The following is a 54,701-nucleotide window of genomic DNA, read 5'->3' on the forward strand; positions in this document are numbered from 1 at the left end:
CGGGTGGTCCATGCCGCCGTAGACGATGTAGCGGCCCGAGGCCGTGCGCTTCATGGCGTGCGGGATCTTGAGCTGGTGCGGCGCGACCTGCTCGGCCTTGGTGAGCCGGTTGACGTCGAACCTCCACAGGTGCTCGCCGATCGAGGTGACGAACTGGGTGTCGTCGAGCCAGACGAGGTGGGTGCTGCCCTTGATCGTCGTGTCCGGCACCTCGAACCGCAGGGTCGAGACGCGGTCGGCCTCCTCCAGCGTGGCGAGGTCGTAGAAGAGCAGGTGCTGGCCGGTGTTGCCGAGGAAGCCGATGCGCCGGCTCGGGTCGACGTTCGGGGCGTGGCCGCCGGAGGCGCCGTCGAAGTAGGTGACCTTGTACGCGTGGTCGCCGGTCTCCGGGTCGTAGTGGAACAGGCACACGCCGGCCCTGCCCTCGAGCCCGTTGAGCCCGTTGCCGTCGAGGGCGACGTGGAACGCGTATGGGTAGGTGCGCATGTGCCCCCGGCCCGCTTGCCCCGGTCGTGCGGTCGGCGGCCCGGCGGACCACCGCACCTCACGGTACCCGCGCCCGAACCGGCGTGACAGGGGTCAACGGGGACCGAGCGGGAGTGACAGGGACCCAGCGGGGGCGCTTTGTCCCCTATCGACCCACCTGCCCGGATCCCTTGCGGCTCAGCGGAAGACCTCGGGGAACTGGTCGTCGCGGAACTCCTCCGACAGCGACGTCGCGCCGTCGAAGGCCTGCTGCTCCCGGTCGCGCAGCTCGACCCGGCGGATCTTGCCCGAGATGGTCTTGGGCAGCTCGTGGAACTCGATGCGGCGCACCCGCAGGTAGGGCGCGAGGTTGGCGCGGGCGTGCGCGAGGATCGACCTGGCCGTCTCGGCATCCGGGGCGTACCCGGGAGCGAGGGCGATGTAGGCCTTGGGCACGGCCAGGCGCGTGGGGTGCGGCGCGGGGACGACGGCGGCCTCGGCCACGGCCGGGTGCTCGATGAGGACCGACTCGAGCTCGAACGGCGACACCTTGTAGTCGCTGGCCTTGAAGACGTCGTCGGTCCGCCCGATGTAGGTGATGTAGCCGTCCGCGTCCCGCTGGGCGACGTCGCCGGTGTGGTAGAAACCGCCGGCCATCGCCTCGGCCTGCCGCTCCTCGTCGCCGAGGTAGCCGGTCATGAGGTTGACGGGATGCTGCGAGAGGTCGAGCACGATCTCGCCCTCGTCCGCCCGCTCCCCGGTCAGCGGGTCCACGAGCTCCACCGGGACACCGGGCATGGGACGGCCCATCGACCCGGGCTTGACCCGGTCGCCGGCGATGTTGCCGACCTGCAGCGTGGTCTCGGTCTGGCCGTAGCCGTCGCGGACGGTGACTCCCCAGGCCCGCTCGACCTGGGTGATGACCTCAGGGTTGAGCGGCTCGCCGGCGGCCAGCAGCTCGCGCAGCGCCCCCTTGCCCTCGAGGCCACCGAGGTCGGCCTGGATGAGCATCCGCCACACCGTCGGCGGCGCGCAGAACGTGCTCACCCCGGCCCGGCGGATCTGCCCGAGCAGGGCGGCCGCGTCGAACCGGCCGTAGTTGAAGACGAAGATCGTGGCCTCGGCGATCCACGGGGCGAAGAAGCACGACCAGGCGTGCTTGGCCCAGCCGGGCGAGCTGATCGCCAGGTGCACGTCGCCCGGCCGGACGCCGATCCAGTACATCGTCGACAGGTGCCCCACGGGGTAGGACACCTGGGTGTGCTCGACCAGCTTGGGCTTGCTGGTCGTCCCGGACGTGAAGTAGAGCAGCAGCGGGTCCGACGGGGCGGTGGTCGTCTCGAACGGATGGCCCTGCACGGCATACGCCTCGGCGTGGGAGTGCCACCCCGGCGCCTCGCCGACGACGACGCGCAGGTAGTCGCCGGGCACCTCCTCGAATTTCGACGCGTCGGAGGCGTTGGCGACGACGACCTTCGCCCCGCCCCGGCCGACCCGGTCGCGCAGGTCCTGGGGGCCGAGCGCGGAGGTGGTCGGCATGACGACGGCACCGAGCTTGAAGACGGCGAGCATGGTCTCCCACAGCTCGACCTGGTTGCCCAGCATGAGCAGCACCCGGTCGCCCTGGGCCACCCCGAGGTCGGAGAGCCACACGGCCACCTGGTCCGAGCGGGTCGCCATCTGGTCGAAGGTCAGCCGCTGCTCGCTGCCGTCCTCCTCGACGATCCACAGCGCCGTCGCGTCGTTGCCGCGGGCGACGGCGTCGAACCAGTCGACCGCCCAGTTGAACCGCTCCCCGACGTCCGGCCAGCGGAACTCGCGCATCGCGTCGTCGTGCCGACCGGAGAGCGAGAGGAGCTGGTCACGTGCAGCGCGGTACGCCGTGGTGGGGGTACTGGGTGCCATGGACCGACCCTGCTACGCCGGTGCGGCCTCCGCAAGGGTGTCCGACGCCGACGCGATCGCGGACCGGCGACGACTGGGAGTCAGCCATGCGGGCGAGCACCGACAGGGCGACCTCGCCCAGGTCACCCTCGACACGCTCGGAGTGGCGTGCAGACGGAGGACCACCTGGGGCCAGGCAGGGGTTCGGCGCCACCGGTACCGAGCCGAGCAGTACCTGCGCGAGCGCGGCCTCGCCAGGTCGTGCTGACCGGGATCTCCGCCAGCGTCGTCACCGACGCGATGGGCGGGCGCGCCAACGGCCCAGGTCAGCGCATCGACACGACGGCGATTGGCACCGGACCCAGGACCTTGGCGGACCGTCAGCGCAAGCGCTGCACCGACGATCGAACGGAGGTCGGGCGGGAAACCGAAGGCCTAGTCACGTGCGAGGTGGCACCGGACGCCGCTGCTGGCCCCACCGGGACGTCCCCGAGCCGAGTCCAGGTGCCGCAGCGCTGCGAGCCGAACATCGCGTCCGTGGACAACACGTCAACGACGGGGGAGGTGACCGCGTAATCGTTCGCCTCGATCGCGCTGAGCTCACCACTGAAGTCGCTGTCGCGCTCCCAATAGCACTCGGAGCCGCCCAGGGCTTGGTAGCGACCGGGCGCCATGTCGTACCCGACGCGGTACTGGCCGTCTGCCACGGGCACCAGGTGGACGGGATCAGTCGCCCGGGCTTCCACCCAGGTGCCGCAGCCGTCGGTCGCGAAGCCCGCGTCGCTGGCCGCTACGTGCACGTAGAGAGGCGCCATGCTGGAGCCCAGAAAGTTCGCGATGATGGCGCTCGTGCTGCCGCTGAAGTCGCTGTCCCGTTCCCAGTAGCAGCCGGACGCGGGCGCCGACCCCTTGTACAGCAGCGGCGGGGCCTGCGTGGGCACGACGTAGGCGCCGCTGCCCGCGAGCGTCTTTCGCGGTCCCTCCGAGCGGCGCACCGACAGGGTGTCGACCTTGTCCCCGTTCCAGTCGCCAACGTAGACCGAGTCCGAAGCGCTGCCGTAGCCCTCGACGACATCAGTCGCGCCACCACCCACACGATTCGTCAGGTAGTACGTCGAGCCACGACGCACACCAAGGGTGTCCTTGCGGTCGCCGTTCCAGTCCCCGTCGATGACGACATCGGTTGCGCTCCCGAACCGGCCCACAACCTGGGCCATGCCGCCCTGCGTGTTCGTGAAGTAGTACGTGTTGCCTCGACGCACTGCGAGCGTGTCCTTGCCATCGCCGTTCCAGTCGCCCACGAACGTGACGTCCGCGCCGGAACCGTACATGAAGACACGGTTGGCGTACCCGCCTCGCGGGTTGTCCGTCAGGTAGTACATGTTGCCGCGACGCACGCCCAGGGTGTCCTTGCCGTCGCCGTTCCAGTCGCCAACCAGAACGGCGTCACTTGCTGCACCGAAGACGAAGGAGTAGGACGCAGCTCCGCCGGTGGGCGAGTTGGTCACGTAGTAGGTGTTCCCCCGCCGAACCGCCAGGGTGTCCTTGCCGTCACCGTCCCAGTCACCGACCAGGACTTGGTCCGTCGCAGATCCGAACTGGGCGTAGTAGCCAACACCGCCACCCGTCCGGCTCTGCTCGTAATACCAGTTGCCGCTCGACGCCCAGGCGCTGCCCGCCGTCGCAACAGTGCACATGGACACGACTAAGGCGCCAAGAGTCCGAAAGCCCCCGCGAGTCAGGTGCATGTCTCCCCCAATGTCCTGGCCGTACCGTTGCTGGCCCGCGCCGAGCGCCACGATAGCCGTCTTGCGACCGTGAGTGAGACGGTTTCAGGACCGGACTTTACTGACGACGTGTCGGAGCACCCCGGGGCGCTGTATCTCAGCCGCGGCGCTGTGGGACCACTGGCTCGCAGCGAGCACGGGCACGGGCCGCTACGCCTGGCCGATGTCCCGCAGGAGACCGGCGAACCAGTCGACCGAGGGGTCGAAGGCCTTGCCGCCGCGGATCCGCTCGAACTCGATGGCGCGCAGCTCGTCGCCACGTTCCTCGTCCTGCCCCACGACACCGGCCCGGCCGCGCAGGGCGGCGTCCACGGCATACGTCGTGCACTGCCGGATGAGGTCGAGGTCGGCGCGGTTGGGCGCGGCGGAGCGGGCGAAGTAGCCGCTCTTCTGGACCAGCACCTTGTCGGCGCCGAGCTGCTCGGCGAACTGCTTGGCGAACCACGCACCAGGGTTGATCTTGTCGAGCTGCACGTGGCCGAACGGGTCCCGCGGCACGGCCTCCCCCGCCTGCTCCATCGACGCGACGATCTCGGAGACGCCGGCCCCCTCGGAGAGGAAGAGGTTCACCCCGTCCGACTCGTCCATGACCGCGCGCAGCCGGGCCGCCTCCTCGGCGATGTCGAACGGCCGCTCGGGGACGTAGACCCCGTGGACGTCCCACCGCTCGGGCGAGTTCTCCAGCCAGTTCGCGAACTCCGCACCCCGGACCCAGCGGTGGTGCTCCAGTGCGGTCGCTGCGGTGAGCCAGCCACAGTTGCGCCCCATCACCTCGTGGACGACGAGCATCCGGGGGTTGGAGGAGTGCTCCGCGACGATGTTCCGCGCGTAGATCGCGCCCTGCTCGGCCGCGGTCCAGGCCCCGAGCGACTGGCGGATCGGGACGACGTCGTTGTCGATCGTCTTCGGCAGGCCGACGACCGTGAGGGTGTGGCCGTGCTCTCGCAGGTAGGCCGCCAGGTCGGCGGCGGTGCCGTTCGTGTCGTCCCCGCCGATGGTGTGCAGCACGTCGACGCCGTCGGCGGTGAGCTGCTCGGCCGCGACCTGGAGCGGGTCCTGGCCCTCCTTGACCAGGCCGCGCCGGACGCAGTCCTCGACGTTGGTCAGCTTGACCCGGCTGTTGCCGATCGGGCTGCCCCCGAACGCGTGCAGCCGGTGCGCAGCCTTGCGGACGTCGTCGGTGACCTCGACCGAGTCGCCGGTCAGCAGGCCGGCATACCCGTTGCGGTAGGCCAGGATCCGCACGTCCGGCGCCACCTCGGTGTAGCGCTCGATGAGGCCGCCCACGGCGGAGGACAGGCAGGGAGCGAGGCCACCCGCGGTCAGCATGGCGACAGTGCGCACGTCGGTCATGCCCTCACTCTGCCAACTCGCCACCCGGACGACCAGACCGGGTCCCAGCGGCCGGGGAGCCTCAGCCGATGGAGATCACGGCGCCCGGACGCTCCCAGCGGAACACCGCCAGCAGCGCGGACGTCGGCAGCGAGATGCAGCCGGCCGTGCCCCGGCCCTTGTCGACGTGGAGGAAGATCGCCGACCCGCGTCCGGGTGTGCGCACCTCGTTGTAGCCGACGACCTGGGCGTAGTTGTAGGCCGGGGTCTGGAGCAGCGGCTCGGCCGAGGACCACCGGCCGTCCGCCGGCGTGCGCTGGTGGGTGTTGTAGAGGCTGGAGGCGGGGTCGTCGACCCAGACGTCGTGGGCGTCGACCCGGAACCAGCCCTGGGCCAGGCCCGGGTTGCCGTATGCCCCGAAGCCGCCACGCAGGGGGAAGGTGCCGGCGGGCGTCCTGAGGTCGCCCTCCCGCTTGGACCAGGAGACGCCGTTCAGCCCGACGTGGCCGTAGTACGGCCCGAGCTCCAGCCGGTACGCGCCCGAGACCCGGCGGCAGGCCCGGACGGTGGCGCTCGAGCCGGAGCCCTTGACGAGGACGACCTGGGTCGCCGTGAGGCCCGAGGGGACGGCGCAGCGCGGGCGCGACGGCGAGCCGGTCGAGGTGGCCGGGCGCCGGGTGCTCGACGACGGCCGCGGGGTGGGTGTGGCCCTCGGTGGCGGGGCGGTGGTGCGGGTCCGTGTCGTGGTGGGCGACCCAGTGGTGGTGGACGGAGTCGCCGTGGTCGTGGTGGAGGCGGCCGGGGCTGTGGTGGTGGCCGCCGTCGTCGAGGGTGTCGTCGCCGACGAGGCGGCCGGCTCACCGCCGCCGCAGCCGGCGAGCGCGACGAGCGCCGCCGCGAGGGCGACGGGGAACGCAGCCGAGGCGGGGCGGCTCATCGGTCGAAGTGCTGGTAGTCGGGCTGGGACCACAGGCCGCCCCAGCGCAGGCCCTGGCCGGTGAACGCGCGGACGGCCGCGCTGCCGCTGGAGGAGAACACGCCCGGCGCGGGACCCCGGCGGTGCAGCCAGTACGCGCCGGGGTAGACGGTGCCGCCGCTGTCGACGTAGGGGTTCTCGAAGTCGTTGACGTCGATCGCCGTGCCGTAGGCGTGCTTGCTGTACACCTTCGAGGCCTCCTCGCCGCCGACGTAGCGGCAGTTGAAGGCGGAGGTGTTGTCGGCCCGCATGGCGGCGTAGTCGTCGGCGCCCGGCCCCTTGGGGTTCCGGCCCCAGCTCGAGTCCATCGGCCGCATCTGGCGGATCCGGAAGCGCAGGTCGTAGAGCCGGGTGAAGGCGGCCGCAGCCGCGTCCGCGATGCTCGCGTTGACCACGACCGCACCCCGGGACCGCTTGCCGTCGAAGCCCCAGAAGTTCACCCGGACGTACCGCAGCTGCGAGCGCCCCACCGGGCAGCCCTGGGTCCAGGAGTAGCCCACCATGCGCGCCCACACGGAGTCCGGCACCGGCCCGACCGTCGCGTTCGCGCCGGCGCCGACGGCCGGTTCGTTGCGCGGGAAGCGGACGGCCGGCTCGGCACCGGCCCTGGGCACGGGCGGCAGCGCCCCCGGGGCGGCAGCCGGTGCCCGGCTGCTCGTGGACGGCCGTGGCGGCGGCGTCGTCCGCGTCGTCGTGGTCGCCGCCGTGGTGGTGGACGTCGTCGGCGGCCTGGTGGTGGAGGTGCCCGGCGCCGGCGAGGACGGGGAGGCCGCCGAAGGCGTCGTCCCCGCGGCGGCGGAGCGGTCGGGGGAACCGCCGCACCCGGCCACGAGGGCCACGGCGAGGCAGACGGGGGCTACGGCATACCGGCGTCGGAAGGGCATCGGGACACCACTGTGCCCCGCCCACCCGGGCCCGGCCAAGCCGGAGGGCGGGGCCCGGCCAAGCCGGAGGGCGGGGTCCGGCCAGGCCGGAGAGTGGGGTCCGGCCTCAGCCGTCGCCGCAGGGGCGGGCCACGGTCGGGGTCACCGGCTTGGGCCGCGGGGGCAGCGGCGGCACGTCCGCGAGCGGGACGAGCGCGGTGTACTTGTTGCCGATCACGAGGTCGACGGAGGCGTCCGTGCGGGCGTCCTTCACCAGCTCCGCGCCGGGCACGTGCTCCTTGAGCAGGGCGGCGTTGAGGTCACCGAGCTCGCCGTAGCGGATGATCGCGGTGCCGAGCTGCAGGGTGCGCAGGGGGTCGTTGGAGACGTCCTTGACCTTGAAGCCGCGGCCCCTGAGCTCGGTGGCGACGACCTTGGCCAGGCCCGTCTTGTACGTCGTGTTGTAGACGTTGACCGGCACCTCGGAGGGGATGGGCTTGAGCCGCGGCGGCAGCGGGACCATGCCCTTGAAGCCCAGCCCGACGACGACGTCGACCGACGTGCCGGGCCGGACGTCCTCGAACAGCTTGGCCCCCGGGACCTGCTGGGCGGCCAGCAGGGCCTGGTCCAGCCCCGCGGGCCCGTAGTGCACGACGGCCGGCTGGGTGACGTACCAGGAGTCGGGGGCGTTGCTGATCCCGCCGACGCGGAACTGCCGCTTGTCGTACCCGGCGGCCACCTCGGCGGCGACGCCGGTGCGGCCGGTGGCGTTGAGGACGTTCACGGTGAACGAGCCGCGCGCCGGCGCGGGCACGACCTGGGGGGTGCACGCCGGCTTCGGCTTGGGGGGCGACATCAGGCCGGCGGAGTATGCCGCGGTGATGCTCGCGGTGCCGAGCAGGACGCCGGGCACGGTGACGAAGAGCAGGATCTGGCGCAGCCGGTGCTTGCGCCACACGTCGGTCGGCGTGCGGTCCTCGTCCGGTGCCAGGCCGTCCCCGTCCGGTACCAGACCGTCCCCGTCGGAGCTGGTGCGGTCCCCGTCCGTCATGTCTCCCCCTGGCTCCCCGGCCGCGCCCTGTGGCCGCCCGCGTCCCTGTGTCGAGTCACAATCGTCACACCTGTCACATGAGTACCGTGTCAAGCGACACGCTACGTCGAGATTTCGTCATCGACCCGTGACGAAGGGCCCGGGTCCCACTCACCGGGCAAACGCCCGGCCTGCCATGCTGTCGGCCCATGCCTGCCCGTCGCCGACCCAGCACCGCGCTCGCCCGCACCGGCCTCGTGGCATTGCTGGCCGGGGCGGTCGCCGCAGCCGTCACCGGCTGTGGCGGCCCCGACGGTCTCCAGGGCCAGGTCGTGGCGGTCGAGAAGGGCCGCACGGGAGCGCCCGTCCCCGGCGGCTGGGTGGCGGTGCTCACCGACGACCAGCTGCGCGGCTACCTGTCCCGCTCGGGCATCGACACGCCGCCGGACGACCAGCTCGCCTTCGTCTCGGGTCGCGTCCTGCACGAGGCCGTGGCGCAGTCCGGAGGGACGCTGGTCGCGGTCGACGACCAGGGCAGGTTCCCCCTGCGCGCCACGGGGCGGCGGGCGCTGTGCCTGCTCGTCTCCGCCGGCCAGGTGGACGTCCTGCGTGGGTGCGCGCTCGCGGACCTGCCGGCCGAGGGCACGCTCAGCGTGGGCGACGGCGACGCCGGGGTCACGGCCTCGGTGCGCCGGTGAGGCTCAGGCCAGGACCGCGAGCTCCTCGGCGACCAGCTCGGCGACCTGCACCATGTTCAGGGCCGCCCCCTTGCGCAGGTTGTCCCCGCAGATGAAGAAGTCCAGGGTGTTCGGGAAGTCCAGGGCCTGACGCAGGCGGCCGGCGAAGCGCGGGTCCGAGCCCACGGTGTCCGACGGCGTCGGGAACTCCAGTGCCTCCGGGTCGTCGAGGACCACGACCGCGGGCGCCTCCACCAGGGCCTGGCGGGCCCGGTCGGCGTCGACCGGCTTGGCGAACGTCGCGTGGACGGCGACCGAGTGCGTCGTGATGACCGGCACGCGCACGCACGTGGCCGAGACCCGCAGCTCGGGCAGCCCGAGGACCTTGCGCGTCTCGCCCCGGATCTTCAGCTCCTCGGTGGTCCAGCCGCCGTCGGCCGGGCGGCCGATCCAGGGCACGACGTTGAGGGCCAGCGGCGCCGGGAAGGGCGAGTCGGTGCCGAGCTCGTGCTCGATGAGCCGGCGGACGTCACCGGGCTGGTGGCCGAGCTCGCGGTGACCGGCGACGACCTCGAGCTCGTCGTAGAGCCGGGCCATGCCGACCCGCCCGGCCCCGGAGGCGGCCTGGTAGGACGCCACGACGAGCTCGGTGAGCTCCCACTCGGCGTGCAGGGCGCTCAGCGCGCCGACCATGGTGAGGGTGGTGGCGCCGGGGTTGGCGATGATGCCCCGGGGTCGCTGGCGGATCTGCGCCGGGTTCACCTCGGGGACCACGAGCGGGATGTCGGGCTCGGCGCGCAGGGCCGAGCTGTTGTCGATGACGACCGCCCCCCGGGCGGCGGCGACCGGGGCCCACTGCGCGGCGACGGGCGCCGGCAGGTCGACGAGGGCGATGTCGACGTCGTCGAAGAACTCCGGCGACAGCTGCTGCACCACGACGTCCCGGCCGATGACGTCGATCACGGCCCCCGCGTCCTCGGGCGCGGCCGCAGCGCGGATCTCACCCCAGATGTCGGCCCGCATCGCGAGCACCTGCCGGGTCACCTGCCCGACTGCACCCGTGGCGCCGACGAGGGCCAGCGTCGGCCGGGTGGACCGGGAGGCGAGGGAGGTCACCGGCCGGTGCCTCCGTAGACCACTGCCTCTCCCTCGGCGGAGTCGAGCCCGAACGCGGTGTGCACGGCGCGCACGGCGTCGTCGAGGACCTCGGCGCGGGTGACGACCGAGATGCGGATCTCGGAGGTGGAGATCATCTCGATGTTGACGCCGGTGTCCGCGAGCGCCTTGAAGAACGTCGCCGAGACGCCGGGGTGGGAGCGCATGCCCGCACCGACCAGCGACAGCTTGCCGATCTGGTCGTCGTACTGGATCGAGGCGAAGCCCACCGACTCCTGGACGCGCTTGAGGGCCTCGACGCCGGTGCGGCCGTCGGTCTTGGGACAGGTGAACGAGATGTCGGTGAGGCCGGTCTCGGTCGCGGAGACGTTCTGCACGATCATGTCGATGTTCATCTGGGCGTCGGCGCAGGTCTGGAAGATCTCTGCGGCCTTGCCGGGGTGGTCGGGCACGCCGACCACGGTGATCTTGGCCTCGCTGCGGTCGTGGGCGACACCGGCGATGATCGGGGCTTCCACGGTGTCTCCTTGGGCTGGGTGGTCGGTGACGATCGTCCCCTCCTTCGCTGAGAAGGAGCTGCGGACGTGGATGGGGATGTCGAAGCGACGGGCGTACTCGACGCTGCGCAGGTGCAGGACCTTGGAGCCGGAGGCCGCGAGCTCGAGCATCTCCTCGGCGGAGATGGTCGTGATCTTGCGGGCGTTCGGGACGATCCGGGGGTCTGCGGTGAAGACGCCGTCGACGTCGGTGTAGATCTCGCAGACGTCCGCACCGAGCGCGGCCGCGAGCGCCACCGCGGTCGTGTCGGTGCCGCCACGCCCGAGCGTGGTGATCTCCTTGGTGTCCTGGCTGACGCCCTGGAAGCCGGCGACGATGACGATGTGGCCCTTCTCGAGCGCGTCGGTCACGCGGCCGGGCGTGACGTCGATGATGCGGGCCTTACCGTGGGTGGAGTCGGTGATGACCCCGGCCTGGCTGCCGGTGAAGGATCGCACCGAGTAGCCGAGGTCGTGGATCGCCATCGCCACGAGTGCCATCGAGATGCGCTCGCCGGCGGTGAGCAGCATGTCCATCTCACGCGGCGGCGGCTGCGGGCTGACCTCGTTCGCGAGGTCGAGGAGCTCGTCGGTGCTGTCGCCCATCGCGGACACGGCGACGCAGACGTCGTTGCCGGCCTTCTTGGCCTCGGCGATCCGTCGGGCCACGCGCTTGATGCTCGCGGCGTCGGCGAGCGAGGAGCCGCCGTACTTCTGGACGACGATCGGCACGGTGGAACTCCCGATGGTGGGGCGGTGGCTGCGGCGCGGACAGTCTAACGGCGGGTCGGCAGGCGAGACGCTGATGCCGTATGCCGGACGGCTGGCCGGGGTGCGCCGCGGGGGCCGGGCGCGGGGCCGTGCCCGCGCCCCGAGGCGTCGCCCCGCGAGCAAGAGGGGGAGATGAGTACGGAAACGGAGGGCAACCGGACGCCCCGCCACTAGCCTGCGCGCATGACCATCGAGGTTCGGGGGGTGCGCCGCGCGTTCGGCGACGTCCTCGCGGTCGACAGCATCGACCTCACCGCTCGCCCGGGTGAGGTCACCGCGCTGATCGGCCCCAACGGTTCCGGCAAGACGACCCTGCTGCTGATGCTGGCGACCCTGCTCGTGCCCGACCAGGGCACCATCCGGGTCGACGGCCTCGACCCGGTCACGCAGGCCGCGCAGGTGCGCGCCCGGATCGGCTGGATGCCCGACGGCTTCGGGACGTGGGACGCGCTCACCGTGCGGGAGGTCCTGCACACCGTCGCGGCGGCGTACCGGATCCCGGCCGACGTGGCGCGGGCGCGGACCGACGAGCTCCTGGCGACGGTGCACCTGGCCGACCTCGCCGACCGTCGGGCGCGGGTGCTGTCGCGGGGGCAGAAGCAGCGGCTCGGCCTGGCCCGCGCGCTGGTCAACGACCCCTCCGTGCTCCTGCTCGACGAGCCCGCCTCGGGCCTGGACCCGCGGAGCCGGATCGAGCTGCGCGACGTCCTGCGCGGGCTCGCCGCCCAGGGACGCACCGTCCTGGTCTCGAGCCACATCCTCACCGAGCTGCAGGAGGTGGCCGACCGCGCCGTCATCGTCGCGCGGGGACGCAGCCTGGAGACCCAGGACGTCGACGGGCACGCGGCGGCCACGCCCGCGGCATACCGGCTCGCCTCCCTGGACCCCGAGCGCCTGGCGGCCTGGCTCACCGACCACCACGTGCCCGCGACCAGGGTGGGCAGCGGCCTGACCGAGGTGCACGTGCTCGGCGAGGAGAACGCCGCCCGGCTGCTCGCCGACCTCGTGCGCGACGGCATCCGGGTGACGGCCTTCACGCCCAGCCAGGGGTCGCTCGAGACCGCCTACCTCGCCGCGACGGAGGACCGACGATGAGCTGGCACGGCATCCGCACGGTCGCGACCCTCGAGCTGCGCCAGCGCACGCGCACGTCCCGGTGGCCGGTCGTGCTCGGCATCTGGTTCGTCGTCATCGCGCTCGTGGCGTTCCTCGCGTACTACGCGACCCGCGACCCCGACCTGCGCTCGGGCCGGGCGATGTACGACGTCGTCGTCTTCTTCGTCCTCGGCCTGGCCATGCTCGTCGTGCCGTCGCTGACCGCCACCTCGGTCAACGGTGACCGTGAGCACGGCGTGCTGGCCACGCTCCAGACGACGCTGCTGACGCACTGGGACCTCGTCCTCGGCAAGCTGCTGGCGGCCTGGGTCGTGTCGATGGCGTTCCTCGCGGCGTCCCTGCCGTTCCTCGCGTGGGCGTGGGCGGTGGGCGGCGTGGCCACCGGCGCGATCCTGCTGTCGCTCCTCGTCCTGGTGCTCGTCCTGGCCGTCATCTGCGCGGTCGGGCTCATGTTCTCGACGCTGACCGCACGGCCGGTGGCCTCGGCGGTGCTCACCTACCTCGCGATGGGGGCGCTGGTCTTCGGGACGGCCATCGGCTTCGGGCTGTCGGTGTTCCTCGTGACCGACGAGGAGCCGCAGCGGGTGCTCGGCGTGCCCGACGGCTGGTGGCAGTCGCACCAGCCGCCCGCCCTCGACCCCTCCGACCCGAACCTCACGCCCGAGCAGCAGAAGCTGCTCCAGGAGGGTCCCCGTCCCACGGCCGCGGACTGCGTGGAGTACACCCGGGTCCAGTCCGTCTCGCACACCGACCGCATCTGGTGGATGCTCCCGCTCAACCCGTTCGTCGTGGTCGCCGACGCTGCTCCGTCCCCCGCGCCGAACCACGCCGGGGCGAATGACGCGTACGTCGGCGGGTTCACGCCGCTGCGCTGGATCGCGGGAGGGGCGCGGATGGCTCGCAACGGCCCGGACGCCGTCGTCGACGAGTGCCGGTTCGCGACGACGAACGCGACGGACGAGGCGTACCGGGACCCGTTCGACGACGCCTTCGACTCCGGTCCGGTGTGGCCGTACGGTCTGGGCTTCCTGCTCCTGCTCGGCGCCGGGGCGACGACGGTGGCGGCGCGCCGGCTGCGGACCCCGGTGCGGCGGCTGCCCAACGGGACGCGGATCGCCTGACCCGGCGAGATCGGTCAGGGGTGCAGGGCGTCGAACTCCGCCTCGGACGCGGCCTCGTCGTCGGCGTCGAGGCGCACGTGCCCGAGGAGCGAGAGCAGTGCGCGCAGGGCCCGGGCGCCGGAGTCACCCCAGGTCGAGAGGTAGCTGAACTGCCACCACCACAGGGCCTCCACCGTGCGCCCGGCCTCGTGGTGCCGCAGGCCGTGGGAGAGGGCGAGGGCGATCTCGGCCACGTCGCCCGACACCGAGCTCCGGGCGATGTCGACGTCGAGGAGCGGGTCGACCACGTGGGCGTAGTCGTCGACGCCGTCGAACAGGTTGGCCAGCCCCACCCGCAGCGGGTCGACGTCGGCGTCCGGCCCCGGGTCGGACTCGAACCGCTCGACCGGCACGACGTCCTCGATGGCACCGAGCCGCGCACCCATGAGCAGGACCTGCGACAGGGCGAGCAGGGTCATGGGCATGGCGGCGTCGGGGGCGCTGCCGGAGGCGACCTCGGTCATCGTGGTGAGGAAGGTCCGGGCCTCGGCGGCACAGTCGTCGGCGAGCACCCGCAGGTCGTCAGACATCGAGCAGCCTCCTGCCCTCGAACGCGCGACCGAGCGTGACCTCGTCGGCGTACTCCAGATCGCCGCCCACCGGCAGCCCCGAGGCGAGCCGGGTGACCTTGAGGCCCATCGGTCGCATCAGGCGGGCGAGGTAGCTCGCGGTCGCCTCGCCCTCGAGGTTGGGGTCGGTGGCGATGATGATCTCGGTGACCTCGTCGGAGGCGAGCCGGGTCATCAGCTCGCGGATGCGCAGGTCGTCGGGGCCGACGCCCTCGATCGGGCTGATGGCGCCGCCGAGCACGTGGTAGCGGCCGCGGAACTCGCGGGTGCGCTCGATCGCGACCACGTCCTTGGGCTCCTCCACAACACAGATCGAGCTGCCGTCACGCCGGGGGTCGGCGCAGATGCGGCACTGCTCGCCTTCGGCCACGTTCCCGCAGGTGGCGCAGAAGCGCACCTTCTCCTTGACCTCGGTCAGTGCGTCGACCAGCCGCTTGACGTCGACCGCGTCGGCCTGGAGCAGGTGGAACGCGATCCGCTGGGCGCTCTTGGGCCCCACACCGGGGAGCCGCCCGAGCTCGTCGATGAGGTCCTGGACCACGCCTTCATACACACGACGAGCCTATGCCCTCGCACCGACGGCGTTGTCCGTCGACCCGCCGGCCGCCAGGACCGGCAGCCCGGCCAGAGCCCGCTGCCTGCCAGCACCGCTGCCTGCTAGGACTCACTGCCAGCCTGGACCCGCTCCCGCAGCCCGGCCGCCAGGCCGGCCACCGTCAGCAGGTCGAGGGCGCCGCCGCCCACCTCACCGACCCACGGGCGCCGGACCCCGCCGAGCCGGAGCCTGAGCTGGACCCGGGTCCCGGCCCCCGCCGGGGCGTCGGTCGGCCGCAGGGCGATGCACCAGGACAACCGGATCGCGCCGCGCCGCGACGTGTGCACGAGGTGGCTGCCCGGGACGAGCTCGGCCACGGTGAACGTGGCGTCGCGGCCGCCCCAGTCGGGGATGACGTCGCCGACGGCGAGCCCGAGGAGTGTCGGGTCGAGGCGGCGCAGGGCCCGTCGTCGCGGCGGCACGAGGCGCTCGAGCCCGCGGGGCAGGTACCAGCCGCCTCGCCGCCGGCCCAGCTGCACGAACCACGGCCAGACCTCCGCCGGTGGCGCGGGCAGGGTGAAGGCGCGGTCCATCACGACGACCGCGTCGGGCACCAGCTCGTCGCCCGGCAGGGGCCCGGCGCGCTCGGCGCGGCGGGGCCGCACGAGCACCTCCTCGAGCCGCCCGCCCATGGCGTCAGCGACCTTCGTCGATGACCCGCCCACCGAGGATGCGCTCGATCACCGGGCGGCCCACGTCGCCGAGCTCCTCGATGTCCTCGTCGTCAGCGCTGACCACGCTGTCGTCGGCCACGCGCCGTGGGGCGTCGACGGGCTGCTCGGCCGCGACCGCGGCCTGGGCTCGGGCGAGGAGGGATCCACCTCCCTGGCCGCCCGACACGGCCGTGGCCGTCGCCGGGCCGGCGCTCGACGGGCCGCTGCTCGACGGGCCCCTGTTCGACGGGCCCCTGTTCGACGGGGCGCTGCCCGACGGTCCGCTGCTCGACGGGCCGGTGCCGGGCTCCGGCCCCGCCCACGACGGACCGCTGTCGGGGGCCGCCGCGGCGCTGGCCCAGCCCCCACCGCCGCTCTCCGGGGGCGGGGCCGCGGGGAGGCCCATGTCGGCCGAGCGCTCGTATGCCGAGCCCGCGTCGCCGCCGGACGGACGGCTGGCAGCCCCGGGGGCAGCCGCCCGGGCCGTGCCCTGCTGCTGGGGCGCAGCCGGGGCGCCGGACGCGTCGTCGTCCTCGTCGTAAGGCCGGCCCGGCGTCACCACGGGGTGCGAGGCGCCGCTGGGGGCGGACGCCGCGGCGTCGGGCACCGGGATCCCCTCGACCCGGGCGTCGACGCCCAGGACGTCGATGAGGGCCTGCCGGACGAGGTCGGCATGGGGACCGCTGCGGAAGGTGTGCGCGATGCCCACGGTGGAGATCGCGAGGACCACCTTGGAGCCGTCGTAGTCGTGGACCGTCGCGTGCTCGGACAGCAGTGTCCAGGTCGTGCGCTTGTGCTTGAAGATCCAGCCGAGGATGTCGGGCCACGCCCGCCGGATCGCGGCCGTGTCGATGCCGCCGTGCGCCGGGGAGGGTGACGGCGGCGCCGCCTGGGGAGCCTGTCCGCCCAGCGGGTGGCCGGCCGGCCCACCGCCCTGCGCCGGGGCACCGGCCTCCGTCGCCGCAGGCGCCGCAGGAGCCGCCGAGGCCGCGGGCGGCGGCCCGGCCTGGGCAGGCAGGTCGGTCGGCCCGGTCGACCGCTCGGCGTCGGTCCGTGCCGGCGTGGGGGCGGTCGACCGGGGCGTGCCCTGGTGGTCCGCAGCCGGAGCCGCCTCCTCGGCGGCCGGACGGCCGGGGGCCGAGGTCGCAGCGGCGTCGGCGACCGGTGCAGGGGCAGAGGGAGCCGGCGGCGCCGCTGAAGCGGGCGAAGGTCCGGCGGGGGAAGGTCCGGTGGGGGCTGGTCCGGAGGCGGCCGCCGGCATCGGCACCGTGGCGATCGGTGCGCCGGGCGACCGCGTGACGGAGGGGACGCCCTCGACGTCGAGGCGGCGCTCGAGCCGGTCCAGCCGCGCGGCATACCCGCTCTCGCCCGAGGCGGCCGGCAGCAGCACCCGCGCGCAGATGAGCTCGAGCTGCAGCCGCGGCGCGGTGGCGCCGGTCATCTCGGTGAGGCCGGCGTTGACGATGTCGGCGGCACGCGACAGGGCACCGCCGCCGAAGGCGGCCGCCTGCTGGCGCATCCGCTCGAGCTGGTCCTCGGGCAGGCCTCGCAGCACGGAGGAGGCGCCGTCGGGCACCGCCGCGACGACGATGAGGTCGCGCAGCCGCTCGAGGAGGTCCTCGACGAAGCGGCGCGGGTCGAGACCGGTCTCGATGACCCGGTCGACCTGGTGGAACACTCCGGCCGCGTCACCGGCGGCGAAGGCGTCGACGATGGCGTCGAGCAGCTCGGTGTCGGTGAACCCGAGCAGCGAGGCGGCACCCTCGTACGTCAGCCCCTCGTCACCGGACCCGGCGATGAGCTGGTCGAGCACGGACAGCGAGTCACGGACCGACCCGCCACCCGCCCGGGTGACGAAGGACAGCACCCCCGGCGCGACGGCCACGCCCTCCTGCTCGCACAGCCGCGCCATGTAGTCGGTGAGCTGGCCGGGCGGCACGAGCCGGAACGGGTAGTGGTGGGTGCGCGAGCGGATCGTGCCGATGACCTTCTCGGGCTCGGTCGTCGCGAAGACGAACTTCACGTGCTCCGGCGGCTCCTCGACGATCTTGAGCAGCGCGTTGAAGCCCTGCGGCGTCACCATGTGCGCCTCGTCGATGATGTAGATCTTGAACCGGCTCTGCGCCGGGCCGTACGACGCACGCTCGCGCAGGTCGCGGGCGTCGTCGACGCCACCGTGGCTGGCCGCGTCGATCTCGATGACGTCGACGCTGCCGGAGCCGCCGCGGGCCAGGGCCACACACGAGTCGCAGGTGCCGCAGGGGGTGGGCGTCGGGCCCTGCTCGCAGTTGAGGCAGCGGGCGAGGATGCGCGCGCTCGTCGTCTTGCCGCAGCCGCGGGGGCCGGAGAAGAGGTAGGCGTGGTTGACGCGCCCCGTGCGCAGGGCCTGCATGAGCGGCTCGGTGACGTGCTCCTGCCCGATGACGTCGGCGAAGGTCTCGGGCCGGTAGCGGCGGTACAGGGCGGTGCTCACCCCGGAAACCCTAGTCGGCCGTCCCGACACGGCACAGGCGCTCTCGCGGCCACGGGCGACCCGTCCCGGGGAACGGCCCGGGGACTGGCCCGGGGACGGCACCGAGCCCGGGACGGGGCGCCCGCAGCACCCGGGCGCAGACTCCGGTGCCACACTGTGCGGCGACGAGGGAGGCCGATGTTCGGACGACGCAGCCAGGGCGCGGGTGCGGCCCCGCCGAGCCCTGCGACCCCCGTCCACCTCGAGGCCACCGGGGTCGGCAAGGACATCGACGGTGCGGTGCTGCTGACCCCCACCAGCGTCTGGGTCCGCTCGGGCGAGTGCGTCGTGCTCCGGGGCGCCAACGGCAGCGGCAAGACCACCCTCCTGCGGGTCCTCTCGGGTGCGCTCGAGCCCTCGACCGGCGAGGCTCGCCTCGACGGCGCGCCGCTCGACGAGCGCGACCCGCGCACCCGCTCGGCCGTGGCCGCGCTCATCGGCGCCCCCACGGCATACCGCGACCTCACCGTCGTCGACCACCTCGTCCTCGTCGACTCCACGTGGGGTGGCGCGATCGACACCGCCGACGAGCGCGCCGACGAGCTGCTCACGACCCTCGAGATCGACCACCTCACCGAGCGGTTCCCGCACGAGCTGTCCTCCGGGCAGCAGCAGCTGTTCCACCTCGCGCTCGTCCTGTTCCGCCCGGCCACCGTCCTCGTGCTCGACGAGCCGGAGCAGCGGCTCGACACCCACAAGCGCGAGCTGCTCACGGCGATCCTGCAGGCGCGCAAGGCAGCCGGGACCGCGCTCGTCGTCGCCTGCCACGACCCGGTCATGACCGAGGCCCTCGCCGACCGCGTGGTCGACGTCACCGGTGCGTGAGCTCGTGGACGAGCAGGCGGTGGACGGGCAGGCGGTGGACGGGCAGGCGGTCGGCGCCCCCGAGGCGGACGACCGCCTGCGCACCGACGCCGAACGGCTCGAGCAGGCCCGGGGTGTCGTCCGCGGCGAGCGGCCGGCCGAGGGCAACGGCAACGTCGTGTATGCCGCGTACGTCGCCATCATCGCCTCGCTCACCTACGGCGTCCCCGCCGCCCGCGCGTTCTTCCTCTTCGTCGACCCCGCCTGGGTCTCGCGCCACCTGACCGGGGTGCAGGGGGTGCTCGTGGTCGGCGGCGTGGTGCTCGGACTGGTGCTGCTCGCGTACCGGCTCGGGTCGCTGCGCGGACCGGTGGTGCCCGACCTGCCCTACCTCGACCACGTCGCCACCAGCCCCCTCGACCGCGCGCTCGTGCTGCGGCGCTGGTGGCGGCTGAGCCTGTTCGCCTGCCTCCTCGGCGGCCTGCTCGCGGGTGCGGTCACCGGCACCGGCATGCTCGTCGCCGCCGTCGCCGCGCCGCTGGTGCTCCTGCCGACCAGCGTCGGAGGTCTCCTCGTCGGTACCGCCGTCGCCGGGGCGTGGCTGTGGGGCCAGGTGCGGTCCTGGCCCACGGGCAGCCGGGGAGCCTCGACCGTGCTGCGCGAGCGTCGCTCGCTGCGCGCCCTGCACCACGTCTCCCTGCGGACCCAGTCGGCGCGGGCGGTGACGATGGGCGGCGCCGTCCTCGCCGGGGACCTGCGCGCGGCACGGCTCGACGTCGCGGCGCCGGGCACCCGCCTGCGCCGGACCCGGCTGCGGGCCCGGGGACCGCTGGCCGTCATGGCCGAGCGCGACCTTCTGGGCCTGCGCCGGTCGCCCGGGGTGCTGGTGAGCGGGCTCGTCCTCACCGGCGGCGGGTCCTGGGCCCTCGCCCACGCGACCGCCCCCGGGGTGCCGAGCATGGTCGCCTTCGTCGGGGTCCTCGCCTGCTACCTCGGCTACGGCGCCTGGTGCGAGGGCCTGCGCCTGCAGGGCGACAACGCGGGGACGCCGGCGCTCGTCGGCCTGCCGTTCCGCGTCGAGGCGCTCGCCCACCTCGTGACCCCGTCGGTCCTGTACGCCATGACCGCCGTCGCCCTGGGCCTCACCGCGTCGGCGACCTCGAGCGCCGGCGCCGTGGCCGTGTGGTGGCCGCTGGCGATGGTGCCGCTGCTGGCCGGGTGCCAGCTGCTGGCGGCGTTCCGCGGACTGCCACCGTCCGCGCTGTTCTCGCCCGGGTCGGCGGTGTTCACGGTGATGTTCTGGTACTCCCGGCCGCTGCTGCTCGCCCTCGTCGCCGGGACGGCCGCCACGGCGGTGCTCACCCGGGCGGGCGTCGGGAACGCGGTGCCGGTGCTGGCCCTTGCCGCGTATGCCGCGGTGCTCTTCGGGCGCCGGCGCGTCCGGCTGCTCGACGAGGCCCACCGCGTCTGAGGGCGGGGCGCGGACAGGCCTCCGCAGCACCCGCGCGGGCGACCGGTCCCGGACACAGGGACACCCCGCGTACCTGGAAGAGCTCTCCTACCCTTGCTGCATTCCTGCCCTGGGGGAGTTCGGGGAGGTACCACCACGCGGGGTGCCACGACGAAGTGTAGACGGCCGTCCGGGGCGACGACGAATCCCCTCAGCGACCGGGGACGACGAAGGGTCCGGCCACGTCCCGCAGGACCGAGGCGGCCACCGCCACGACGACGATCGAGGCGACGAGCAGCACCAGCCCCTCCCACCCCGTGAGGCGCCGCCTCCTCGACCCGCCCCTCAGGTCCCGCACGCGGGGCGGGCCTCCCGGCAACAGCAGCTCGACCACGGCATACGCCACCGCCCCCAGGCCCAGCGGCACCCCCAGCAGCCAGAACCAGAACCAGCGCGTGCCCCGGGCGGGTCGCGTGTTGCCCACCACCAGGAGCAGGCCGAGGGCGAACGCCGCGAGGCCCCATGGCGCCCCGCGGTCCTCCGGCGACGGGCGGAACGAGGCCGGGGTCGCCTGGACGACGCCGGCCTCCTGGAGGTCGGCGAGCAGCGCGGACGGGTCCCCGCCGGGCAGGGCGCCGGCGAAGCGCACCGGGGCGAGGTCGCCGTCGACCCAGTAGACGACCGCCTCGAAGGGCCGTCCGTCCCAAGTGGCGGGAAGGCCGTCGGACTCCCGCTGCGCCAGCGTCCCGTAGTTCCAGGAGCCGACGCCGCTCGGCGGCCACGGCCGGTGGGGGTGCAGCTCGGTGGCCAGCCGCCAGGTGCGGATCCGGCCCGCCTCGAGGTCGGAGTGGAACTGCTCGTCGGTGACGAAGCGGGCCGCCGACAGCCAGCTGAGGACCGCCCACACGGCCCACAGCCCGAGGACGGCCGCGCCCAGGACCCGAAGCCCGGTGGGACGGCTCACGCCGAAGACCTTCGCGGCCGGCTGGCGCGGTGACGCGTCGTCCGCGGCCCGGGCCGTCCCGGTCTCCCCCTCGAGCATGGACGCAGTGTGGCACCACGTGGAGCCTGCGAGGGCTGCATCGGCGGCGATTTCTGGCAGAGGCTGGTCCTCCGGTAGCCTCCTCCGCGGAGGATTCGCATAGTGGCCTAGTGCGCACGATTGGAAATCGTGTTGGGATAAAACCCTCGGGGGTTCAAATCCCCCATCCTCCGCCACACGAAAGAGCGGCACCCTGAGCTTGCGATGGGTGCCGCTCTTTCGTGTCTGTGAGGTCTCGCGGAACCGTCGCTCGCGAGGAACGAGCGAGCGACGGTTCCCCATCCTCCGCCAACGACAGAAGGACCCCACACGCTTTTCCGTGGGGTCCTTCTGTCGTTCCTCAGCGCCTGCCGGTCAAGAGGACTGGGATCCGGCTGCCGTGGCGGGAGTCGAGTCGTTCCCCGCCAGGTCGGCGAGTGCCGCGGCGACCGACCCCTGGTGCGCGTCGAGCGCCGCCCTGGCCTCCTCCACACCGGACCCCGCGAGCATCGTCAGCAGCGCGGGCTTGAGCTCGCCGTCGGCCGCCTCCAGCGCCGCCCGGGCCGGTGCCTCGTCGGCCCCGGTGGCCTCCTGCAGGATCCGGACGACCCTCCCACGCAGCTTGGCGTTGGTCGCGACGAGGTCGACCATGAGGTTCGACCACGTGCGCCCGAGCCGGACCATCACGGCCGTCGAGAACGCGTTGAGCACCATCTTCTGCGCGGTGCCGGCCTTGAGCCGGGTCGACCCGGTGAGCACCTCGGGACCGGTGTCGGCGGCGATGAGGTGGTCGACGAGGGGGGCGAGCTCGGCGTCGGGGTTGGCAGTGACCAGGGCCGTGACGGCCCCGGCCTCGCGGGCGCGTCGCAGCGCTCCTCCCACGTACGGCGTGCGACCGGACGCGGCGAGACCGATGACCACGTCCCCCGCGCCCACCTCGGCGGCGTCGGCGGCCCCCTGGTCGGCGTCGTCCTCGACGTTCTCGACCGCGCGTAGCAATGCCGTCGGACCGCCGGCGTGGTGGGCGACGAACAGCCCGTCCGGCACGTTGAACGTCGGGAGCAGCTCGGCGGCGTCGAGCACGGCCAGCCGGCCCGAGGTGCCTGCGCCGAAGTAGTGCACGGTCCCGCCGCCGCGGATCGCGTCCACGGTGCGGTCCACCAGCCGGGCCAGCTCCGGCAGCGTGCGCTCGACCGCCGGGGCCACGAGGGCGTCGTCGGCGTTGATGAGGCGAAGCACCTCGAGGGTCGGCTGGGTGTCGATCGCTGCGGTGCGGGGGTGGCGCCGCTCGGTCGGAGCGCTCACGCTCACGTCAGGGGACATACGCGGAGGTTACTTTTCTACAATTTTGGCGTCAACGACGTGAACAAGTAACGCGCCCGGTTGCCTCCGGTTGCCCGCGGTGGCCGCTGCTTCACTCCGCGAGGTGGTGCCCCGCCACGGCCGCCCGGGTCTCCTTGACCGCCTTGCGTGCCCGGGTCAGGTGCCTCTGGGCCACCGCGATGTAGAGGCAGTCGACGACCGTGAGGGCGGCGATCCGGCTGGCCGTGGCCCCGGAGCGCAGGCTGGTCTCGCGGGCAGCCGTCGTGAGGACGTGGTCGGCCCGGGCGGCGAGCACCGAGAGGGGGAAGTTGGTGATGGCCACCGTCGTGGCCCCCCGGGACCTCGCCGCCTCGAGCGCCTCGATCGTCTCCGAGGTCGTGCCCGAGTGGGAGATCGCGATCGCGACGTCCCCGCGGCCCAGCAGGGTCGCGCTCGTCAGGGCGATGTGGGGGTCGTTCCAGGCGAAGGCGACGACCCCGATCCGGTGCAGCTTCTGCTGCAGGTCGGTGCCCACGATCGCGCTGGCGCCGATGCCGTAGATGTCGACCCGCCCCGCGCCCGCGATCGCCCGCGCGGCAGCCGCCAGGCTCTCGTGGTCGAGCTGTTGCGCCGTCTCCTCCACCGCACTCGCGTCGACGAAGGCGACCTTCGCGATGATGTCCGCGATGGTGTCCTTGGCGCTGATGTCGGTGTCCTGCCGGGTGCTGGTGCGCGGGTGCGCGCTCTCCTCCGCCAGCCGCAGGCGCAGCTGCGGGTAGCCCGGCAGCCCGAGGCGCCGGCAGAACCGCAGCACCGTCGTCTCCGAGGTCGACGCCGCCGAGGCCAGCTCGCTGATCGTCAGCGCGGCCGCCGCCCGGGGGTCGGCCAGGACCTTCTCGGCCACCCGGTCCTCCGCCGGCGAGAGCGAGGGCCGGATGCCGCGCAGCCGGACCAGCAGCGAGGCCTGCGCGGTGCTCCCGGACTGCGCGGTCTTCCCGGACTCGCGGGACGTGTCGGTCGGGGCCATGGGAGAACGCTACGACGCACCGAGGCGGTGCACCTGCACGTCCGCCGACTCGGTGCGCCCCTTCACCGCGCCTGCAGGGTCCAGCCCTCGGCCGTGAAGGCCTCCGGTGACTTCTCGCCGTCGAGCAGGGCACCGGCGCGGGCCTGGACGAGCACGTCGTCGATGTAGGCGCCACGGCCCAGGTAGGAGCCGTCCGTCGTGTAGCGCCACCGCAGGACCTGCGGACCCTCGGCGAGGTCGGCGCGCGCCTGGGCCCACCGCCGGTCCCCGGCCCCGGACACCGTCCCGTCGCTCGACGTCGTGTCACCTCGGTCGCGGACGGTGAACGGCTGCGGAGTCCACGTCTGCCCGCCGTCGACCGACTTCTCCAGCACCAGCCGGTCGGTCTCCTCGGTGTCGAGGAACAGGTCGAACGACAACCGGGCACCGGCCGCCGGGACGTCGAGCGCCGGCGTCGACAAGGTCGTCGTCGCGGCGTTCCTCGCCCCGGAGAACCACGCGGTGTCACCGCGTCGCGGACGGACCCCCAGGGCCTGGCCGAGGCCGCCGGCCCACTCCCGCCGGGCCACGTTGTTGCTCCCCCAGCTCCGCGAGGGGTGGACGCGGTTGGTCAGCAGGATCGCGAACGAGTGCGAGGCGAAGTCGATGACGATCGAGGTGCCGGTGTACCCGGTGTGCCCGGCCGTCCTCGGCCCGGACAGCGAGTCCATGTACCACCGCTGGTCGAGCTCGAACCCGAGGCCGTGCGAGTCGCCGGGGAATGCCTGGTTGACGTTGGTCGTGAGGGCGTCGACGCCCTTGCGGGACAGGATGCGGTGGCCCTGGTAGCTGCCGCCGTTGAGCAGCGCCTGTGACAGCACGGCCAGGTCGTCGACCGTCGAGAACACGCCGGCGTGACCGGCGACGCCGCCCAGCGACCACGCGTTCTCGTCGTGGACCTCGCCCCAGACCATGCCGCGGGCGGGCACGCGCTGGTACTCGGTCGCCGCGGTCCGGGTCCGGTCGGTCGGGTTGTAGCCGGTGTCCCGCATGCCCAGCGGGCCCGTGATCCGCTCCGCGACGACCCGGTCGAGCGACTCCCCGCGCAGCCGCTCGACCATGACGCCGAGGGTGATCATGTTGAGGTCGCTGTAGAGGTACGTGCTGCCCGGCGGGTTGGTCAGCGGCTGGTCCATCACGGCCTTGATCCGCGACGCCTTGTCCGGGTACCTGCTGTACAGCGGCAGCCACGAGGTGAAGCCCGAGGTGTGCGTGAGCAGCTGCTTCACGGTCACGGCCTCCTTGCCGTTCGCCGCGAACTCGGGCAGGTACGTCGCGACGGGCGCCTCGCGGTCGACCTTCCCCTCGTCGATCAGCTGGACGACGGCGATCGAGGTGAACAGCTTGGACACCGACGCCAGGTCGAAGACCGTGTCGTCGCGCATGGGCACCCACTGGTCGCGCGGGAGCTCCTCGGTGTCGGTCTTCCAGCGCAGCGCCCAGCCGCTGGCGTCGCGCTCGACCACCTTCCCGTCGTGGCCCATGAGACCCACGGCACCGGCATACATCGGGTGGCCGCCGGGCGGCGCCTCCTCGTGCCCGCGTATCTGCTGGACCGCGGCGGCGATCGGCGCCGGGTCGAGCCCGACGGACTGCGGCGCGGCGTCGCTCAGCACCGTGTTGGGTGGCATGTACCCCCGAAAGGGCTTGCTGAAGTCGTCGGCAACAGCAGGCGTGGTCGTGATCAGTCCTCCCAGCACGGCGGTGGCTGCGGCGAGCGCCAGCGCCTGTCGGCGGACGGGTCGACGGATGCGCATCCCTGGTCCCCCGACCGGCTCAGGCGTTCGGGCCGCGGTAGATGAGGTACTGCTGGCGACGCCGGACGAACTCGGCGAGCTCGGCCTTCCACGCCCCCACCACCTCGTCCGCGGACGCACCGGCCGTCACCTGGTCGCGCAGCCGGGTCGACCCGCTCAGCTTGTCGATCCAGTACGGCCGCGCCGGGTCGTAGCTGTCGTAGCGCCAGGCGAAGTCGCCGTAGAGCGCCTTGGCCGCGACGAGCATCTCGACGGCGACCCGCACCGGGTCCATCGCCGACGGGTCGGTGATGTGCACCTGCACGCCGCCGCAGACCTTGTTCGCGTTCTTGCTGAACGTCGGGGTGAAGTACGCCTCCCGGAACGCGACGCCCGGTATGCCGCGTGCCTCCAGCCGCTCGGCCCACTTGTAGTCGACGTAGGGGGCGCCGATGAGCTCGAACGGCCGCGTCGTGCCACGCCCCTCCGACATGTTGGTGCCCTCGAACATGCCCGTGCCCGGGTAGACCAGCGCCGTGTCGGGGGTGGGCATGTTGGGGCTGGGCATGACCCACGGCAGGCCGGTCGCGGCATACGGCATGTCGCGGCGCCAGCCGCTGACCTCGACCACGTCGAGCTGCGCCAGCCGGCCCCCGGCGTCCGCAGGGAGGAACTCGGCGTCGAAGAAGCGCGCGAGCTCCCCCACCGTCATGCCGTGCGCCTGGACGATCTCCTTGGCCCCCACGCCGGAGGTGTATGCCGTCGTCATCATCGGGCCGCGCGCGGTGCCGCCCGTGGGGTTGGGCCGGTCGAGGACGACGAACCGCGAGCCGGTCGCGACCGCCGCGCGCATCGCCGTGTACATGGTCCAGATGTAGGTGTAGAAGCGCGCGCCGGCGTCCTGGATGTCGAAGACGACGGTCTCGACGTCGGCGGTGCGGAACAGCTGCTCCATCTTCGCGGCGTTGGCGCCGTAGGCGTCGTACACCGTCAGGCCGGTGCGTGGGTCGGTCGAGGTGCCCTCGGAGCTGCCGGCCTGGGCGGTGCCGCGGAACCCGTGCTCGGGGCCGAAGACGCCGACGATGTCGACCGTCCCGGCCTCGTGCATCTCGTCGACGATCGTGCGCAGGTTGGTGAGGATGCCGGTCGGGTTGGTGATGACGCCGACCTTCTGCCCGGCGAGGCTGCGCCAGCCGTTCGCCGCCTCCCGGTCGGCGCCCGGGGTGACCGGGCGCGCAGGGTAGCTCGGGCCGCTCGCCGCCGGCGCGGCCTGGGCGAGCGAGGCGCCGGCGGGCAGGGCGAGCGCACTCGCCCCGGCGGCGGTGAGGAGCTGGCGGCGGTTCAGGCGGGTCATCGGAAGGCCTTTCGTCGAGGGTGCGGCTTCGGGGTGGGGCTTCGTCAGTGGGGTCGGGTTCGGTCAGGGCACGGGGAGCTGCACGGTGGCGACCACCGGCCGGTGGTCGCTGGCGGCGAGCAGGCCCGGGTCGGACGGGACCTCGGCGACGGTCACCGGGGTGCCCTTGCGGACGGTCACGAAGTCGATCCGCTTCACCGGACGCGACGCCGGGTACGTCAGGCCCGGCTCGCCCACGCGGCTACCGGCCACGCGCCAGGCGTCGTCGAGCTCCTCCCACAGGGGCGCCAGCTCGGGGGCGGAGGCGTCGGCGTTGAAGTCGCCGAGCAGCACCTGGTTCGCCCCGGGCGGGTCCTGCGCCATGATCCGGCGCGTATCGGCGACCTGGGCGGTCCGCACCGAGGGATCGCCCCGGTAGTCCAGGTGCGTGACGTAGACGTGCGTGCGCGCGCCCCGCACCTGGATGGTGGCCTCGAGGAAGCCGGGCGCAGGGGCCGGGACCGGGTCCGGGTCCTGGGTCGAGAGCCGGGTGATCTCGTGGTTCTCCAGCGCCACGACCGGGTACCGCGACAGGACGGCGACGCCGTACTCGCGCCGGGGGTCCCCGTCGTGGAGCGGGTCGAGGCTGTAGATCGGGGCGAAGCCGGTCCGCATCCCCAGCCGGCGCCCGAGCTCGGCCACCGTGTCCTCGAAGCGCGAGCGCTCGCCCCAGTGGACGTCGGCCTCCTCCAGGCCGACGACGTCGGCGTCGAGGGCCTGGATGGCAGCGGCGGTGCGGTCGAGGTCGTAGACGTTGTCCGACCCCGCGCCCGCGTGGATGTTGTAGGTGGCGAACCGGGCCACCACCGGCGGCGCTGCCGTCGGTGGCGGCGCCGCCGCGCCGGCCGCGGGTGCCCCGGAGACACCCGCGGCCAGCGCGGCGAGGAGGGTGGACGCGACCAGGCCGGTCCAGCGCACGCACCTCACCCCGCTCACCCCCGCGTCCTCAGTAGGAGAGGCCGTGGCCGAACGGGTACAGGACCGTGGCCGGGTCACCCTTCACCGGGATGTCGACCGGCAGCTTCCCCGTCGGGTTCACCTCCCCGGCGATCACCCGGGCGACCGACTCGATCGCGACCGGGCTGTAGGAGTACGTGGCCAGGTAGGTCGGCGCGTCGGTGAAGTACGCGATGTCGTACGGGTCACGCGTCGCCACGACGATGACCGGCTTGCCGGTCGCGAGCAGCTGCTCGACGAGCTTCTGCTGGCCGCCCCGGCGGTCGGTCACCGAGGTGTCCCACGCCTTCATGGTCGTGACCACGACCGCGTCCTGGCCCTGTGCCGCGGCGACCGCTGCGGCCACCTGCGCGTCCGTGGGCGAGCTGCCGGTCTGCTTGACGGTGGTCGCGGCACCCTTGGACGCCAGCGCGTCGGCCAGGGTCTGGGTGGTGGTCACGCCGTACCCGGTCACGAGGACCTTCTTCCCGCTGACCGCGAGGGGCAGGGTCCTGTCGTCGTTCTTGACCAGGGTCGTGGTGCGGTCGGTGATCGCGTTCGCCGTCGCCAGGTGCTCGGGCGTGCCGACCACGGAGTCCAGGGCCGCCGGGTCCACGTACGGCTTGGCCACGATGCCGCGGTCCCACTTCAGCTCCAGGACCCGCCGCACCTTGGCGTCGACGTCGGCCATCGGGATCCGGCCGCTCTCCACCGCGTCGATGACCGCGTTGTAGGCCTCGTCCATCGAGGGGCTCATGAGCAGCTGGTCGACACCTGCCGAGAGGCCGCGCACGGCCACCTCGGCGTCGCCGTACTTGTCGCGGACGCCCTGCATGCCCAGGGAGTCGGTCACGATGACGCCCTTGAAGCCGAGCTCGTTCCGGAGCACCCCGGTGAGGATCGGCTTGCTCAGCGTCGCCGGGTCGCCGGAGTCGTCGAGCGCCGGGACGTTGAGGTGGGCGGTCATGATCATGTCGATGCCCTTGGCGATCGCCGCCTTGAAGGGCGGGGCGTCGATCTGCTCCCACTGCCCGCGCGTGTGGGTGATGACCGGGAAGGCCACGTGGCTGTCCGTGGCGGTGTCACCGTGGCCGGGGAAGTGCTTGGCCGTCGCCGACACGTTGCCGTCCTTCTGGTACCCGTCGACCTGGGCGCCGACCATCTGGGCGGCGAGGTCGGGGCGGGAGGAGAACGAGCGCGTGCCGATGACCGGGTTGAGCGGGTTGACGTTGACGTCCGCGTCCGGCGCGAAGTCGGTGTTGACCCCCATCGCCCGGAGCTCCTGTCCCGTGATGGCGGCCGCGGTGCGCGCGTCGTCCGCCGACCGGCCGGCACCCAGGGCCATCGACCCGGGGAACTGCGTGGCCGGGGGCCCGATCCGGGTGACGACGCCCTGCTCCTGGTCGGTCGCGATCTGCAGCGGGATCTCGACCTTGGACTGCTGGCTCAGGGCTGCCTTCTGCAGTCCGTTGGAGAGACCGGCGATCTGCGGCGGGTTCTGCACGCTGTCGGTCCAGGCGAAGTAGATGACGCCGCCGAGGTGGTACTTCTGGACGACCTCGGCCGGGGTCGCCACGCCGTACAGCGGGATGTTCCGCGCGTCCGGTGTCGTCGCGTCCTTGCCGTAGACGTTCTGGATGAAGAGCTGGCCGACCTTCTCCTGCAGGGTCATCCGCGCCATGGTCGAGGCGATCCATCCCTGCCGGGCATCGGGGTTGGTGGGTGGTGGGCCCGAGCGCACGCTCGCGAGGGCCGGGGCCGTGCCCGCGGCCAGGACTGCTGCGGCGGCTGCTGCGGCCACCACCGTGCGACGGGAGACGCTGGACGTGGACATGGCTCCTCCAGGGCGGATGTGAACGATTGACGCGATTGATCCTTTTTGCGGAACTTACCTACAGAGGCCCTCGGGTTCAAGGGGTCGGGCTTGGCTGGTCGGCGAACGGCAGGGAGGATGCCCCCAGGGACGGCGAAGGGACCGGCAGCAGATGGCTCGACAGATCTCGTGGCGTGGGGTGCTCAGCCCCGACCGGCCCGGCGCCAGCGACCCGCCGCGGGCAGGGTGGAGGCCGGGGACGCCCCTCGTCCCGCCGGCCTCGATCGTGGAGGCGGTCCGGGCGATGCAGGCGGGCGCGGTCCTGAGCCTGCTGGAGGTGCTGCGCGCGTGGCTCACCCGCTCCTCCCTGCGCGACGCCTTCGCCCAGGCCGCCTCGACCCAGGGACGGGCCGCCACCCCCGACGAGCTCGACCGCCTGGTCACCGTCGCCCTGACCGTCTCCACGATCGCCGGGCTGCTCGCGGCCGCCGTCTGGTTCTGGATGTCGCGGGTCACCGCCCGGGGCTCGAAGTGGGGCCGGCTGGGTGCCTGCGTCCTGCTCGTGCTGGCCTTCGGCGTCTTCTTCGGGGGGCTGCTGCCCACCGCCGGGCTGCTGCACCAGGTGCTCGCCGTCGTGGTCCTCCTCGTCGGCGTGTGGGCCGTCGTGCGCCTCTGGCACCCGGACTCCTCCGCCTGGATCCGCTACCAGACCACCCCCCAGGGCTGAGCGCCGAGCCGTGGCCGGTCGCCTGCACCACGTGGTCCTGGACACCCGGGACCCGCACGGACTGGCGCGGTTCTGGTCCGGCCTGCTGGGCCTGCCGGTCACCTACACCAGCCACGACTGGGTCGTGGTGGCCGCCGACGACCGGCACTCCGGGATGGCCTTCCAGCTCGAACCGGACCACCAGCCGCCCGTGTGGGGCGACCCGGCCAGGCCGCAGCAGCTGCACGTCGACGTCATGGCCGACGACCCCGACGTGACCGGGCGGCTGGCGGTCGAGCTGGGTGCGACGCCGCTCGGGGGCGAGCACGTGTACGCCGATCCGGCCGGCCACCCGTTCTGCCTCGTCCCGCGGCCCGGCTGGGCGCCGCCCGTCGGCTGATCCGGCCACCCCACCACCCGACCGCTCGGCGCGGACCGGCGGTGCTTCGGCGGACCGCAGCCGTCCACCTCTGGCGCCGCCGTGCCGCGCGACCCACCATGGGCCCATGAGCACCGGCGCCTACTCCGCGGCATACCAGCGCAGCCTGCAGGACCCCGACGGGTTCTGGGGCGAGGCGGCCCGGGCGGTCGAGTGGTCGACGCCACCGCCGCGGGTGCTCGACTCCGACCGTCCGCCCTTCCACCGGTGGTTCCCCGGCGGCCGCCTCAACACCTGCTTCAACGCCCTCGACCGGCACGTGCGCGACGGCCGCGGCGACCAGCCTGCGATCCACTACGACAGCCCGGTGACGGGCACCAGGCGCACCCTCACGTATGCCGGCCTGCTCGAGGAGGTGGCGACGTTCGCCGGGGCACTGGCGAGCCTCGGCGTCGGGAGGGGCGACCGGGTCGTCGTCTACATGCCCATGGTCCCCGAGGCCGTCGTCGCGATGCTCGCCTGCGCCCGCATCGGGGCGGTCCACTCCGTGGTGTTCGGCGGGTTCGCGCCCGCCGAGCTCGCCGCCCGGATCGAGGACGCCCGGCCCGTGGTCGTCCTCGCCGCGAGCTGCGGCATCGAGCCGAGCCGGGTGGTGGAGTACAAGCCGCTGCTCGACGCCGCGCTCGACCGCAGCAGCCACAAGCCCGAGGCGGTCGTCGTCCTCCAGCGCGAGCAGGCCCGCGCGGCGGTCGGCGAGCGCGACACCGACTGGGAGGAGCTGGACTGGGCCGAGCTCGTCTCCGACGCCGAGCCCGCCGAGTGCGTGGACGTCGACGCGACCGACCCGCTCTACATCCTCTACACGTCGGGGACCACCGGACGGCCCAAGGGCATCGTCCGCGACAACGGCGGCCACGCCGTCGCCCTGCGGTGGTCGATGACCAACGTCTTCGGGATCGGACCCGGCGACACGTGGTTCACCGCGAGCGACGTCGGGTGGGTCGTCGGGCACTCGTACATCGTCTACGCGCCTTTGCTCACCGGCGCCACCTCCGTGCTCTACGAGGGGAAGCCGGTGGGAACGCCTGACGCCGGCGCGTTCTGGCGGGTCGTGTCCGACTACGGCGTGAAGGCCATGTTCACCGCCCCGACGGCCTACCGGGCCATCAAGCGCGACGACCCCGAGGGCGCGCTCATGACGGGGTACGACCTGTCCTCGCTCGAGACCGTCTTCCTCGCCGGCGAGCGCCTCGACCCCGACACGTGGGAGTGGGCGACGCAGCGGCTCGGGGTGCCGGTGGTCGACAACTGGTGGCAGACCGAGACCGGCTGGCCGATCGCGGCGAACCTGCGCGGCCTGGAGCCGATGCCGATCAAGCCCGGGTCCCCGACCGTGCCCGTGCCCGGGTATGCCGTGGAGGTGCTCGGCGAGACCGGTCGCCCCGTGCCCGCGGGCGAGGAGGGAGCGATCTGCATCCGCCTGCCGCTGCCGCCGGGCACGCTGCCGACGCTGTGGGGTGACGACGACCGCTACGTCGCGGGCTACCTGTCCGCGTTCGAGGGCTACTACCTGACCGGCGACGGCGGCCTGGTCGACGAGGACGGCTACCTCTTCGTCATGGGCCGCACCGACGACGTCCTCAACGTCGCGGGCCACCGGCTGTCGACCGGGTCGATCGAGGCGGCCCTGGCCGGCCACCCGGCGGTGGCCGAGTGTGCGGTCATCGGCGTGCACGACGACCTCAAGGGCCAGGTGCCCCGTGCGCTGGTGGTGCTCAAGGCGGGCGTCGACCCGGCCACGGCCGAGGTCGTCGCCGCCGAGCTGCACCAGCGGGTCCGCGACGAGGTCGGCCCGATCGCCTCGCTGCAACGGGTCGACGTGGTGGCGGCGCTGCCCAAGACCCGGTCCGGCAAGATCCTGCGCAAGACGATGCGCGAGATGGCCGACGGCCTGCAGGCCAGGGTGCCCGGGACGATCGAGGACGCGTCGGTCCTCGAGACCCTCGCCCCCGTGCTCGCCCCGCCGCCCTAGCCTGTCGGCATGCAGGGGGTGCTCACGGGCTTCGCGAGCATTGCCGTCGTCATCGCCGTCGGCTCCCTGCTCGCCCACCTGCGCGTGGTCGACGCCGGCGCCCAGCTGGTGCTGTCGCGGATCGCGTTCTTCGTCGCCAGCCCGGCCCTGATGGTCGGGACGCTCAGCCGGGCCGACGTGCACCAGGTGCTGTCGGGGAACCTCCTGGCGTCGCTCGCCGGGGTGCTCGTGGCTGTCGTCCTCTACGTCGTCCCGGCGAGGCTCGTCTGGCGACGCTCGTTGGGGGACACCACGATCGGGGCTCTGTCATCGGCATACGTCAACGCCGGCAACCTCGGCATCCCGGTGGCGAGCTACGTCCTCGGGAACGCGGCCTACGTCGCGCCCACCCTGTTGCTGCAGCTCCTCGTGCTCCAGCCGCTGGCCTTGGGCCTGCTCGACGCGGACGCCCGCGGGCGGGAGCTGCGCTGGTGGGACCACGCACTGCGGCCGCTGCGCAACCCGCTCACCGTCGGCTCCCTCCTGGGGCTGCTGCTGTCGGTCACCGGCTGGACCCTGCCCACTGCCGTGTCGGCGCCCCTGGCCCTGCTGGGTGCCATGGCGGTGCCGAGCATGCTTGTGGCCTACGGGATCGCCCTGCGGCTGGGCCCGGGACTGGGCCGTGCGGGGTCGGTCGCCGAGCTGGTGACGACCTCGACGCTCAAGCTCGTGGTGCAGCCGCTCGTGGCGTGGTTCGTCGCCGACGTGCTGCTCGGCGTCTCCGGCCACGCCCTCCTCGCCATCGTCGTGACGTCGGCGCTGCCCACCGCGCAGAACATCTTCGTGCACGCCACGCGGTACCAGCGGGCCACGGTCCTCGCCCGCGACACCATCCTCGTCACGACGGTGGGCGCGGTCCCGGTGATCCTGCTCGTGGCCGCCTTGCTGGGCTGAGACCGGGGGTCGGGACCGGGGACGGGAGGGGGACTCGTGACCAGGCGATGGGCGGCTGGCTGCCTGGATGGCGCGGGGGTCAGGGGCGCAGGAGCGCCGCGGGTTCAGGGGCGCAGGAGGGCCGCGATCTCCGGCGACCGCGCCAGGTGCGCGTCGAGGACGGCCCGCGCCGAGGTGACCGAGTCCACCAGCGGGTGCAGCGCGAAGGCCTCGAGCGCCGCCGCCTCCGAGCGGGTGGTCACCGCCTCGACGACGAGCCGCTCGACCGCCTTGACCGACTGCATGAGCCCGAGCATGTGACCCGCAGGGGCGGCCAGCGCGTGCGGGCGCGGTCCGTCGGCGTCGACCGTGCACGGCACCTCCACGACGGCGTCGTCCGGCATCCCGGGGACGGCGCCGCCCGACCGCACGTCGAGGACCAGCTCGGCGCGCGGCCCCCCACGCAGGGCGGCCATGAGGGCGAGCGCCACGCCCTCGTAGCCGCCGCCCTCGAGGTCGAGCTCGTCGCGCTGCTCCCCCTCGGCGCGCGCCTCCTGCAGGTACGTCGCCTCGCGTTCCGCGCGTGCCCGCCGCCAGGACGCCAGTGCGGTGCCGGCATGGCGCGCGACCTCGGCGTAGAACGCCTCCTGCTGGTCGCGCAGGAACTCCCCGCGCGTGCGGTCAACGCCCCTGAGCGACGCCACTGCCTCCCTGGTGAAGTAGTAGAAGTAGAGGTACTCGTTGGGGACCACGCCCAGTGCCCGCAGCCAGTCGGCACCGAACAGCCTGCCCTCCTCGGTGCGGGCCAGCAGCTGCTCGTCGGCGAGCAGCCGGGGCAGGTGGTCGACGCCACCGGAGTGCAGGCCCCGCAGCCAGCCCAGGTGGTTGAGACCGACGTAGTCGACCGTCGTGGCGTCCGGCGACAGGCCCAGGACCCGCATCGCCCTGCGCGCCAGGGCGACCGGTGAGTCGCAGATGCCGATGACCCGGTCCCCGAGGACGGTCTGCATCGCCTCGGTCACCACGCCGGCGGGGTTGGTGAAGTTGACGACCCACGCGTCCGGGGCGAGCGCGGCCACGCGCCGCGCCACCTCCAGCGACACCGGGACACTGCGCAGGGCGTACGCCACGCCGCCCGCACCCGTCGTCTCCTGGCCGAGCAGCCCCAGGTCGAGCGCGACCCGCTCGTCCACGGTGCGGCCGCGCAGGCCGCCGACCCGCATCGCCGAGAAGACGACGTCGGTGCCACGCAGGGCGTCGTCAAGAGAGTCGGCCACCACGACCCGCGGGGCGTCCGGCACGCCTGCCGCCTGCTGCTCCAGCACCGCGACGATCGCCGCGAGCCGGGCGGGATCGGTGTCGTGCAGCCGCAGCTCGTCCACCTGGTGGGTGGCGTCGCCCAGCAGGGCACCGTGGACCAGGGGCACGCGGAACCCTCCGCCGCCGAGGATGGTGAGCCTCACCCGGGCAGGGTACCGAGCCGGTGCTGCGCCGAATGTCGGTTGCACGCGCCGGCGCCGCCACGACACGATGGCGAGGAGGACCGCGACGGCAACGGGCCCGGGACGGCGGGTGCGGTCGCGGCACGAGGAGGGAGCCACCGTGGCCGCGGACCGCGTCTTCGACCCGCTCGCGCACCTGCGCGGCGACGGAGACCCGGAGGTGGACGTCTTCCTCCAGGGGATGGTCTTCCTCGACATCATCTTCACCGGCCTGTCCGCGATGCCCAAGAACGGCACGGAGGTGTGGGCCGAGGGCATGGGCTCCTCGCCCGGGGGCATCGCCAACCTGGCCGTCGCCACCGCCCGCCTGGGCCTGCAGACGGCGCTGGGAGCCGCGTTCGGCGACGACGACTACGGCGAGTTCTGCTGGCGGACCCTCGAGGAGCAGGAGGGGGTGGACCTCGCCCACTCCCGCCGCTACCCGGCCTGGCACTCACCGGTCACCGTGTCGATCGCCGTCCACGGCGAGCGCCGCATGGTCACCCACGGCCACCAGCCGCCGGAGCCGGCCACCGTGATGATGGGAGCGCTGCCCCGGGCCCGGGCCGTGCTGCTGGACCTGCGGGCCGACGAGCCGCTCGGCACCGGCCACCCCGACCGGGAGTGGGCCGACGCCGCCCGCAAGGACGGCGCCCTCCTGTTCGCCGACGTCGGCTGGGACCCCACGGGGCGCTGGTCGTCGTCCGTCCTCGACCAGCTCGACTCGTGCCACGCCTTCCTGCCCAACGCGGTGGAGGCGATGGCGTACACGCGCACCGACACGGCCCAGGAGGCGCTCTACCGCCTCGCGGACCGGGTGCCCCTGGCGGTGGTGACCAACGGCAAGGACGGTGCGCTGGCCATCGACGCCGACACCGGCGAGGAGGTCTCGGTCCCCGGGCTGCGCGTCAACGCGATCGACCCGACGGGCGCCGGCGACGTGTTCGACGCCGCCGTCACCCTCGGCACCCTGGCCGGCTGGCCACTCGGGCAGCGGCTCAACTTCGCCAGCCTGTGCTCCGCCCTGGCCGTCCAGGAGTTCGGCGGGTCGCTGGCGGCCCCGGGCTGGGGCGACATCGCCGACTGGTGGCACCGCGTGCGCGACCACGGCACGACCGCCGAGGCCCTGTCCGTGCGCCGACGGTTCGGGTTCCTCGAGGACCTCGTGCCGGCGACCCCGGCCGGTGCCGTGCGCCGGGCGGCCGCGACCATCGCCAAGCGGTCGGACGCCTGACCCCGCGCCTGACTCCGCCGCATGGCCCCCGCCCCTGCCCGCTGCCGCCTACTCAGCGCGAGCGGCGGGCCGTCCCGAAGATCGAGCGCGTGATCTCCCGCCCGATGACCGTGCCGGCCGAGCGCATCACCGACCGGAACGCGCTGGACTTGAGTACCTGCTCGACCACGCCGGGCTCCTCCTTGGGGGGTCGCGCCCGGGTGGGTGCGGGTGCGGAGGGCGCCGGCGCCTGCTCCCCCGAGGGTGCGGCCGGCGCCGGCGGGGCTGCCTGCAGGCGGGCCTGGAGCTTCTCGTACGCGGACTCCCGGTCGACGACGGCGGCATACTTCGACGCGATCGGGGACGCGGCGACGACCTGCGCCACCGTGGCGTCGTCCGAGGGGGCCATGAGCGACTGTGGTGCGATCATCCGGGTCCACGCCACAGGGGTCGGCGCACCCTTCTCCGACAGCACGGTCACGACCGCCTCGCCGGTACCGAGCGAGGTGAGCAGCTCCTCGAGGTCGTAGGCGCTGTGCGGGTACGTCGACACCGCGGCCTTGAGGGCCTTCGCGTCGTCGGGGGTGTAGGCGCGCAGGGCGTGCTGCACGCGGTTGCCGAGCTGGGCGAGCACGTCGGAGGGCACGTCCTTGGGGCTCTGGGTCACGAAGAACACGCCGACGCCCTTGGACCGGATGAGGCGCACCGTCTGCTGGATCGCGTCGAGGAACGCCTTGCTCGCGTCCTTGAAGAGCAGGTGGGCCTCGTCGAAGAAGAAGACCAGCTTGGGCTTGTCCGGGTCACCGACCTCGGGCAGGTCGTGGAACAGGTCCGCGAGCAGCCACATCAGGAAGGTGGAGAACAGCGCCGGCCGGTCCTGCACGGCCGGCAGCTCGAGGATGGTCACCAGGCCCTTGCCGTCGGGGGCGGTGCGGAGCAGGTCGTTCGTGTCGAACTCGGGCTCGCCGAAGAACGCGTCGGCCCCCTGGTCGGAGAACGTGATGAGCTCGCGCAGGATCACGCCGGCCGTCGAGGAGGACAGGCCGCCGAGCCCCTTGAGGTCGGCCTTGCCCTCGTCGGAGGTGAGGTACGAGACGACCTCGCGCAGGTCCTTGATGTCGAGCAGCGCCAGGCCGTTCTTGTCCGCGTAGTGGAATACGAGGCCGAGGCTGGACTCCTGGGTCTCGTTGAGCCCCAGCACCTTGGACAGCAGCGTGGGCCCGAAGGAGGTGATGGTGGCGCGGACCGGGATGCCGTGGCCGAGCCCACCGAGGGTGAGGAACTCGGTGGGGTATGCCGTGGCGGTCCAGTCCTGCCCGACGTCCTTGGCGCGCGCCGCGATCTTGTCGTTCGACTGGCCGGGCGTCGCCATGCCGGACAGGTCTCCCTTGATGTCGGCGAGGAAGACGGGGACACCCTGGCCGGACAGCTGCTCCGCCATGAGCTGCAGGGTCTTGGTCTTGCCGGTGCCGGTCGCACCGGCCACCAGCCCGTGCCGGTTGAGCGTCCCGAGGGGGACCTTGACCGGGACGTCCGCGTGCGCGGTGTCGTCGATGACCGCGGCCCCGAAGGTGAGCGCCCCTCCCTCGAACGTGTACCCCGCCCGGATCTGCTCGAGCTGGTCGGACGACTCGGACTTCCCTGCCGCAGTGTCGGTCACGCTCGGCACTCTAGTGCGGCACCCCATAGGGTGACTCGGTGATCTTCAAGAAGGTGGGCGAGGGACGCCCCTACCCGGACCACGGCAAGCAGACGCCCCGGGACTGGGCCGACGTCCCTCCACGCATGGTCCGGCTCGAGGAGCTCATCACGACCAAGCGGACCCTCGACCTGGGTCAGCTGCTCGCGGAGGACTCGACCTTCTACGGTGACCTGTTCGCCCACGTCGTGGAGTGGCAGGGCGACCTGTACCTCGAGGACGGGCTGCACCGGGCGCTGCGCGCGGCACTCCAGCAGCGACCTACCCTGCACGCGCGCGTCCTCGTGCTTGACTGACCCCGACAGCAGTCCGGGACCGCGGGGAGCGGGCGGAGGTGGTGGGGTGAGCTACGACGACGAGTCGGAGGCCTGGCACGCCCGCCGAGCGCGCCGTCGTCGCGCCCTGATCACCCTCGGTGTCGTCGCCCTCATGCTGTTCTTCGCCTTCTGGTACGCCTACTCGTACTTCCGCGCCGACGGCCAGCGCACTGCAGCACCCCGGCCGTCCTGCCCGACCGCCGCCGCCGCGTCGACGGCGCTGAAGCCGGCTGACATCACGCTCAACGTCTACAACGCGACCACCCGGGACGGCTTGGCCAAGAAGACCGCGAGCGAGGTGCGCAAGCGCGGCTTCCTGGTGGCCACGGTCTCCAACGACCCCCTGCAGCGGACGGTGCGCGGGCCCGCCGAGGTGAGGTACGGGCCCACCGGCAAGAAGGGCGCCCCCCTCGTCCTCGCCCTCGTCAAGGGAGCCAAGGGGGTGCAGGACGCGCGGAACGACTCCTCGGTCGACCTCGTCCTGGGGAACACCTACAAGGCGCTCGCTCCGCCCCCGAAGCAGGCCCCTGCGACCGGCTCCACCACCAAGAGCGGTGCCACGACCACGCGCGGCACCGCGACGCCCTCCACCGGCTGCTGAGCGCGCTGCGCCCGCGCGGCACACCCGATCCCGGACGTAGGCTCGGGCCCATGATCACGGTGGACCTGGCCCGGCAGCTCGCGGAGTCGGGCGTGCTCTGGGAGCCTGCGCCCGGCGACCGTTTCACCATCGACCAGCCCAACGTCGTCGGCGAGGTCTTCTGGATCAGCCACCTCACCATCGACGTGCACACATACCACGGCCAGCCGCTGCTGGGCTTCAACGGCACCACCGAGTGGGCGCTCGACTCGGTCACCCTCGACACGGCCCTGTGGCTGCCCCGGGAGGACCAGATGCGCGACCTGCTCGGGGACCGCTTGACGGCCCTGCGCCGTGAGGACGAGGACTGGGTCGTCGACGTCGTCGACCTCGACGTGGGGCGCGCGGTGTTCCGCGACCCCGACGTCGAGTGCGCCTACGCGCTCGCCCTGCTCAGCTTCACCTGACCGGCCCCACCGCCGCGGTGGCACCGGTCACCGAGCGGTGGCACCACTCGGTGCTGGGCGGCCGTCCCGCTCAGTGCTGGGCGGCCATCCCACCGCGGTGCGAGCGGGTGAGGCTGTAGTCGGCCGCGCCGACGGCGAAGGTGATCACCCCTGCGGCCCAGGCGGTCCAGGACATGGCCCGCAGGTCGGAGAAGCCCATGACCCACGGTGCGATGAAGAACAGGACGCCCATGGCTGCCATCAGGCCCTCGACGCTCATCATGTCGGGACGCACCATCTCGACGAGCGCCAGGACGGCGGTGACGGCACCGAGCACGACCATGGTCCAGGTCGTCTTGGTGGTCGTGGTCGTCCAGATCGGGGCCAGAGCGGCGTAGATGCCCACCACCAGCGGGATGATGTCCTGCGCGTGCATTCGGTTTCTCATGTCAACCACCTCTGTGGAGACGTGGTCCGTCGATCCGAGACGGACCTGACACCTCCATCGTCTGCTTCGAGGCGCCCACGGTCAATGGTCCCGGGACCCGAGCCGCAGCAGGGTGGCGAGCCGGCGCTCGTACTCCTGCTCGTCGATCTCGCCCGCGGCGTACCGCTCCGCGAGCCGGGACTCACCGGCGCGCTGGCCGGCCTGGGCGTGGAAGCGGCCCCAGCGGCGGCGGCCGAGGTACCCGAAGGCCACGAACAGGGCGATGACGAACAGCAGCCACAGGAGCGGGAAGACCGGCCACCACGGGCCCGGCCCGTTCCACGGGTGGGGGTTGTCCGCGAGCGCCGCGGCGAGGGTGGTTGCCATGCTGACCTCCTGGGTCGTTCGGGTGATGGCTCCATCCTTCGACCCCGACGCCGCGAGGGGATCCCACGGCGGGCGACACCTGCCCTACCCCCGGGGAGGTATGCCGCGGGGCGTCACCCCTGCGACCAGCCGGGGCGGACCAGGCCGCTCTCGTAGGCCAGGACGACGAGCTGGGCCCGGTCGCGGACGTGGAGCTTGACCATGGCCCGGCTCACGTGGGTCTTCGCCGTGGCCGGGCTCAGGAAGAGCCGGGCGGCGATCTCGTCGTTGGACAGGCCCTCGCCCACGAGGGCCACGACCTCCCGCTCGCGCTCGGTGAGCCCGTCGAGGCGGGCGGGAGTGGCGCCGGCCCTGCTGCGCGTTGCGAACTCGCCGATGAGCCGGCGGGTGACCCCGGGCGACAGGAGGGCGTCGCCCGACGCGACCGCGCGGATGCCGCGCAGCAGCTCCTCCGGCTCGGTGTCCTTGACGAGGAAGCCGCTGGCGCCGATCCGCACCGCCTCGAAGACGTACTCGTCGAGGTCGAAGGTGGTCAGCACGATCACGCGGGCGCCGGAGGTGTCGTCCCCCTCGACGATCGTGCGGGTGGCTGCCAGCCCGTCGGTGCGAGGCATCCGGATGTCCATGAGGACGACGTCGGGGGCGGTCCGGCGCACGACCTCCACCGCCTCGGCCCCGTCGGCCGCCTCGCCGACGACCTCGATGTCGTCCTCGGCGTCGAGCAGCGCCCTGATGCCGGCCCGCAGCAGCGCCTGGTCGTCGGCCAGCACGACCCTGATCACCGCGACCCCTCCCCGGACCCGACGGCACGTTCGGCCGTCGGGAGGAGTGCCTCGACCCGCGACCCGCCCAGGGCGGACGGGCCGACGTCGAGGGTGCCGCCCAGGGCGGCCGCGCGTTCGCGCATCCCACGGATCCCGTTGCCCGGCAACGACTCGCCGTCGGCGACACCGCCACGGCCGTCGTCCTCGACCCGCACCCCGAGCACCCCGTCACCGTAGTCGAGGTGCACCTCGGCGCGCCGGGCGTGAGCGTGCCGGACGACGTTCGTGACGGCCTCCTGGACGATGCGCGTCGCAGCCAGCTCGACCGCTGCCGGCAGCGGCCGTTCGACCCCCGCGACCGTCCTGCGCAGGTCGAGGCCGGCGTGGCCGGCCCGCTCGACGAGGTCGTCGAGCGTGGCCAGGGTGGCGACCGGCGACAGCGGCGCCGGCCGGTCGGGGTCGCGGAGCACCTCGACGAGCGAGCGCAGCTCGGAGAGCGCCTCCCTGCTCGCGTCGCGGATCGCGCGCAGCGCCGGCTCGACGTTCTCCGGCCGGCGGTCGGCGAGGTGCAGTGCGACGCCCGCCTGCACGTTGATGAGCGACATGTGGTGGGCGACGACGTCGTGCAGCTCCTGCGCGATCCGCAGCCGCTCCTCCCCCGCCTGCCGTCGCCGTCGCTCCGCGAGGGCCTGCCGGAACGAGGCTGCCCGCTCCGCGCGCCCGCGGACCAGCTCACCGACGGCCAGGACGACCAGGAGCCAGGCCAGCTCACCGGCGAGCTCCACCCACGACCAGGGGCCGCGACCGGGCAGCAGCCGCACCACGGCGTCCACGAGGAGCAGCCCCGACCCCGCGACCCACGCCGTCACCCGGTGCCCCATGACCACGGCGGCGACCATCGCCACGGCCAGGCTCGCGAACACCGGGCCGTACGGGTAGCCCAGACCGATGAACGCGCAGGTCGCCGCGCCCACCACGAGGACCACAGGGCGCGGGTACCTGCGCAGGAACCCGAGGGCCACCGGTCCCACGAGCAGCAGCAGCACGCCCACGGCGTCCAGGTGCCGCCGGCCCTGCTGGCCGTGCGCCGCACCGAAGCTGCCGCCGACCTGGACCAGGGCGAGCACCACCAGCAGGAACCCGCGAGCGACCCGCGGCGGCCCGGCATACCCCCACCCGTCCCGGTCCCGCGCCCACGGGGGTCCCCAGGGCAGCGGGTCGCGAGCGGTCATCCCGCCAGCGTACGAGCGCGCGACGCCCGCGGTCGTCGTCCGAGGGAGGCAGCGGGCCCTACCCCTCTGGGCGTATGCCGGGCGGCCGAGCCTGACGCGGCAGCCCCGGGGTCCTCGGGCGCGGCGTACGCGTCGCGGGTGCTGCGTCACTGATCGGCTGGGGTGATCAGTGACGTAGCACCGGCGGAAGGTGTCCGGACGCGCCCTACGTCACTGACCACTGGGGTGATCAGTGACGTAGCACCGGCGGGAGGTGTCTGGGCACCGGTGGCGGAGGGAACCGTCGCGCCCAACCCGCCAGACGCGAGAAGCGGCCACCCCGTCGCTTCGCATCGGGGGCGGCCGCTTCTCACATGGCGGTGGCGGAGGGATTTGAACCCTCGGTGGACTTCCGCCCACAAACGCTTTCGAGGCGTTCTCCTTAGGCCGCTCGGACACGCCACCGCCGAGCAGGGTACCCGAGGGGTGGACCGGTTCCGAAATCGCCCCGGAGGCGTGCGACGCCCCTTGGTGACGGCGGGCGTGACCGCCTTGTGGGACACCGGGGAATGCACCGCCCCCGCCCGGGACTTGCACCAGAACGTGACCCCGACGTCCCGTGCCTCCGTCGGGCTGCGTTCCGAGCGCGGCCCCATCCTGCTGGCCCTGATGGTCTCGACCGGCCTCATCGCCATCGACGCCACGATCCTGGCCACCGCCGTGCCGTCGATCGTGCGCGACCTCGGGGGCTTCGCCCAGTTCCCGTGGCTCTTCTCGGTCTACCTGCTCGCCCAGGGCGTCTCCGTCCCGGTCTACGCCAAGCTCGCCGACACCTTCGGCCGCAAGCCGCTCATGCTGCTCGGGATCGGGCTGTTCCTCGCCGGCTCCGTGCTGTGCGGGTTCGCCTGGAGCATGCCGGCCCTCATCGCGTTCCGGGCGGTCCAGGGCCTGGGGGCCGGAGCCGTCCAGCCCATGGCGATCACCATCGCCGGCGACATCTACACGGTCGCCGAGCGGGCGACCACCCAGGGCTACCTCGCCAGCGTGTGGGCGGTCTCGTCGGTCGTCGGCCCCACCCTCGGCGGCGTGTTCTCCGAGCTGGGGATCTGGCGCTGGATCTTCTTCGTCAACGTGCCGCTGTGCCTGCTGGCGGCCTTCCTCATCGCCCGCGACTTCCACGAGTCGGTCGAGCGGCGCGCACACCGGGTCGACTACGCCGGCTCGGCGCTGCTCACCGCCGGGATGGCGCTGGTGATCCTCGGCGTCCTCGAGGGCGGCCAGGCGTGGTCCTGGTCCTCCCCGACGAGCATCGCGGTGTTCGGCGCCGGTGCCGTCCTGCTGGCCCTGTTCCCGTGGGTCGAGCGCCGGGCGGCCGAGCCGGTCCTGCCGCTGTGGGTGCTGAGCAGGAGGCTGCTGGTCACGACGACCGCGCTGTCCCTCGGCGTGGGCGTGATCCTCATCGGCCTGACCTCGTTCGTCCCGACGTACCTCGAGAACTCGCTCGGCGTCTCGCCGCTCGTCGGCGGTCTCGCCCTCGCGGCGCTGACCCTCGGCTGGCCCCTGGCCGCCACGGTCTCCGGCCGGCTGTTCTACCTGCGCCTCGGTTTCCGGCCGACCATCCTCATCGGACTGGCCCTCGTCCTCGTGGGGTCGGCGGCGCTGGCCCTGCTGTCGGGCCACCCGTCGGTCCTCGTCGTCGCGGTGACCTGTTTCGTGGTGGGCATGGGCATGGGCCTGGTCGCGACGCCCTCCCTGATCGCGGCCCAGGCGAGTGTCGAGTGGCAGGAGCGGGGGGTGGCGACCGGCACGAACATGTTCGCGCGCTCGATCGGCAGTGCCCTGGGCGCCGCGGTGTTCGGCGCCGTCGCCAACGCGGTCATCGCCGCGTCGGGTCGTCCCGAGACCGACCCCACGACGGCGACGTCGTCGGGCCGGGCCGTCTTCGTCGCGGCCCTCCTGGCCGCTGCCCTCACCGTCGTCGCCGGCGTGCTCATGCCGAGCGTTCGCGCGGACACGCAGCCGGCTCGGGCCCCCCAGGCGGAACCCGAGCCGGCGTGAGGTCCTGACCGGTCAGCCGGTGTACGGCACGCGCTCCCAGCTGAGCACCCGCTCGGCGCCCGGGCGGTTGACGGTCACCTTGAGCCAGTCGTGGTTGTTGCCGGAGCCGTCCACGGTGATGCGCTGGAGGCCTGCGGCCGACCCCGTCACGCCGTAGCGCTCCAGCCAGACCGAGCCGGGCGCCAGCGGCCGGTCGGAGTTGTACACGTGCGAGTCGCCGTTGACGAGGTAGACCTCGCCGTCGAACGCCGACGTCTCGTCGACGAGCGCCTGCACCAGCGGCGTGAACGCCGAGGTGTCGTCGGCCGTCGGCGTGTACGTCGGGTCGAACATGTCGGCCTGCTGCAGCACGACGACGGCCCGGTCGTGGCGCTGGCGCGCCTGGGCGAAAGTCCTGCGCAGCAACGCGATCGAGGCATCCATCCGCGCCCGCTCCTCGGCCAGCTGCTCGGGGGTCGCGGACGTCTCACGGATGCCGGTCCACGGCTGGAGGTCGTTGTTCGAGCCGACGACGTGCAGCGCGGCGAAATCGACACCGTCCCGCCGCAGCGAGACGTTCTCCGGGAACGCCGGGTCGGCGACCGACACCGCCGCCGGGGCCCCGAGGGTCGTGCCCGGGCGGTCGAAGAACACAGAGCGGTCGAAGGCGAGCCGCTCGAGCGGGTTGTACGCGCCGTTGTTGGCGCGGTGGCAGTCGGTCCACTCGTTGTCGCCGGGGGTGTAGACGAGCGGGTCGGCGAACCGGTCGAACTGGGTGCGGATCATCCGGTAGTACTCGTCGTCGCACCGGGTCGAGCCGTTCTTGATGTCACCGACGTGGAAGGCGAGGCTCACGTCCGGGTCGGCGTTGACCTGGTCGACCCAGGCGGGGAACTTCGCGACCTGGTCGGCGCCGTACGGGACGTCACCGATGACGGCGAAGGAACCGTGACCGGACTTGGCCTGCCCGTCCGCGGCCTGGGCCGCGGCGGAGGAGAGGAGGACGGCCGCGAGCGCGGTGGCCAGGACGGTCGCGGGCGCGAGGGCACGGGTATGACGCATGGGAGCTCCTGTCGAAGGGGGACGTCCGAGTTCTCCCGTGCCGAGGTGAACACGGAGTCGGCATCCCGGCGACGAGCAGGTGAACTCGGCGGACAGCTCGGTCCGGCGCGGGCGTGCCCGTGCCAGGGGCGCCCTCAGCCGTCGGAGCCGGCGTGCTCGCGCCGCCGTCGGCGCACGACCACCACGAGGATCGCCACGACGACGATGAGGCCGACCACCACGGCCGCGCCCGTGCCGAGCCACTTCTCGACCCGCCGGTAGGACTCGCCGGCGAGGTAGCCGGCGGTCACGGCCGTCGCCCCCCAGGCGATGCCGCCGGCTGCGTTCCACGGCAGGAACATGCGGTACGGCATGCCGCTCAGCCCGGCGAGGGCGGGCATCACCGCACGGAAGAACGCCGTCCACCGTCCTAGGAACACGGCCGAGCCGCCGCGGCGCCGCAGGAAGTCCTGGGCGTCGTCGAGCCGCTTGCGCCGGCGCTGGAGCACCGAGAGCGACATGACCCGTGGGCCGAAGTGCTTGCCGATCTCGTAGCCGACGGAGTCACCGACGATCGCGCAGAGGACGACGACGAGCAGCACCACCGTGAACGACGTGTGCCCGATGCTGGCCGTGACACCGCCGATGATGGCCAGGGTCTCCCCCGGCAGGACGAAGCCGACGAACAGGGCGTCCTCGGCGAAGACCACGAGCCCGACGAGCAGGTAGACCAGCCACGGCGGCGCACCGAGCACGGTGTCGACCAGGCTGCCGACGAGTCCGCTCACGGCCGGGCCGCCTCTCGGTGGGTGGCGAAGAAGTCGAGCAGCAGGGTCGCGCACTCCTGCTCCCGCACCCCGCCCACGACCTCGACGACGTGGTTGACGCGGCGGTCGCGGACGAGGTCCCACACCGAGCCGGTCGCGCCCAGCTTGGGGTCCCAGGCCCCGAGCACGAGCCGGTCGACCCGGGAGAGCAGCAGGGCCCCGGCACACATGGGGCAGGGCTCGAGGGTGACGACCAGCGTGCACCCCTCCAGCCGCCACTCGCCCCTGGCCAGGGCGGCCTCGCGCAGGGCCACGACCTCCGCGTGCGCCGTGGGGTCGTGCGCCACCTCGCGCAGGTTCCGGCCCCGCCCGACCACCTCGCCGGCAGCGTCGACGACGACCGCCCCCACGGGCACGTCACCCTCGCGCGCGGCCTGCGCGGCGAGCTCCAGCGCCTCGCCCATCCACCCGGCATACCGGGCATCGGGCGCCGGGCCGCGGGAGGAGGTCACGCGCTAAGTTTCGCCTATGCGCGTCCACGTTGCCGATCACCCCCTCATCACGCACAAGCTCACCTACCTGCGTGACAAGCGGACGGACAGCCCCACCTTCCGCCGGCTGACCGAGGAGCTGGTGACGCTGCTGGCGTACGAGGCGACGCGCGACGTGCGGGTCGAGCCGTTCGCGATCGAGACCCCCGTCGCGCCCACCACGGGCATCAAGCTGAGCAACCCCAAGCCGCTCATCGTGCCGATCCTGCGGGCCGGTCTCGGGATGCTCGAGGGCATGGTCCGCCTGCTGCCCAGCGCCGAGGTCGGCTTCCTGGGCATGCAGCGCAACGAGGAGACGCTCGAGGCGGTCACGTACGCCAACCGGCTGCCCGAGGACCTCTCCGGGCGACAGTGCTACGTCGTGGACCCGATGCTCGCCACCGGCGGCACCCTCGCCGACGCGATCCGCTACCTCACCGACCGTGGCGCCGACGACATCACGGCGGTGACCCTGCTGGCCACGCCCGAGGGTGTCGCGCACGTCGAGGAGGCCCTCGCCGACCTGGACATCCCGGTCACGATCGTCACCGGGGCGATGGACGAGCGCCTCAACGACAAGGGCTACATCGTCCCGGGCCTCGGGGACGCGGGCGACCGCCTCTACGGCGTCGTCTGAGGGGTCGCGCGGCCCGACCGGTCCCGGGCCGGGCGATCCTGGGACGGCGCGGCCGGTCCTCGGACGGCCCGACCACTCCTCAGCCGTTCGGACCGGCGCGCCTCCCCCGAACGGCTGACCTCCTCCGGCAGCCTCAGGGCTGAGGTGTGCCCGCTCGGGTGGACCGGCCCCGACACCCGAGGAGTGTCCATGCAGCGCGCAAAGAAGATCCTGGTCTGGGTCCTCGTCGCGTTCGCCGCGTACGCGATCGTCACGTCCCCCCAGCAGGCAGCCGACATCGTCAAGACGTCCGGCTCGATCCTGGCCGACGGGGCCCGGGGCATCGGCACCTTCTTCGACTCGCTGCTCGGCCGCTAGGCGACCCCGGCCGTGAGCCTGCCCGAGCCGCGCCGCCTGTCGGACCCAGGGGGTCTGCCACAGCAGCGCAGGCACGCCGAGCTGGACCGCTACCTGCTCGACGGCGAGCGGCTCGTCACCGCGGTCCACCAGCACTGGGGCAAGGTCGCCGAGCCCGTCGGCAGCGTCCTCGTCGGCGCGGTGCTCGCGCTGTGGGTCGACGCTCGGATCCCTGCATCGGTCGGGTGGCTCGGCACCGCCATCTGGTGGCTCTGGTTCGCCCTCGTGGCGCGGATGGCCTACCGGGTGGCCGAGTGGCGGCACGACTGGTTCGTCGCCACCGACAGGCGCCTCCTGCTCTTCTACGGGTTCATCACGCGCAAGGTGGCGATGATGCCCCTGATGAAGGTCACGGACATGTCCTACGAGCGGTCGGTGCCCGGCCGGCTCCTCGGCTACGGCCGCTTCGTCATGGAGTCCGCAGGCCAGGAGCAGGCCCTGCACGAGGTGAACTGGGTCCCCCAGCCCGATCACAACTACCGCGTGATCTGCGCGGAGATGTTCCGCGGTCCGGGCCGCGACGGCACCCCGGCGGGACGCGACCGATGGGGCGCGACCGGCCAGCCGTGGGACGAGCAGTGGGACGCGCCGCAGGCGCAGGAGCCGTGGGTCGACGAGCCGTGGACCGAGCCGGTGCCGGTTCGTGCGGACCTGCCGGACCCGTACGCGGGCTGGGACTCCCCGCGGCACAGCCCGGCGCACCCCACGGCGGGGGAACCCGGCACCACGACCGGCGACCAGGGCGACACCCTCTACCGGTCTCCCGACCTGCGGGCCCGTGACCGCAGCGCCGACACCGGTCCCATCCCACTGCGTCCTCGTCGCGCCCGGGACGACGACCAGCGCTAGCGTGGTTCGCCATCCGGGTCGCGACGGGGCGCCCCGGGCGTCGAGCCACCGGAGGTCCAACCCATGTCCGTGATGCGGACCAAGTCGGTCGAACAGTCCATCCGCGAGACCGACGACCCAGAGTTCGCCCTCAAGAAGAGCCTGTCCTGGCTGGACCTGACGGTGTTCGGCATCGGGGTCATCATCGGCGCGGGCATCTTCACGTTCACGGGCAAGGCCGCGCAGGCGTATGCCGGGCCGGCGATCACCATCTCCTTCGTCGTGGCCGCGGTCGTCTGCGGCCTCGCCGCGCTCTGCTACGCCGAGTTCGCGTCGACCGTGCCGGTGTCCGGGTCGGCCTACACGTTCTCGTACGCCTCGCTCGGCGAGATCGTCGCGTGGATCATCGGCTGGGACCTCCTGCTCGAGCTGGCCCTCGGCGCCGGGGTGGTCTCCCAGGGCTGGTCGTCCTACGCCAACCTGCTGCTGAACGACCTCGGCCTGCACCTGCCCGACGCGCTCGCCCCCCGCACGCAGGACAACCCCGGGGGCCAGTTCAACCTGCTGGCCTTCCTGCTCGTCGCGGTCCTCACGGCGCTGGTCGCGTGGGGCATCAAGGAGTCCATGCGGGTCAACCTCGTCCTCGTCGCGATCAAGCTGTTCATCGTGCTCTTCGTCATCGTGGCGGGGATCGCGTACATCAAGACGGCGAACTACCACCCGTTCGTCCCGCCGGCCAAGGCAGGCGAGTCCGCGTCCGGGCTCACCCAGCCGCTCATCCAGGCGATCGCCGGGTTCACCCCCACGACGTACGGCTTGGGCGGCATCTTCGCCGGCGCCGGGATCGTGTTCTTCGCCTACATCGGCTTCGACGTGGTCGCGACGACCGCCGAGGAGGCCAAGAACCCCCAGCGCGACCTGCCCATCGGGATCCTCGCCTCGCTCGTGATCTGCACCGTCCTCTACGTGGCCGTGGCCTTCGTCATCACGGGGATGGTGAAGTACGACAAGATCGACCCCGACGCCGCGCTGGCCACGGCGTTCCGCGACGTCGGGAAGTCGGCCTACGCCACGGTCATCTCCTGTGGCGCCGTCGCAGGCCTGACCACGGTCGTGATGACGTTGATCATCGGCGCGACCCGCGTGCTGTTCGCCATGTGCCGCGACCGGCTGCTGCCGTCCGGGTTCGGGCGCACGAACCCGCGCACGGGGACGCCGATCCGCATCACCGTCCTGGTCGGTGTGGTCATCGCCGTGATCGCCGGCTACGTCGGCAACCACGTCGACCTCGAGGAGATGGTGAACATCGGCACCCTCGCCGCCTTCACGCTGGTCTCGCTCGCCGTGCCGATCCTGCGGCACCGGCGTCCGGACATCCAGCGGGCGTTCCGCGTGCCCCTGTCGCCGTGGCTGCCCGGGTTCGCCGCCCTGGCCTCGCTCTACCTCATGCTGAACCTGTCGGTGGAGACGTGGATCCGGTTCCTCGTGTGGATGGCCCTGGGCTTCGTCGTCTACTTCGCCTACAGCTACCGCAACAGCCGCCTCGCCGGCCGGGCCCGCGAGGGCGAGGTCCCGAGCCTCTCGAGCACCTGACCATGCACCTGTCGATCGTCCTCGACTGCCTCGACGCGCAGGCTCTGACGCCGTTCTGGTCCGCGGCGATGGGGTACCGCGTGGCCTCGGAGCTGCCCGGCTTCGTCGTCCTGCGCCCCGACGAGGGCGAGCCCAGGGGTCCGGTGTTCATCCTCCAGCAGGTCCCCGAGGGCAGGAACGGCAAGAACCGCATGCACGTCGACGTCCACCCGCCGCTCGACCTCGGGCTGCCCGGGCTGGTGTCGAGGCTGGAGGACCTCGGCGGCCGGCGGCTCGGCGAGCCCGTCGTGGACCTGCTCGACACCGTGGGCGTCTGGTGGCAGGTCATGGCGGACCCCGAGGGCAACGAGCTCTGCGTGGTCGCCGAGCCCGGCCACCCGGGCCCGGAGGAATGGTCAGAGCGCTAGAGCGCCTTGATGATGTCCTCGACGCGCTCCTTGGCGTCGCCGAAGAGCATCGCGCTGTTCTCCTTGAAGAACAACGGGTTCTGCACGCCGGCATACCCCGTCGCCATGGACCGCTTGAAGACGACCACGTTGCGCGCCTTCCACACCTCGAGCACCGGCATGCCGGCGATCGGGCTGGACGGCTCCTCGGAGGCCGACGGGTTTACGGTGTCGTTCGCGCCGATGACGAGGACGACGTCGGTGTCGGGGAAGTCGTCGTTGACCTCGTCCATCTCCAGGACGATGTCGTAGGGGACCTTGGCCTCGGCCAGCAGCACGTTCATGTGGCCGGGGAGCCGACCCGCGACCGGGTGGATGCCGAACCGGACATTGACGCCCTTCTTGCGCAGCTGGCTGGTGAGCTCAGCGACGGGGTACTGCGCCTGGGCCACGGCCATGCCGTAGCCGGGGGTGATGACGACCGACGACGCATCGCGCAGCAGCTCGGCGACGTCCTCGGCGGTGGTCTCGCGGTGGTCGCCGTAGTCGGTGTCGGCCCCGACCGCGACCTCCTGGCCGAACCCGCCCGCGATGACTGAGAGGAACGAGCGGTTCATCGCCCGGCACATGATGTAGGACAGGATCGCACCGGAGGAGCCGACGAGGGCGCCGGTGACGATGAGCAGGTCGTTGCCGAGCATGAAGCCCGCCGCGGCGGCCGCCCAGCCCGAGTAGCTGTTGAGCATCGACACCACGACCGGCATGTCGCCGCCGCCGATCGAGGCCACGAGGTGCCAGCCGAACGCGAGCGCCACGACGGTCATGAGCAGCAGCGGCACGATCGACCCGGACGCGACGAACCACACGAGCAGGCCGGCCGACACGAGCAGCGCAGCGAGGTTGAGCCAGTGCCGCGCCGGCAGCATGAGCGGCGAGGACTTGATCCGCGCCGACAGCTTGAGGAACGCCACGATCGACCCGGTGAAGGTCACGGCGCCGATGAAGACCCCGAGGAAGACCTCGACGAGGTGGATGGTCCGGCCCGTGCCCGCCTCCCCGCCCTCGGCGAAGGAGTTGAACCCGACGAGCACCGCGGCGAGGCCGACGAACGAGTGCAGCATCGCGACGAGCTCGGGCATCTGCGTCATCTCGACGACCCGCGCGCGCCACAGCCCGATCGAGCCACCGACCGCCATCGCGACGAGCACGAGCAGGATCGTGACGAGGCCGTTCTCGGACCGCGACGCCGACAGCCAGAGCGTGGCCACGAGCGCGATGACCATGCCGGTCACACCGAAGGCGTTGCCCTCCTTGGCCTTCTCGTGCTTCGAGAGGCCGGCGAGGGAGAGGACGAAGAGGACGGCCGAGACGATGTATGCCGCCTGCACGACGTTGCTGGTCACGCGACGACCTCCCGAGGACACGAGCGACGAAGGAGCGAGGCCCGGAGGGACGAGGAGCGGGGCCGGTCGATGCTGGTCATGGTCCGTCAGTCCTTCCGGAACATCTGGAGCATGCGGCCGGTCACCGCGAAGCCACCGAAGATGTTGATGCTCGCGATGACGATGCCGCCCAGGGCGATGGCGCGTACGACCGGGTCGCCGCTGCCGACCTGCAGGATCGCGCCGACGAGGATGATGCCGCTGATCGCGTTGGTCTCCGACATCAGCGGCGTGTGCAGGGCGTGGGCGACGTTGGAGATGACGTAGAACCCGACGATGACCGCGAGCGCGAAGACGGTGAAGTGACCGAGGAAGACCGACGGGGAGTTCGCGGCGACGAGGCCGAACAGGACCGCGGCCAGGGCCATCACGGCATACCGGCGCCTGGGGTCCGGTGGCGGCTTGGGCGCGGCAGGCTCGGGCGCTTTCGCGGAAGGTGCCGCGGGCGCGGCGCTCACCTGGACGGGCGGCGGCGGCCAGAGCGTCTCGCCGTCGCGGCACACGGTCATGCCCCGCTGGACGACGTCGTCGAGGTCGAGGACGACCCGGCCGTCCTTGCCCGGCGTGAGCAGCTTGAGCAGGTTGACGAGGTTGGTGCCGAACAGCTGGCTGGCCTGCGTCGGCAGGCGGCCGGGAAGGTCGGTGTAGCCGATGATCTTGACCCCGCCCGCTGTCGTGACGAGCTGGTCGGCGACGGCGCCGGCGACGTTGCCTCCGTTGGCTGCTGCCATGTCGACGACGACCGAGCCCGGCTTCATCGTGGCGACCATCTCCTCGGTGATGAGCCGGGGCGCCGGGCGGCCGGGGATGAGCGCGGTCGTGATGACGATGTCGACCTCGCGCACCTGCTGGGCGTAGAGCTCGGCGGCCTTGCGGTTGAAGTCCTCGCCCATCTCCTTGGCGTACCCCGTCGCCGACGGGCCCTCGTCCTCGATGTCGATCCGCAGGAACTGCGCGCCCATCGACTCGACCTGCTCGCCGACCTCGGCCCGGGCGTCGAACGCGCGCACGACGGCGCCGAGGCTGTTGGCGGTGCCGATGGCCGCGAGCCCTGCGACCCCGGCACCCACGACGAGCACCGTGGCAGGAGGGACCTTGCCGGCCGCGGTGACCTGGCCGGTGAACAGGGACCCGAACTCGTGGGCCGCCTCGATGACCGCGCGATAGCCGCCGATGTTGGCCATGGAGGAGAGCACGTCGAGCGACTGGGCGCGCGAGATGCGCGGGACGGCGTCCATGGCGAGCGCGGTGACCCCCGCAGCGGTGAGCCGCTCCACCAGGTCGGGGCGCAGGGCCGGGGAGAGCAGGCAGGCCAGCAGCGTGCCCGCCCGCAGCCGCGCGACCTCGGCGTCGTCGGGGGCGTTGACCTTGAGCACCACCTCGCAGGCCCACGCCTCCGGCGCGTCGACGCAGGTGGCTCCGGCCGCGGCATACGCCTCGTCGGGGAAGGAGGCGCGCGCGCCGGCGCCGCGCTCGACCACGACGTCGTACCCGAGGCCGACCAGCTGCGCGACCGTCTTGGGCGTGGCGGCGACCCGGGACTCACCCGGCTTGGACTCCGCAGGGACACCGATCCGCACTGTTGCTCCCGTCGTTGGAAGGCCGTGACGCACCTCAACCTATTGGCTGGGTGTCCGAGAGTGGTGGCTTTGTGAGCACGGTCCCCCGCGCGTCCACGCGCTGGACCGGAAGGGAGTGGCACGGCCGTCGTCACATCCGCGGGACGTGCTGCGTCAGTGGGTCGACAGCGTCGTTTCGTGGAAGGGTCGGCACCGTGGACCGGACGGAGATCTTCATGGCCGAGCGGCCACGGCTGGTGGGGCTCGCCACCCGGGTGCTCGCCGACCCGGCCGAGGCCGAGGACGTGGTGCAGCAGGCCTGGCTGCGGCTGCACGCGGCGGCCGACGACATCGACAGCGTGCCCGCCTGGCTCACCACCGTGACGACGCGGCTGTGCCTGGACCGGCTGCGGGCCCGCCGCTCCGTCCCCGTGCCCGAGGTGGAGGTGGCCGAGCGGGCGCCCGACCCGGCCGAGGACGTCGTGCTCGCCGACACGGTGGGCGTCGCCCTGCAGGTCGTGCTCGACCGGCTGACACCGCAGGAGCGGGTCGCGTTCGTGCTGCACGACACCTTCGGCTTCGAGTTCGCCACGATCGCCGCGGTGCTCGACAGCACCCCTGCGGCTGCCCGCAAGCTGGCGTCACGGGCCCGCGCCAAGGTCCGCCAGCCCGCGCCCGAGGACCAGCTCGCCGACTGGGAGGTCGTCGACGCGTTCATGTCGGCCGCGCGGCAGGGGGACTTCACCCGGCTCGTACAGCTGCTCGCACCGGACGCCGTCGTCACGGCCGACGACGCGGCGGTCCTCGCGGGGACCCCGGAGCGGATCGAGGGACGCGAGGCGGTGGCGGGCTTCTTCAACGGGTCGGCGCAGTCGGCCCTGCCCGTCCTGGTCGACGACCGCCCGGCTGCCGCCTGGTACCTGCGCGGCGAGGCCAGGGTCCTCTTCGACTTCACGCTCGAGGGCGGGGTCGTCACGCGGATCACGTTCCGCGCCGAGCCGGCCGTCCTGTCCCGGGTGTCCCGCCGGGACGGCGCCGTCCCCCGCGACTGACGGTCACACCCGCGGCAGCTCGGACGTCAGCACGGCAGGGGCACCACCCACCCGACACCAAGGCCACCCGGCCGGAGGAGAACCGATGAAGACGATGACCTGCCGCCAGCTCGGCGGCCCCTGCGACCTCGCCCACCGGGGCGAGACCGCGGACGACGTGATCAAGGCCCAGGACCAGCACCTCAAGGACGCCGAGAAGGCGGGCGACACCACGCACCTGCAGGCCCGTGAGGACATGAAGGGTCGGTGGCGCCACCCGAAGCGGTCGATGGGCTGGTACCGCGACGCCAAGGCGACGTTCGCCGCGCTGCCGGAG

Annotated in this window: 53 protein-coding genes, 2 tRNA genes and 1 other RNA gene (2 of these 56 only partly in view); 23 read left to right on the forward strand and 33 right to left on the reverse strand. The window is 72.9% G+C overall.

Annotation, left to right across the window (positions count from 1 at the left end):
• Positions 1-486, reverse strand: the 5' end (the start) of a protein-coding gene (locus tag ACYVDO_RS06485; protein WP_460933939.1) for an NHL repeat-containing protein. 753 nt of this gene lie to the left of the window's left edge; the window shows 486 of its 1,239 coding nt (coding positions 1-486); its start codon is at positions 484-486; its stop codon lies beyond the left edge, outside the window.
• 177 nt (positions 487-663) lie between these two features.
• Positions 664-2,370 carry an AMP-binding protein gene (locus ACYVDO_RS06490; RefSeq protein WP_460933941.1) on the reverse strand — a complete coding sequence of 569 codons (1,707 nt, stop codon included), beginning with the start codon at positions 2,368-2,370 and terminating at the stop codon, positions 664-666.
• Between ACYVDO_RS06490 and ACYVDO_RS06495 the strand changes: the two genes are divergently transcribed.
• Complete coding sequence (locus ACYVDO_RS06495) at positions 2,369-2,617, forward strand: hypothetical protein (protein ID WP_460933943.1); 249 nt, start codon at positions 2,369-2,371, stop codon at positions 2,615-2,617. The two genes, ACYVDO_RS06490 and ACYVDO_RS06495, sit on opposite strands and share 2 nt — an antisense overlap.
• Positions 2,618-2,729: 112 nt before the next feature.
• Here the strand turns inward: ACYVDO_RS06495 and ACYVDO_RS06500 are convergent, their stop codons facing one another.
• The 5 genes from ACYVDO_RS06500 to ACYVDO_RS06520 all read right to left on the reverse strand — a co-directional run bounded on the left by ACYVDO_RS06500 (position 2,730) and on the right by ACYVDO_RS06520 (position 8,358).
• Positions 2,730-4,148: an FG-GAP repeat domain-containing protein gene (locus ACYVDO_RS06500; RefSeq protein ID WP_460933945.1), complete on the reverse strand. Its 1,419-nt coding sequence runs from the start codon at positions 4,146-4,148 to the stop codon at positions 2,730-2,732.
• A gap of 138 nt (positions 4,149-4,286) precedes the next feature.
• Entirely contained in the window at positions 4,287-5,489 is a 1,203-nt protein-coding gene (locus ACYVDO_RS06505) for a pyrophosphate--fructose-6-phosphate 1-phosphotransferase (protein ID WP_460933947.1), read from the reverse strand.
• Positions 5,490-5,550: 61 nt separating this feature from the next.
• Positions 5,551-6,405: a L,D-transpeptidase family protein gene (locus tag ACYVDO_RS06510; RefSeq protein ID WP_460933949.1), complete on the reverse strand. Its 855-nt coding sequence runs from the start codon at positions 6,403-6,405 to the stop codon at positions 5,551-5,553.
• Positions 6,402-7,328, reverse strand: coding sequence for a M15 family metallopeptidase (locus ACYVDO_RS06515; protein ID WP_460933951.1), 927 nt, complete (start codon positions 7,326-7,328; stop codon positions 6,402-6,404). The genes ACYVDO_RS06510 and ACYVDO_RS06515 overlap by 4 nt, the downstream gene beginning before the upstream one ends.
• Positions 7,329-7,434: 106 nt before the next feature.
• Positions 7,435-8,358: a LytR C-terminal domain-containing protein gene (locus tag ACYVDO_RS06520; protein WP_460933953.1), complete on the reverse strand. Its 924-nt coding sequence runs from the start codon at positions 8,356-8,358 to the stop codon at positions 7,435-7,437.
• A 188-nt stretch (positions 8,359-8,546) separates the two neighbouring features.
• Here ACYVDO_RS06520 and ACYVDO_RS06525 point away from each other — a divergent pair, with 188 nt between their 5' ends.
• Positions 8,547-9,035 (forward strand): hypothetical protein, encoded by a 489-nt coding sequence (locus tag ACYVDO_RS06525; RefSeq protein ID WP_460933955.1) that lies wholly within the window; start codon positions 8,547-8,549, stop codon positions 9,033-9,035.
• A 3-nt stretch (positions 9,036-9,038) separates the two neighbouring features.
• Here the strand turns inward: ACYVDO_RS06525 and ACYVDO_RS06530 are convergent, their stop codons facing one another.
• Both ACYVDO_RS06530 and ACYVDO_RS06535 read right to left on the reverse strand, forming a co-directional pair.
• A complete protein-coding gene (locus ACYVDO_RS06530) occupies positions 9,039-10,130 on the reverse strand; it encodes an aspartate-semialdehyde dehydrogenase (protein ID WP_460933956.1) in 1,092 nt (363 codons plus the stop codon).
• The gene (locus ACYVDO_RS06535; protein WP_460933958.1) at positions 10,127-11,398 is read right to left on the reverse strand and encodes an aspartate kinase; all 1,272 of its coding nucleotides are present in this window, start codon (positions 11,396-11,398) and stop codon (positions 10,127-10,129) included. Before ACYVDO_RS06535 ends, ACYVDO_RS06530 begins: the two co-directional genes overlap by 4 nt.
• Positions 11,399-11,620: 222 nt before the next feature.
• Here ACYVDO_RS06535 and ACYVDO_RS06540 point away from each other — a divergent pair, with 222 nt between their 5' ends.
• Both ACYVDO_RS06540 and ACYVDO_RS06545 read left to right on the forward strand, forming a co-directional pair.
• On the forward strand, positions 11,621-12,532 hold the full coding sequence (locus ACYVDO_RS06540; RefSeq protein WP_460933960.1) for an ABC transporter ATP-binding protein: 912 nt from the start codon (positions 11,621-11,623) through the stop codon (positions 12,530-12,532).
• Positions 12,529-13,674 carry an ABC transporter permease gene (locus ACYVDO_RS06545; RefSeq protein WP_460933962.1) on the forward strand — a complete coding sequence of 382 codons (1,146 nt, stop codon included), beginning with the start codon at positions 12,529-12,531 and terminating at the stop codon, positions 13,672-13,674. Before ACYVDO_RS06540 ends, ACYVDO_RS06545 begins: the two co-directional genes overlap by 4 nt.
• A 14-nt stretch (positions 13,675-13,688) precedes the next feature.
• Here the strand turns inward: ACYVDO_RS06545 and ACYVDO_RS06550 are convergent, their stop codons facing one another.
• From ACYVDO_RS06550 to ACYVDO_RS06565, 4 genes are all read right to left on the reverse strand, one after another.
• A complete protein-coding gene (locus ACYVDO_RS06550; RefSeq protein ID WP_460933964.1) occupies positions 13,689-14,243 on the reverse strand; it encodes a DUF5063 domain-containing protein in 555 nt (184 codons plus the stop codon).
• Positions 14,236-14,835 (reverse strand): recombination mediator RecR, encoded by a 600-nt coding sequence (gene recR / locus ACYVDO_RS06555; RefSeq protein WP_460933966.1) that lies wholly within the window; start codon positions 14,833-14,835, stop codon positions 14,236-14,238. Before recR ends, ACYVDO_RS06550 begins: the two co-directional genes overlap by 8 nt.
• A 104-nt stretch (positions 14,836-14,939) precedes the next feature.
• Positions 14,940-15,509: a hypothetical protein gene (locus tag ACYVDO_RS06560; RefSeq protein WP_460933968.1), complete on the reverse strand. Its 570-nt coding sequence runs from the start codon at positions 15,507-15,509 to the stop codon at positions 14,940-14,942.
• Between the two features lie 4 nt (positions 15,510-15,513).
• Positions 15,514-18,003: a DNA polymerase III subunit gamma and tau gene (locus ACYVDO_RS06565; protein WP_460933970.1), complete on the reverse strand. Its 2,490-nt coding sequence runs from the start codon at positions 18,001-18,003 to the stop codon at positions 15,514-15,516.
• A 177-nt stretch (positions 18,004-18,180) separates the two neighbouring features.
• On the opposite strand from ACYVDO_RS06565, the gene ACYVDO_RS06570 reads away from it, so the two are divergent.
• Entirely contained in the window at positions 18,181-18,867 is a 687-nt protein-coding gene (locus ACYVDO_RS06570; RefSeq protein WP_460933972.1) for an ABC transporter ATP-binding protein, read from the forward strand.
• Positions 18,860-20,317: a hypothetical protein gene (locus ACYVDO_RS06575; protein ID WP_460933974.1), complete on the forward strand. Its 1,458-nt coding sequence runs from the start codon at positions 18,860-18,862 to the stop codon at positions 20,315-20,317. The genes ACYVDO_RS06570 and ACYVDO_RS06575 overlap by 8 nt, the downstream gene beginning before the upstream one ends.
• A gap of 51 nt (positions 20,318-20,368) precedes the next feature.
• Here ACYVDO_RS06575 and ffs read toward each other — a convergent pair.
• Positions 20,369-20,467, reverse strand: an RNA gene (ffs, locus tag ACYVDO_RS06580) — signal recognition particle sRNA small type.
• Between the two features lie 40 nt (positions 20,468-20,507).
• On the reverse strand, positions 20,508-21,338 hold the full coding sequence (locus ACYVDO_RS06585) for a hypothetical protein (RefSeq protein WP_460933976.1): 831 nt from the start codon (positions 21,336-21,338) through the stop codon (positions 20,508-20,510).
• Positions 21,339-21,426: 88 nt separating this feature from the next.
• Here ACYVDO_RS06585 and ACYVDO_RS06590 point away from each other — a divergent pair.
• Positions 21,427-21,514: transfer RNA gene (locus tag ACYVDO_RS06590), tRNA-Ser, on the forward strand.
• Positions 21,515-21,692: 178 nt separating this feature from the next.
• Here ACYVDO_RS06590 and murQ read toward each other — a convergent pair.
• The 6 genes from murQ to ACYVDO_RS06620 all read right to left on the reverse strand — a co-directional run bounded on the left by murQ (position 21,693) and on the right by ACYVDO_RS06620 (position 29,584).
• The gene (gene murQ, locus ACYVDO_RS06595) at positions 21,693-22,640 is read right to left on the reverse strand and encodes an N-acetylmuramic acid 6-phosphate etherase (RefSeq protein ID WP_460933978.1); all 948 of its coding nucleotides are present in this window, start codon (positions 22,638-22,640) and stop codon (positions 21,693-21,695) included.
• A gap of 91 nt (positions 22,641-22,731) precedes the next feature.
• Positions 22,732-23,646, reverse strand: coding sequence for a MurR/RpiR family transcriptional regulator (locus tag ACYVDO_RS06600; RefSeq protein WP_460933980.1), 915 nt, complete (start codon positions 23,644-23,646; stop codon positions 22,732-22,734).
• Positions 23,647-23,708: 62 nt separating this feature from the next.
• Entirely contained in the window at positions 23,709-25,442 is a 1,734-nt protein-coding gene (locus tag ACYVDO_RS06605) for a serine hydrolase domain-containing protein (protein WP_460933982.1), read from the reverse strand.
• 19 nt (positions 25,443-25,461) lie between these two features.
• The gene (locus ACYVDO_RS06610; protein WP_460933984.1) at positions 25,462-26,775 is read right to left on the reverse strand and encodes an exo-beta-N-acetylmuramidase NamZ family protein; all 1,314 of its coding nucleotides are present in this window, start codon (positions 26,773-26,775) and stop codon (positions 25,462-25,464) included.
• A gap of 63 nt (positions 26,776-26,838) precedes the next feature.
• Positions 26,839-27,750 (reverse strand): endonuclease/exonuclease/phosphatase family protein, encoded by a 912-nt coding sequence (locus tag ACYVDO_RS06615; protein WP_460933986.1) that lies wholly within the window; start codon positions 27,748-27,750, stop codon positions 26,839-26,841.
• A 10-nt stretch (positions 27,751-27,760) separates the two neighbouring features.
• Positions 27,761-29,584: a glycoside hydrolase family 3 protein gene (locus ACYVDO_RS06620; RefSeq protein WP_460933988.1), complete on the reverse strand. Its 1,824-nt coding sequence runs from the start codon at positions 29,582-29,584 to the stop codon at positions 27,761-27,763.
• Between the two features lie 151 nt (positions 29,585-29,735).
• Here ACYVDO_RS06620 and ACYVDO_RS06625 point away from each other — a divergent pair, with 151 nt between their 5' ends.
• From ACYVDO_RS06625 to ACYVDO_RS06640, 4 genes are all read left to right on the forward strand, one after another.
• Complete coding sequence (locus tag ACYVDO_RS06625) at positions 29,736-30,290, forward strand: hypothetical protein (RefSeq protein ID WP_460933990.1); 555 nt, start codon at positions 29,736-29,738, stop codon at positions 30,288-30,290.
• A 31-nt stretch (positions 30,291-30,321) separates the two neighbouring features.
• Positions 30,322-30,669, forward strand: a complete 348-nt coding sequence (locus ACYVDO_RS06630) for a VOC family protein (protein WP_460933992.1) — start codon at positions 30,322-30,324, stop codon at positions 30,667-30,669.
• A 106-nt stretch (positions 30,670-30,775) separates the two neighbouring features.
• The gene (locus tag ACYVDO_RS06635; RefSeq protein ID WP_460933994.1) at positions 30,776-32,680 is read left to right on the forward strand and encodes a propionyl-CoA synthetase; all 1,905 of its coding nucleotides are present in this window, start codon (positions 30,776-30,778) and stop codon (positions 32,678-32,680) included.
• A 9-nt stretch (positions 32,681-32,689) separates the two neighbouring features.
• Positions 32,690-33,613 (forward strand): AEC family transporter, encoded by a 924-nt coding sequence (locus ACYVDO_RS06640; RefSeq protein WP_460933996.1) that lies wholly within the window; start codon positions 32,690-32,692, stop codon positions 33,611-33,613.
• Between the two features lie 104 nt (positions 33,614-33,717).
• Here the strand turns inward: ACYVDO_RS06640 and ACYVDO_RS06645 are convergent, their stop codons facing one another.
• Positions 33,718-35,055, reverse strand: a complete 1,338-nt coding sequence (locus tag ACYVDO_RS06645; RefSeq protein ID WP_460933998.1) for a 6-phospho-beta-glucosidase — start codon at positions 35,053-35,055, stop codon at positions 33,718-33,720.
• Positions 35,056-35,194: 139 nt separating this feature from the next.
• Here ACYVDO_RS06645 and ACYVDO_RS06650 point away from each other — a divergent pair, with 139 nt between their 5' ends.
• The gene (locus ACYVDO_RS06650; protein ID WP_460934000.1) at positions 35,195-36,307 is read left to right on the forward strand and encodes a PfkB family carbohydrate kinase; all 1,113 of its coding nucleotides are present in this window, start codon (positions 35,195-35,197) and stop codon (positions 36,305-36,307) included.
• Between the two features lie 52 nt (positions 36,308-36,359).
• Here the strand turns inward: ACYVDO_RS06650 and ACYVDO_RS06655 are convergent, their stop codons facing one another.
• Positions 36,360-37,973: a helicase HerA-like domain-containing protein gene (locus ACYVDO_RS06655; protein ID WP_460934002.1), complete on the reverse strand. Its 1,614-nt coding sequence runs from the start codon at positions 37,971-37,973 to the stop codon at positions 36,360-36,362.
• Positions 37,974-37,984: 11 nt separating this feature from the next.
• Here ACYVDO_RS06655 and ACYVDO_RS06660 point away from each other — a divergent pair, with 11 nt between their 5' ends.
• Genes ACYVDO_RS06660 through ACYVDO_RS06670 form a run of 3 tightly spaced genes read left to right on the forward strand, consistent with a single transcriptional unit; the run spans position 37,985 to position 39,349 of the window.
• Complete coding sequence (locus tag ACYVDO_RS06660; RefSeq protein WP_460934004.1) at positions 37,985-38,281, forward strand: type II toxin-antitoxin system VapB family antitoxin; 297 nt, start codon at positions 37,985-37,987, stop codon at positions 38,279-38,281.
• Positions 38,282-38,327: 46 nt separating this feature from the next.
• The gene (locus tag ACYVDO_RS06665) at positions 38,328-38,903 is read left to right on the forward strand and encodes a LytR C-terminal domain-containing protein (protein WP_460934006.1); all 576 of its coding nucleotides are present in this window, start codon (positions 38,328-38,330) and stop codon (positions 38,901-38,903) included.
• Between the two features lie 50 nt (positions 38,904-38,953).
• Complete coding sequence (locus ACYVDO_RS06670) at positions 38,954-39,349, forward strand: hypothetical protein (protein WP_460934008.1); 396 nt, start codon at positions 38,954-38,956, stop codon at positions 39,347-39,349.
• Positions 39,350-39,419: 70 nt separating this feature from the next.
• Here the strand turns inward: ACYVDO_RS06670 and ACYVDO_RS06675 are convergent, their stop codons facing one another.
• The 5 genes from ACYVDO_RS06675 to ACYVDO_RS06695 all read right to left on the reverse strand — a co-directional run bounded on the left by ACYVDO_RS06675 (position 39,420) and on the right by ACYVDO_RS06695 (position 42,582).
• A complete protein-coding gene (locus ACYVDO_RS06675) occupies positions 39,420-39,776 on the reverse strand; it encodes an SPW repeat protein (protein ID WP_460934010.1) in 357 nt (118 codons plus the stop codon).
• Positions 39,777-39,857: 81 nt separating this feature from the next.
• The gene (locus tag ACYVDO_RS06680; protein ID WP_460934012.1) at positions 39,858-40,142 is read right to left on the reverse strand and encodes an SHOCT domain-containing protein; all 285 of its coding nucleotides are present in this window, start codon (positions 40,140-40,142) and stop codon (positions 39,858-39,860) included.
• 113 nt (positions 40,143-40,255) lie between these two features.
• The gene (locus ACYVDO_RS06685; RefSeq protein ID WP_460934014.1) at positions 40,256-40,924 is read right to left on the reverse strand and encodes a response regulator transcription factor; all 669 of its coding nucleotides are present in this window, start codon (positions 40,922-40,924) and stop codon (positions 40,256-40,258) included.
• Positions 40,921-42,138, reverse strand: coding sequence for a sensor histidine kinase (locus ACYVDO_RS06690; protein WP_460934016.1), 1,218 nt, complete (start codon positions 42,136-42,138; stop codon positions 40,921-40,923). Before ACYVDO_RS06690 ends, ACYVDO_RS06685 begins: the two co-directional genes overlap by 4 nt.
• Before the next feature lie 354 nt (positions 42,139-42,492).
• Positions 42,493-42,582 (reverse strand) — tRNA-Ser (locus tag ACYVDO_RS06695).
• Positions 42,583-42,720: 138 nt separating this feature from the next.
• On the opposite strand from ACYVDO_RS06695, the gene ACYVDO_RS06700 reads away from it, so the two are divergent.
• On the forward strand, positions 42,721-44,175 hold the full coding sequence (locus ACYVDO_RS06700) for an MDR family MFS transporter (protein ID WP_460934018.1): 1,455 nt from the start codon (positions 42,721-42,723) through the stop codon (positions 44,173-44,175).
• 12 nt (positions 44,176-44,187) lie between these two features.
• Here the strand turns inward: ACYVDO_RS06700 and ACYVDO_RS06705 are convergent, their stop codons facing one another.
• The 3 genes from ACYVDO_RS06705 to tadA form a co-directional block, all read right to left on the reverse strand.
• Positions 44,188-45,216, reverse strand: coding sequence for a metallophosphoesterase (locus ACYVDO_RS06705; protein WP_460934020.1), 1,029 nt, complete (start codon positions 45,214-45,216; stop codon positions 44,188-44,190).
• A gap of 134 nt (positions 45,217-45,350) precedes the next feature.
• Positions 45,351-45,983, reverse strand: a complete 633-nt coding sequence (locus tag ACYVDO_RS06710) for a DedA family protein (protein ID WP_460934022.1) — start codon at positions 45,981-45,983, stop codon at positions 45,351-45,353.
• Complete coding sequence (tadA, locus tag ACYVDO_RS06715) at positions 45,980-46,426, reverse strand: tRNA adenosine(34) deaminase TadA (RefSeq protein ID WP_460934281.1); 447 nt, start codon at positions 46,424-46,426, stop codon at positions 45,980-45,982. The genes ACYVDO_RS06710 and tadA overlap by 4 nt, the downstream gene beginning before the upstream one ends.
• Before the next feature lie 64 nt (positions 46,427-46,490).
• On the opposite strand from tadA, the gene upp reads away from it, so the two are divergent.
• From upp to ACYVDO_RS06740, 5 genes are all read left to right on the forward strand, one after another.
• On the forward strand, positions 46,491-47,129 hold the full coding sequence (gene upp / locus ACYVDO_RS06720) for a uracil phosphoribosyltransferase (protein ID WP_460934024.1): 639 nt from the start codon (positions 46,491-46,493) through the stop codon (positions 47,127-47,129).
• A gap of 189 nt (positions 47,130-47,318) precedes the next feature.
• Positions 47,319-47,486 carry a hypothetical protein gene (locus ACYVDO_RS06725; protein WP_460934026.1) on the forward strand — a complete coding sequence of 56 codons (168 nt, stop codon included), beginning with the start codon at positions 47,319-47,321 and terminating at the stop codon, positions 47,484-47,486.
• A gap of 12 nt (positions 47,487-47,498) precedes the next feature.
• Positions 47,499-48,374 carry a PH domain-containing protein gene (locus ACYVDO_RS06730; protein WP_460934028.1) on the forward strand — a complete coding sequence of 292 codons (876 nt, stop codon included), beginning with the start codon at positions 47,499-47,501 and terminating at the stop codon, positions 48,372-48,374.
• Positions 48,375-48,437: 63 nt separating this feature from the next.
• Positions 48,438-49,946, forward strand: a complete 1,509-nt coding sequence (locus tag ACYVDO_RS06735) for an amino acid permease (protein WP_460934030.1) — start codon at positions 48,438-48,440, stop codon at positions 49,944-49,946.
• A gap of 2 nt (positions 49,947-49,948) precedes the next feature.
• Entirely contained in the window at positions 49,949-50,353 is a 405-nt protein-coding gene (locus ACYVDO_RS06740) for a VOC family protein (protein WP_460934032.1), read from the forward strand.
• Here the strand turns inward: ACYVDO_RS06740 and pntB are convergent.
• The gene (gene pntB / locus ACYVDO_RS06745; RefSeq protein WP_460934034.1) at positions 50,350-51,735 is read right to left on the reverse strand and encodes a Re/Si-specific NAD(P)(+) transhydrogenase subunit beta; all 1,386 of its coding nucleotides are present in this window, start codon (positions 51,733-51,735) and stop codon (positions 50,350-50,352) included. The genes ACYVDO_RS06740 and pntB overlap by 4 nt on opposite strands.
• 86 nt (positions 51,736-51,821) lie before the next feature.
• Positions 51,822-53,354 carry a Re/Si-specific NAD(P)(+) transhydrogenase subunit alpha gene (locus ACYVDO_RS06750; protein WP_460934036.1) on the reverse strand — a complete coding sequence of 511 codons (1,533 nt, stop codon included), beginning with the start codon at positions 53,352-53,354 and terminating at the stop codon, positions 51,822-51,824.
• Between the two features lie 194 nt (positions 53,355-53,548).
• Between ACYVDO_RS06750 and ACYVDO_RS06755 the strand changes: the two genes are divergently transcribed.
• A complete protein-coding gene (locus tag ACYVDO_RS06755) occupies positions 53,549-54,385 on the forward strand; it encodes a sigma-70 family RNA polymerase sigma factor (RefSeq protein ID WP_460934038.1) in 837 nt (278 codons plus the stop codon).
• Positions 54,386-54,470: 85 nt separating this feature from the next.
• Positions 54,471-54,701, forward strand: partial view of a hypothetical protein gene (locus tag ACYVDO_RS06760; RefSeq protein WP_460934040.1) — the 5' portion only. Its footprint extends 6 nt past the window's final position; 231 of the gene's 237 nt are visible here — the first part of the coding sequence; it begins with the start codon at positions 54,471-54,473; its stop codon lies off the right edge, out of view.

The organism is Phycicoccus ginsengisoli (assembly GCF_054779295.1).

Excerpts from the sequence above, each read along its gene's own strand:
- ACYVDO_RS06495 (WP_460933943.1), top strand. The coding sequence starts at position 2,369 with ATGGACCGACCCTGCTACGCCGGTGCGGCCTCCGCAAGGGTGTCCGAC.
- ACYVDO_RS06490 (WP_460933941.1), bottom strand. The coding sequence starts at position 2,370 with ATGGCACCCAGTACCCCCACCACGGCGTACCGCGCTGCACGTGACCAG.
- ACYVDO_RS06505 (WP_460933947.1), bottom strand. The coding sequence starts at position 5,489 with ATGACCGACGTGCGCACTGTCGCCATGCTGACCGCGGGTGGCCTCGCT.
- ACYVDO_RS06510 (WP_460933949.1), bottom strand. The coding sequence starts at position 6,405 with ATGAGCCGCCCCGCCTCGGCTGCGTTCCCCGTCGCCCTCGCGGCGGCG.
- ACYVDO_RS06515 (WP_460933951.1), bottom strand. The coding sequence starts at position 7,328 with ATGCCCTTCCGACGCCGGTATGCCGTAGCCCCCGTCTGCCTCGCCGTG.
- ACYVDO_RS06520 (WP_460933953.1), bottom strand. The coding sequence starts at position 8,358 with ATGACGGACGGGGACCGCACCAGCTCCGACGGGGACGGTCTGGTACCG.
- ACYVDO_RS06525 (WP_460933955.1), top strand. The coding sequence starts at position 8,547 with ATGCCTGCCCGTCGCCGACCCAGCACCGCGCTCGCCCGCACCGGCCTC.
- ACYVDO_RS06540 (WP_460933960.1), top strand. The coding sequence starts at position 11,621 with ATGACCATCGAGGTTCGGGGGGTGCGCCGCGCGTTCGGCGACGTCCTC.
- ACYVDO_RS06545 (WP_460933962.1), top strand. The coding sequence starts at position 12,529 with ATGAGCTGGCACGGCATCCGCACGGTCGCGACCCTCGAGCTGCGCCAG.
- ACYVDO_RS06550 (WP_460933964.1), bottom strand. The coding sequence starts at position 14,243 with ATGTCTGACGACCTGCGGGTGCTCGCCGACGACTGTGCCGCCGAGGCC.
- ACYVDO_RS06560 (WP_460933968.1), bottom strand. The coding sequence starts at position 15,509 with ATGGGCGGGCGGCTCGAGGAGGTGCTCGTGCGGCCCCGCCGCGCCGAG.
- ACYVDO_RS06570 (WP_460933972.1), top strand. The coding sequence starts at position 18,181 with ATGTTCGGACGACGCAGCCAGGGCGCGGGTGCGGCCCCGCCGAGCCCT.
- ACYVDO_RS06585 (WP_460933976.1), bottom strand. The coding sequence starts at position 21,338 with ATGCTCGAGGGGGAGACCGGGACGGCCCGGGCCGCGGACGACGCGTCA.
- murQ (WP_460933978.1), bottom strand. The coding sequence starts at position 22,640 with ATGTCCCCTGACGTGAGCGTGAGCGCTCCGACCGAGCGGCGCCACCCC.
- ACYVDO_RS06600 (WP_460933980.1), bottom strand. The coding sequence starts at position 23,646 with ATGGCCCCGACCGACACGTCCCGCGAGTCCGGGAAGACCGCGCAGTCC.
- ACYVDO_RS06605 (WP_460933982.1), bottom strand. The coding sequence starts at position 25,442 with ATGCGCATCCGTCGACCCGTCCGCCGACAGGCGCTGGCGCTCGCCGCA.
- ACYVDO_RS06610 (WP_460933984.1), bottom strand. The coding sequence starts at position 26,775 with ATGACCCGCCTGAACCGCCGCCAGCTCCTCACCGCCGCCGGGGCGAGT.
- ACYVDO_RS06620 (WP_460933988.1), bottom strand. The coding sequence starts at position 29,584 with ATGTCCACGTCCAGCGTCTCCCGTCGCACGGTGGTGGCCGCAGCAGCC.
- ACYVDO_RS06625 (WP_460933990.1), top strand. The coding sequence starts at position 29,736 with ATGGCTCGACAGATCTCGTGGCGTGGGGTGCTCAGCCCCGACCGGCCC.
- ACYVDO_RS06635 (WP_460933994.1), top strand. The coding sequence starts at position 30,776 with ATGAGCACCGGCGCCTACTCCGCGGCATACCAGCGCAGCCTGCAGGAC.
- ACYVDO_RS06640 (WP_460933996.1), top strand. The coding sequence starts at position 32,690 with ATGCAGGGGGTGCTCACGGGCTTCGCGAGCATTGCCGTCGTCATCGCC.
- ACYVDO_RS06655 (WP_460934002.1), bottom strand. The coding sequence starts at position 37,973 with ATGGGGTGCCGCACTAGAGTGCCGAGCGTGACCGACACTGCGGCAGGG.
- ACYVDO_RS06670 (WP_460934008.1), top strand. The coding sequence starts at position 38,954 with ATGATCACGGTGGACCTGGCCCGGCAGCTCGCGGAGTCGGGCGTGCTC.
- ACYVDO_RS06675 (WP_460934010.1), bottom strand. The coding sequence starts at position 39,776 with ATGAGAAACCGAATGCACGCGCAGGACATCATCCCGCTGGTGGTGGGC.
- ACYVDO_RS06680 (WP_460934012.1), bottom strand. The coding sequence starts at position 40,142 with ATGGCAACCACCCTCGCCGCGGCGCTCGCGGACAACCCCCACCCGTGG.
- ACYVDO_RS06690 (WP_460934016.1), bottom strand. The coding sequence starts at position 42,138 with ATGACCGCTCGCGACCCGCTGCCCTGGGGACCCCCGTGGGCGCGGGAC.
- ACYVDO_RS06705 (WP_460934020.1), bottom strand. The coding sequence starts at position 45,216 with ATGCGTCATACCCGTGCCCTCGCGCCCGCGACCGTCCTGGCCACCGCG.
- tadA (WP_460934281.1), bottom strand. The coding sequence starts at position 46,426 with ATGGGCGAGGCGCTGGAGCTCGCCGCGCAGGCCGCGCGCGAGGGTGAC.
- upp (WP_460934024.1), top strand. The coding sequence starts at position 46,491 with ATGCGCGTCCACGTTGCCGATCACCCCCTCATCACGCACAAGCTCACC.
- ACYVDO_RS06725 (WP_460934026.1), top strand. The coding sequence starts at position 47,319 with ATGCAGCGCGCAAAGAAGATCCTGGTCTGGGTCCTCGTCGCGTTCGCC.
- ACYVDO_RS06735 (WP_460934030.1), top strand. The coding sequence starts at position 48,438 with ATGTCCGTGATGCGGACCAAGTCGGTCGAACAGTCCATCCGCGAGACC.
- ACYVDO_RS06740 (WP_460934032.1), top strand. The coding sequence starts at position 49,949 with ATGCACCTGTCGATCGTCCTCGACTGCCTCGACGCGCAGGCTCTGACG.